This is a genomic window from Streptomyces beihaiensis, from assembly GCF_026274175.1.
GTDB classification, from domain to species: domain Bacteria; phylum Actinomycetota; class Actinomycetes; order Streptomycetales; family Streptomycetaceae; genus Streptomyces; species Streptomyces beihaiensis.
The window spans coordinates 1-51,026 of record NZ_JAPHNL010000251.1 but is presented as its reverse complement, the minus strand read 5'-3'; the positions used below and the strand labels follow the sequence as shown (position 1 = coordinate 51,026).

Annotated in this window: 40 protein-coding genes and 1 tRNA gene; 23 read left to right on the top strand and 18 right to left on the bottom strand. The window is 70.8% G+C overall.

All coding sequences use genetic code 11. The annotated features are described in order from the left end of the window. Nucleotides 1–61 precede the first annotated feature (61 nt). On the bottom strand, nt 62–976 hold the full coding sequence (gene bla / locus OFY01_RS19675) for a class A beta-lactamase (protein WP_266601700.1): 915 nt from the start codon (nt 974–976) through the stop codon (nt 62–64). Nucleotides 977–1,054: 78 nt separating this feature from the next. Here bla and OFY01_RS19670 point away from each other — a divergent pair, with 78 nt between their 5' ends. Together OFY01_RS19670 and OFY01_RS19665 are read left to right on the top strand one after the other, a co-directional pair. Beyond that, on the top strand, nt 1,055–1,897 hold the full coding sequence (locus tag OFY01_RS19670; protein ID WP_266601698.1) for a nitrilase-related carbon-nitrogen hydrolase: 843 nt from the start codon (nt 1,055–1,057) through the stop codon (nt 1,895–1,897). Nucleotides 1,898–2,174: 277 nt separating this feature from the next. After that, entirely contained in the window at nt 2,175–3,869 is a 1,695-nt protein-coding gene (locus OFY01_RS19665; protein ID WP_266601696.1) for a bifunctional 3'-5' exonuclease/DNA polymerase, read from the top strand. A 31-nt stretch (nt 3,870–3,900) separates the two neighbouring features. Here OFY01_RS19665 and OFY01_RS19660 read toward each other — a convergent pair whose 3' ends face one another. The 4 genes from OFY01_RS19660 to OFY01_RS19645 form a co-directional block, all read right to left on the bottom strand. Beyond that, the gene (locus OFY01_RS19660) at nt 3,901–7,911 is read right to left on the bottom strand and encodes an nSTAND1 domain-containing NTPase (RefSeq protein ID WP_266601694.1); all 4,011 of its coding nucleotides are present in this window, start codon (nt 7,909–7,911) and stop codon (nt 3,901–3,903) included. Next, on the bottom strand, nt 7,908–8,342 hold the full coding sequence (locus OFY01_RS19655) for a hypothetical protein (protein ID WP_266601692.1): 435 nt from the start codon (nt 8,340–8,342) through the stop codon (nt 7,908–7,910). Before OFY01_RS19655 ends, OFY01_RS19660 begins: the two co-directional genes overlap by 4 nt. 20 nt (nt 8,343–8,362) lie before the next feature. Further along, nucleotides 8,363–10,537: an outer membrane protein assembly factor BamB family protein gene (locus tag OFY01_RS19650; protein ID WP_266601690.1), complete on the bottom strand. Its 2,175-nt coding sequence runs from the start codon at nt 10,535–10,537 to the stop codon at nt 8,363–8,365. Nucleotides 10,538–10,614: 77 nt separating this feature from the next. After that, the gene (locus tag OFY01_RS19645) at nt 10,615–11,214 is read right to left on the bottom strand and encodes a toll/interleukin-1 receptor domain-containing protein (protein WP_266601688.1); all 600 of its coding nucleotides are present in this window, start codon (nt 11,212–11,214) and stop codon (nt 10,615–10,617) included. A 153-nt stretch (nt 11,215–11,367) separates the two neighbouring features. Between OFY01_RS19645 and OFY01_RS19640 the strand changes: the two genes are divergently transcribed. The 6 genes from OFY01_RS19640 (at nt 11,368) to OFY01_RS19615 (ending at nt 16,608) form a co-directional block, all read left to right on the top strand. Next, on the top strand, nt 11,368–12,516 hold the full coding sequence (locus tag OFY01_RS19640) for a helix-turn-helix domain-containing protein (protein WP_266601686.1): 1,149 nt from the start codon (nt 11,368–11,370) through the stop codon (nt 12,514–12,516). A 473-nt stretch (nt 12,517–12,989) separates the two neighbouring features. Then, nucleotides 12,990–13,178 carry a hypothetical protein gene (locus OFY01_RS19635; protein WP_266601684.1) on the top strand — a complete coding sequence of 63 codons (189 nt, stop codon included), beginning with the start codon at nt 12,990–12,992 and terminating at the stop codon, nt 13,176–13,178. Nucleotides 13,179–13,499: 321 nt separating this feature from the next. Continuing rightward, a complete protein-coding gene (locus OFY01_RS19630) occupies nt 13,500–14,027 on the top strand; it encodes a hypothetical protein (protein WP_266601682.1) in 528 nt (175 codons plus the stop codon). A 35-nt stretch (nt 14,028–14,062) separates the two neighbouring features. Beyond that, a complete protein-coding gene (locus OFY01_RS19625) occupies nt 14,063–14,623 on the top strand; it encodes a carboxymuconolactone decarboxylase family protein (RefSeq protein WP_266601680.1) in 561 nt (186 codons plus the stop codon). 34 nt (nt 14,624–14,657) lie between these two features. Next, the gene (locus OFY01_RS19620; protein WP_266601678.1) at nt 14,658–15,638 is read left to right on the top strand and encodes an aldo/keto reductase; all 981 of its coding nucleotides are present in this window, start codon (nt 14,658–14,660) and stop codon (nt 15,636–15,638) included. A gap of 22 nt (nt 15,639–15,660) precedes the next feature. Next, a complete protein-coding gene (locus OFY01_RS19615) occupies nt 15,661–16,608 on the top strand; it encodes a 3-oxoacyl-ACP synthase III family protein (RefSeq protein WP_266601676.1) in 948 nt (315 codons plus the stop codon). A 74-nt stretch (nt 16,609–16,682) separates the two neighbouring features. On the opposite strand, the gene OFY01_RS19610 is transcribed toward OFY01_RS19615, so the two are convergent. After that, nucleotides 16,683–17,543: a helix-turn-helix transcriptional regulator gene (locus OFY01_RS19610; RefSeq protein WP_456115288.1), complete on the bottom strand. Its 861-nt coding sequence runs from the start codon at nt 17,541–17,543 to the stop codon at nt 16,683–16,685. 129 nt (nt 17,544–17,672) lie between these two features. Beyond that, the gene (locus tag OFY01_RS19605; protein ID WP_266601672.1) at nt 17,673–19,124 is read right to left on the bottom strand and encodes an MFS transporter; all 1,452 of its coding nucleotides are present in this window, start codon (nt 19,122–19,124) and stop codon (nt 17,673–17,675) included. Between the two features lie 809 nt (nt 19,125–19,933). Between OFY01_RS19605 and OFY01_RS19600 the strand changes: the two genes are divergently transcribed. Then, on the top strand, nt 19,934–20,698 hold the full coding sequence (locus tag OFY01_RS19600) for a glucose 1-dehydrogenase (protein ID WP_266601670.1): 765 nt from the start codon (nt 19,934–19,936) through the stop codon (nt 20,696–20,698). Between the two features lie 78 nt (nt 20,699–20,776). Here the strand turns inward: OFY01_RS19600 and OFY01_RS19595 are convergent, their stop codons facing one another. After that, nucleotides 20,777–21,673: a ScbA/BarX family gamma-butyrolactone biosynthesis protein gene (locus tag OFY01_RS19595; RefSeq protein ID WP_266601668.1), complete on the bottom strand. Its 897-nt coding sequence runs from the start codon at nt 21,671–21,673 to the stop codon at nt 20,777–20,779. A 147-nt stretch (nt 21,674–21,820) separates the two neighbouring features. Here OFY01_RS19595 and OFY01_RS19590 point away from each other — a divergent pair, with 147 nt between their 5' ends. Further along, a complete protein-coding gene (locus OFY01_RS19590) occupies nt 21,821–22,471 on the top strand; it encodes a ScbR family autoregulator-binding transcription factor (protein ID WP_266601666.1) in 651 nt (216 codons plus the stop codon). A 399-nt stretch (nt 22,472–22,870) separates the two neighbouring features. Beyond that, on the top strand, nt 22,871–23,560 hold the full coding sequence (locus tag OFY01_RS19585) for a response regulator transcription factor (RefSeq protein WP_266601664.1): 690 nt from the start codon (nt 22,871–22,873) through the stop codon (nt 23,558–23,560). An 85-nt stretch (nt 23,561–23,645) separates the two neighbouring features. Here the strand turns inward: OFY01_RS19585 and OFY01_RS19580 are convergent, their stop codons facing one another. Next, entirely contained in the window at nt 23,646–24,896 is a 1,251-nt protein-coding gene (locus tag OFY01_RS19580; protein WP_266601662.1) for an acyl-CoA dehydrogenase family protein, read from the bottom strand. A 119-nt stretch (nt 24,897–25,015) separates the two neighbouring features. Then, nucleotides 25,016–26,161, bottom strand: coding sequence for an acyl-CoA dehydrogenase family protein (locus tag OFY01_RS19575; RefSeq protein WP_266601660.1), 1,146 nt, complete (start codon nt 26,159–26,161; stop codon nt 25,016–25,018). A 231-nt stretch (nt 26,162–26,392) separates the two neighbouring features. Here OFY01_RS19575 and OFY01_RS19570 point away from each other — a divergent pair, with 231 nt between their 5' ends. The 10 genes from OFY01_RS19570 (at nt 26,393) to OFY01_RS19525 (ending at nt 36,163) form a co-directional block, all read left to right on the top strand. Then, entirely contained in the window at nt 26,393–27,544 is a 1,152-nt protein-coding gene (locus OFY01_RS19570) for an isopropylmalate synthase (RefSeq protein WP_266601658.1), read from the top strand. A 70-nt stretch (nt 27,545–27,614) separates the two neighbouring features. Then, the gene (locus OFY01_RS19565) at nt 27,615–27,800 is read left to right on the top strand and encodes a lysine biosynthesis protein LysW (protein ID WP_266601657.1); all 186 of its coding nucleotides are present in this window, start codon (nt 27,615–27,617) and stop codon (nt 27,798–27,800) included. A gap of 1 nt (nt 27,801) precedes the next feature. Next, a complete protein-coding gene (locus tag OFY01_RS19560; RefSeq protein WP_266601655.1) occupies nt 27,802–28,650 on the top strand; it encodes an ATP-grasp domain-containing protein in 849 nt (282 codons plus the stop codon). Then, on the top strand, nt 28,647–29,705 hold the full coding sequence (gene argC, locus OFY01_RS19555; RefSeq protein WP_266601653.1) for an N-acetyl-gamma-glutamyl-phosphate reductase: 1,059 nt from the start codon (nt 28,647–28,649) through the stop codon (nt 29,703–29,705). Before OFY01_RS19560 ends, argC begins: the two co-directional genes overlap by 4 nt. Continuing rightward, on the top strand, nt 29,702–30,505 hold the full coding sequence (locus OFY01_RS19550) for an amino acid kinase family protein (protein ID WP_266601651.1): 804 nt from the start codon (nt 29,702–29,704) through the stop codon (nt 30,503–30,505). Before argC ends, OFY01_RS19550 begins: the two co-directional genes overlap by 4 nt. An 11-nt stretch (nt 30,506–30,516) precedes the next feature. Next, complete coding sequence (locus tag OFY01_RS19545; RefSeq protein ID WP_266601649.1) at nt 30,517–31,080, top strand: type 1 glutamine amidotransferase; 564 nt, start codon at nt 30,517–30,519, stop codon at nt 31,078–31,080. A gap of 28 nt (nt 31,081–31,108) precedes the next feature. Continuing rightward, nucleotides 31,109–32,227: a Glu/Leu/Phe/Val dehydrogenase dimerization domain-containing protein gene (locus OFY01_RS19540; RefSeq protein ID WP_266601647.1), complete on the top strand. Its 1,119-nt coding sequence runs from the start codon at nt 31,109–31,111 to the stop codon at nt 32,225–32,227. Next, on the top strand, nt 32,224–33,879 hold the full coding sequence (locus OFY01_RS19535; RefSeq protein WP_266601645.1) for an AMP-binding protein: 1,656 nt from the start codon (nt 32,224–32,226) through the stop codon (nt 33,877–33,879). Before OFY01_RS19540 ends, OFY01_RS19535 begins: the two co-directional genes overlap by 4 nt. 77 nt (nt 33,880–33,956) lie before the next feature. Beyond that, a complete protein-coding gene (locus OFY01_RS19530; RefSeq protein ID WP_266601643.1) occupies nt 33,957–35,228 on the top strand; it encodes a pyridoxal phosphate-dependent aminotransferase in 1,272 nt (423 codons plus the stop codon). A 17-nt stretch (nt 35,229–35,245) separates the two neighbouring features. Next, a complete protein-coding gene (locus OFY01_RS19525) occupies nt 35,246–36,163 on the top strand; it encodes a fumarylacetoacetate (FAA) hydrolase (RefSeq protein ID WP_266601641.1) in 918 nt (305 codons plus the stop codon). Here the strand turns inward: OFY01_RS19525 and OFY01_RS19520 are convergent. Then, the gene (locus OFY01_RS19520) at nt 36,121–36,495 is read right to left on the bottom strand and encodes a MerR family transcriptional regulator (RefSeq protein ID WP_266601639.1); all 375 of its coding nucleotides are present in this window, start codon (nt 36,493–36,495) and stop codon (nt 36,121–36,123) included. The two genes, OFY01_RS19525 and OFY01_RS19520, sit on opposite strands and share 43 nt — an antisense overlap. Nucleotides 36,496–36,558: 63 nt before the next feature. On the opposite strand from OFY01_RS19520, the gene OFY01_RS19515 reads away from it, so the two are divergent. After that, complete coding sequence (locus OFY01_RS19515) at nt 36,559–37,767, top strand: MFS transporter (RefSeq protein WP_266601637.1); 1,209 nt, start codon at nt 36,559–36,561, stop codon at nt 37,765–37,767. A gap of 590 nt (nt 37,768–38,357) precedes the next feature. On the opposite strand, the gene OFY01_RS19510 is transcribed toward OFY01_RS19515, so the two are convergent. From OFY01_RS19510 to OFY01_RS19500, 3 genes are all read right to left on the bottom strand, one after another. After that, nucleotides 38,358–38,434, bottom strand: a tRNA-Thr gene (locus tag OFY01_RS19510). A gap of 83 nt (nt 38,435–38,517) precedes the next feature. Beyond that, complete coding sequence (locus OFY01_RS19505; protein ID WP_266601635.1) at nt 38,518–40,197, bottom strand: alpha/beta hydrolase; 1,680 nt, start codon at nt 40,195–40,197, stop codon at nt 38,518–38,520. 84 nt (nt 40,198–40,281) lie between these two features. Then, on the bottom strand, nt 40,282–41,487 hold the full coding sequence (locus OFY01_RS19500) for a DNA polymerase III subunit delta' (protein WP_266601633.1): 1,206 nt from the start codon (nt 41,485–41,487) through the stop codon (nt 40,282–40,284). A 149-nt stretch (nt 41,488–41,636) separates the two neighbouring features. Between OFY01_RS19500 and OFY01_RS19495 the strand changes: the two genes are divergently transcribed. Further along, nucleotides 41,637–42,221: a GNAT family N-acetyltransferase gene (locus OFY01_RS19495; RefSeq protein WP_323135534.1), complete on the top strand. Its 585-nt coding sequence runs from the start codon at nt 41,637–41,639 to the stop codon at nt 42,219–42,221. A 30-nt stretch (nt 42,222–42,251) separates the two neighbouring features. On the opposite strand, the gene tmk is transcribed toward OFY01_RS19495, so the two are convergent. The 4 genes from tmk to OFY01_RS19475 form a co-directional block, all read right to left on the bottom strand. Further along, nucleotides 42,252–45,608 (bottom strand): dTMP kinase, encoded by a 3,357-nt coding sequence (gene tmk, locus OFY01_RS19490; RefSeq protein ID WP_266601631.1) that lies wholly within the window; start codon nt 45,606–45,608, stop codon nt 42,252–42,254. Between the two features lie 89 nt (nt 45,609–45,697). Then, the gene (gene topA, locus OFY01_RS19485) at nt 45,698–48,523 is read right to left on the bottom strand and encodes a type I DNA topoisomerase (protein WP_266601629.1); all 2,826 of its coding nucleotides are present in this window, start codon (nt 48,521–48,523) and stop codon (nt 45,698–45,700) included. 435 nt (nt 48,524–48,958) lie between these two features. Then, the gene (locus tag OFY01_RS19480) at nt 48,959–49,156 is read right to left on the bottom strand and encodes a hypothetical protein (RefSeq protein ID WP_266601627.1); all 198 of its coding nucleotides are present in this window, start codon (nt 49,154–49,156) and stop codon (nt 48,959–48,961) included. Between the two features lie 231 nt (nt 49,157–49,387). Beyond that, complete coding sequence (locus OFY01_RS19475) at nt 49,388–50,905, bottom strand: DUF7059 domain-containing protein (protein ID WP_266601625.1); 1,518 nt, start codon at nt 50,903–50,905, stop codon at nt 49,388–49,390. Nucleotides 50,906–51,026: the final 121 nt, after the last annotated feature.

Genomic DNA, 51,026 nt, shown 5'->3' with positions numbered 1-51,026 from the left:
CTCGCCGGCCCGCCCACCCGGCCCGCTCCGGCCCACCCTGGACCGTTCGACCGAGGGCCCTTCACCCGAGGGCGGTCGCGACCAACCCGGCGGCCTCCGCGACCAGTTCGCTGTCGGCGGCCGCGTCCTCGGTGAACCTGGTGGTGAGGACCGACAGGACGACCGGGGTGCCGTCCGGTGTCCAGGCCACTCCGACGTCGTTGGCGGTGCCGTAGCGGCCCGTGCCGGTCTTGTCGCCGACGGTCCAGTCGGCGGGCAGCCCGGCGCGGAACCGCTCCCCGCTCGTCGTGTTGCCGAGCAGCCACCGGGTGAGGCGGTCCCGGTCGGCGGGCGCCAGGGCGTGGCCGAGGACGAGCCGGGCGTTCGTGGCGCCGAGGGCGCGCGGCGTCGACGTGTCGGTGATCCGGTCCGGCTCGGCCGAGTTCAGGGCGGGCTCCCACCGGTCGAGGCGGGTGACGCGGTCGCCGGTCGAGCGGACGAAGCGGGTGACCGCCGCGGGGCCGCCGAGGAGGCGCAGCAGAAGGTTGGCCGCGGCGTTGTCGCTGTACTGCACGGCCGCGCCGCACAGTTCGGCGACGGTCATGCCGTGTGCCAGGTTCTCCGGCCTCCCGGTGACCGGCGCGTAGCCCGCGTGGTCGGTGTCGGCCCGGGTGTAGTGAACGCGGCGGGCCAGTACCTCCCCGTGCCGGTCCAGGTCGCGCAGCACGGCGGCGACGGCGAGCGTCTTGAACGTGGAGCACATGGGGAAGCGTTCGTCCGCGCGGTGGCGGACCGTGGCACCGGTGCGCACGTTGCGGGCGAAGACACCGAGCCGGGCGTCGTGGCGGCGCTCCAGGTCGAAGAGACGGCCCTCCGGACCGGAGCGGCGGAGGGGGGCGGCCGCAGCCGCACCGGCACGGGTACCGGTGCCGGTGCCGAGCACGGCGGCGGCGGTGAGGGCGGTGGACGCGGTCAGTAACGATCGGCGTGCGAACATGCCCACGGACCGTAGGACAGCGCGGACGACCGGCGCGTCCGACATGCCGGGTTCCGCCGCGACTGCGACGCTCGACACATGAGAGTGGCACTCGCACAGACCGACTGTGCACTGGGAGACGTCGACGCCAACCTGGAGACGGCCCGCGACCATCTGGCGCGCGCCGCCGACCAGGGCGCGGACCTGGTCGTCTTCCCCGAACTCAGCCTGAACGGCTACCACCTGGGCGCGCTGAGCTCGGACACGTCGATCGCCGCGAACGACCCTCGGCTGCTCGACCTGACCCGGCCCGAGGGACCCGACGCGCTGGTCGGCTTCCACGAGCACACGAGCCTGCGCGCGTACAACACGAGCGCGTACTACTCCGGCGGCTCGCTCCTGCACTCCCACCGCAAGCTCTACCTGCCGAACTACCTGGCCTGGGAGGAGCGCAAGCACGTCAGTCCGGGCCAGCACATGCGCGCGTACGACCTGCCCGGCGGGCACGGACGCGCGGCCACGCTCGTCTGCAACGACGCCTGGCAGCCGGTGCTGCCGTGGCTCGCGGTACAGGACGGCGCGGAGGTGGTGATCGTGCCGACGAACAGCGCGGCGACGCTCGACCCGCAGGCCATGGACACGGGCCTGTACTGGGACACGCTGCTCGCGTACACGGCGAAGATGCTCCAGTGCTGGGTGGTGTTCGTGAACCGGGTCGGCAACGAGCACGGCGCGTCCTTCTGGGGCGGCTCCCGCGTGGTGGACCCGCGCGGCACCGTGGTGGCGCAGGCCCCGAAGTGGGAGGCGGACCTGGTGACGGTCGACGTCGAGGTGTCCGAGGCACGACGCCAGCGCCGCGCGGTGCCGCTGGTCGCGGAGGCACGGCTCGGCCTGATCGACCGCGAGGTGCGACGTCTCATCGACGAGGGCGGCGACAGCTGACGCGCCACACCGGCCCTCGCCCGTCGAGCCCCATCGGTCCCATCGAGCCCCATCGAGCCCCGTCCGGCGAACGAGGAACGGGGTGGCGAGAGAGCCAGGGAGGCAGGGGCGAAGGGGCAGGGGGATCGGAGATAGGCGACAAGGAGACAGCGGGGACAAGAAGGCGTGGGGGGACAAGAAGGCAGGGCGGACAAGAAGGCGTGGGGAGGCAGACCCCCGAGCCGTCGACCGCGTACGAGCACGGGCGTTGTCAGTGCCGGATGTGACACTCGCAGATGTGACCGACCCGACCGCCCGCTGGGCCCTGGCCCCCACCGAGTCCGGCGGCGCCGACCTCGTGCCGCTGGGCGAGGACGGCCTGCCCGCCGGGCCGGTGGCGCACGAGCCGGACCTCGTGGCGGCCGTGCGCTCGCGGCCGGGCGTGGCCCGCTGGGTGTGGCGGGAGACGCACGCCGTGTACCCGCGGCTGCTCGCGGCCGGGGTCCGCGTCGAGCGGTGCTACGACGTCGAGGCCGCCGAGACGCTCCTGCTCGCCCATGAGGGGCGGCACGGCGAGCCGCGTTCCGCCGCGGCGGCCCTGGCCAGGCTGCGCGGCGACCGGGCGGTGCCGCCGGACCCGCCGCCCCGCACGGCCGCGCCGGTCGGCACGGCGACGGAGTCCCTGTTCGAGCCGAGCCCGCCCGTCGACGTGCCACTCGGCGACCTGGTGGCGGTCCACGCCGAGCAGCAGCGCAGACACCGCGCCGCCACCCACCCCGACCGGATGCGCCTGCTCACGGCGTCCGAGTCGGCGGGGATGCTGGTCGCCGCGGAGATGCATGCCGCCGGGCTGCCGTGGCGGGCGGACGTGCACCGCGCGGTGCTGCGTGACCTGCTCGGCGAGCGGTACGCGGGCGGGGGCGAGCCGCGCCGCCTGGCCGAGTTGAGGGACGAGGTGTCGGCGGCGTTCGGGCGGCCGGTCAGGCCCGACCTGCCGGCGGATGTGCTGAAGGCGTTCGCCCAGGCGGGCATCAAGGTCACCTCGACCCGCCGCTGGGAACTGGAGGGCCTGGACCACCCCGCGGTGCGCCCGCTGCTCGCGTACAAGAAGCTGTACCGGATCTACACCGCGCACGGCTGGTCCTGGCTTCAGGACTGGGTCAGGGACGGCCGTTTCCGACCCGAGTACCTGCCGGGCGGCACCGTCTCGGGCCGCTGGACGACCAACGGCGGGGGCGCCCTCCAGATCCCCAAGGTGATCCGCCGCGCCGTCGTCGCCGACCCGGGGTGGCGCCTCGTCGTGGCCGACGCCGACCAGATGGAACCGAGGGTGCTGGCCGCGATCTCCCGCGACCCGGCGTTCATGGAGGTCGCCGGCCGCACGTCCGACCTCTACCAGTCCGTCTCCGACAAGGCGTTCTCCGGCGACCGCGACCAGGCCAAGATCGCCGTCCTGGGCGCGATCTACGGCCAGACCTCGGGCGACGGCCTGAAGAACCTCGCCCTGCTGCGCCGCCGCTTCCCCAAGGCGGTGGCGTACGTCGACGAGGCGGCCCGCGCGGGCGAGGAGGGCCGCCTGGTCCGCACCTGGCTGGGCCGCACCTGCCCGCCGGCGGCCGGCACCACCGCCTTCCCCGAGGAAGCGGGCCTGCCCCAGGAGACCCCGCAACAGGGCCAGCGGCAGTCCACCGGCTCCCCGCACACCCGCGCCCGAGGCCGCTTCACCCGGAACTTCGTGGTGCAGGGCAGCGCCGCCGACTGGACCCTCCTCGTCCTGGCGGCCCTCCGCCGGAGCCTCACGGACATGGCGGCGGAACTCGTGTTCTTCCAGCACGACGAGGTGATCGTGCACTGCCCCGCGGCGGAGGCCGCCCAGGTGACCGAGGCCGTCCGCGCGGCCTCCGACCTGGCGGGCCGCCTGACGTTCGGCGACACACCGGTGCGGTTCCCGTTCACGACGGTGACGGTGGAGTGTTACGCGGAGGCGAAGTGAGACGAAGGACGAGGCAGGCGCTGAACGTCGATCACGCCCGAGGGCAAGGTGGCTTGTACGGGATGCTCAGCACGTACGTTCTCCAGTTCTTGCTCCCCAGCGCGCCGGCGCTGTTGGCGCAGACGCTGTGGATCGCGGTCTCGACGCGCAGGTCCCACACGGTGGCGACGCCGTCGTCGGTGGTCGCCGCCAGGGTGTGATTGTCCGGACTGAAGGCCAGCACGGAGACGGGTCCGGTGGCGACGGTCAGCGGTTCGCCGATCGCGGCCGGGTGATCGGGGTCCGTGACGTTCCACAGGGCGATGGTGCCCACGCTGGTGGGGCCCGCCGCGGCCAGAGTCCTGCCATCGGGGCTGAACGCGATCGACCAGAGACTGGCACCGGGCATGGCCAGGGGAGGGCCCCTGCGGGTGAGGTGATCGAGGTCGGTGCTGTTCCAGAGGATGATGGTGCCGTCGCTGTTTCCGGTGGCCAGGGTGCGGCCGTCCGGGCTGAACGCCACCCAGGTGCCGGTGCCGTTGGGTTGGGGGATCGGCCGGCCGACGCGCACGGGGATCTCGGTCGTGCTCCACAACCCGACCTCATGGGTGCTGCCCTCGCCGCCGACGGCCAGCGTGCGCCCGTCGCGGCTGAACGCGATGGACTCGACGGACCGCGTGTGATCCGTGTCGATGTCGCCCTTGAGCGTGGGGTTCGCGGGGTCACCGACATCCCAGACGACGATGCCCCGGGACTTCATGTAGTCGGCTCCGGCCGCGGCCAGCGTGTGGCCGTCGGGGCTGAACGCCAGGGAGAAGATCACCCCCTTCTGGTTGTTGAGCGGCCGTCCGAGGGGCATGGCACTGTCGGGGTCGGCCGTGTTCCAGAGGATGACGGTGCCGCCGCCGTCGCCTGCGGCCAGGATGTGCCCGTCGGGGCTGAACGCCACGGCGTCGACGGGTTGGGTGGGCCCGGTCAGCGGCGTGCCGATGGGCGTGGGATGGCCGGGGTCGACGGTGTTCCACAGGCTGACCGTGCCGTTCTGGTTCCCGGCGGCCAAGGTGTGGCCGTCCGGGCTGAACGCGACCGACGCGACATTGCCCCCGGCACCGATCAGCTGGGTCGGCGGCAGGTTCCACAGATCCACGTGGCCGTCGATGTTCCCTGCCGCCAGCGTACGGCTGTCGGGGCTGAACGCCACGGGAACGACCCCGTCGCCGGGGCCACGAAGGGGCCGGCCCAGCGAGGTGATGGCTCTGGCGTCGCTGACGTTCCACAGTCGTACGGTGTTGTCGGCGCTGCCGGCGGCCAGTATGTGACCGTCCGGGCTGAAGGCGACCGACATCACCGCCTGAGCGGATCCCGTCAGCGGCTTGCCCAGGGGGGCCGGGTGCTCCGGGTCGGTGAGCTTCCACAGGTGGACCCGGTTGTCGGTGGCTCCGACGGCGAGCGTATTCCCGTCACGGCTGAACGCGACCGAACTGACTCTGCTGCCGACTTTCACGGGGTGGCCTCGGTGCGTCGGCTTACGCGGGTCGGTGGTGTTCCACAGGGAGATGGCGCCGGAGCCGCCACCGGTGTCACGGAAGCAGGCGGCCGCGAGCGTGCGGCCGCCGGGACCGAATGCCAAGGACTGGAGGAAATACGGCGACGGGCAGGCGTCGTACGCGTCCCCGTCCGAGGCGGCGTCGGCGGGACGGGAGACGTTCCACAGGCTGACAAGGCCCGTGGCCCGCCCGGCGGCCAGTGTGCGGCCGTCCGGGCTGAAGGCCAGCGATTCGAAGGAACTGGTGAAGTCGTAGGGGTCCACGCCGGTGTTCGGTGGCCTGCCCAGACGGACCGGGTGGCTGGGGCTGGTCAGGTTCCACAGGTCGACGAAGCCGCCCGAGCCCTTGACGCCGATGTGATGGGCGTGGCCGCCGACAGCCAGCGTGCGCCCGTCCGGGCTGAAGGCGACGGAGAGGATCGAGTCGACAAAATCGCCTTCGGGAAGGGGCCGGCCCAGTTCGGCGGGGTGGCTGGGATCGGAGACGTCCCAGAGCCGGACGACGTTCTGGTTGACGTATCCGGCGGCGAGCGTGTTCCCGTCGGGGCTGTAGGCCACGGTGTAGGCCGGGCCCTTCGAGCCGGACAGCCGGATGTTCATCGGCGTGTTCTCGGTGGTGATCAGCCGGGACCTCGCTTGCGGGGACGGGTCCATGCGGTAAGCGGTCAGGGCGAGTTGGGCGGAGAGCGAGGGGTCGGTGGGCGCCAACCGCAAGGACGCCGAGGCGACGGCGGCATCGACGGCCTTGTCCCGGGCCGACACGGCTTGGTCCCGGGATTTCAGCGCACGGGCGTTCTGCACGAAAGCGACCACCGCGGCGACGGAGGCGATCACGGCGAGCACGGTGATCACTGCTACGGCCGACCGGCGGAGCCTTTGCCCGCGACGCTGATGGCGTCGGGCCGCGGCCAGGAACGCGCGGGCCACGGCGCTGAGTTCCAGCGTGTGCCGTTCGGCCCAGGCGTACGCGATCTCCAGGCGACTGCCGCGGTACAGCGCACCGGCTTCCCGGCCGGTGTGGTCCCAGGCCGCGGCCGCCTCCTCCAGATCCTGCCGCACCAGGTTGCCGTCCCGGTCCTGACCGATCCACTTCCGCAGGAGCGGCCAGGCACGGATCAGCACCTCGTGGGTGATGGTCACCGTGTCCTGATCGCGGGTCAGCAGGCGACCGCGGGTGAACTCGTCCACGACCGCTTTGGCCGACTCCGGATCCGGCGCTTGTCTCAGCAGATCCTCGTAACCGGCGCGGCGACGGGTGTCGTCGGCGTCGCGGCCCACGATGACGAGCCGTAGGAACACCCATCGCGCGATGGCGCGCCTGGGCGGCGGGAGCGCCTCGAAGAGCCGGTCCGCCGTGTTGGCAAGGGCACGCTGGATCCCGCCGGTGACCTTGTATCCGTCCACGGTCAGTCTGTGGCCGCTGCGTTGCTGCCAGGTCGCGCGCAGCGCGTGTGCCAGCAGCGGCAAGCGGCCGGCGGCTCCGGCCCCCTCCAGGCCCCCGACCAGCCCGAGGTCGGCCAGCAACAACTCGACCAGGCCGTCATCGACCTCAAGTTCCACGTCCTCGGCGGGAAGGCAGATCGCTTCCTTGAGTTCACTCTCGGTCATCGGGCCCAGCACGACCGGTCCGGCCTGCAACGCCGCCCGAAGCTGCGGGTAGAACGTGCACGCGGAGTAGAAGTCCGCACGCAGGCTCAGCACCACCGCCGCACCACCGGAAGACTTGGCCAGGCGGTCGAGTACGTCGACGAACCACTCCCGCTCGGCCTCATCGGCGCACGCCGTGAAGGTCTCCTCGAACTGGTCGACCACCACGATCAGGCCGGCCTCCCGGCTCTCCCCGGCCTCCGCCGCGACCCCGGTGTCGGCCCCGGCTCCGGCCCGGACCCCGGCTCCCGCTCCGGCCCCGGCGGCGGCTCCCGCTCCGGCGGCGGCTCCGGCTCCCGCTCCCGCTTCCGCTCCGGCGGTCAGCTCTCGTAGGTCCGCCACGCACCGTGCGGGGTCGGACCGCCAGGACTCGGCGCGCGACCGGGCGTCGTCGGCGTCGAGCCCGGCGGCGGCGGCGAGCGCCAGGGCCGGGGACGCCGTCGGGGTCAGCGTCAGCCACGGCCAACGACTCGATCCCGCCACCGGCAGTCGGCCGTCGCCCAGGGCGGGCAGCACACCGGCCGCGAGGAGCGAGGACTTCCCGGCCCCTGACGGACCGATCAGCATCAGTGGGCCGCCCTCCAGCATCCGGGCGTCCAGCCGCTCCAGGACCGTGTGGATCGTCTGGTCCCGGCCGTAGAACCAGTCCTTCTGCTCCGCCCGGAACGGCATCAGCCCTGGATACGGACACTCCATCGCCCGAGCATCCGCGCTGGGCCGGGTGCGGCGCGGCCCGTCGGGCTTGCGGATGACGGTCAGGTCCCGGGCGGCCATGAAGACGCTGCCGCCGTCGGTCGCGGAACCCTCCATGTTCAGCGGCCGCCAGGGCGGCGGTCCGCTCGCCCCCGCGGCGTCGTCCTCTTCGCTCACCGCGCCTCGCCCTTGGTGATGGTCATGTCCCTGCCCGCCAGATAGGCGTCGCCACCACCGGAGACCCGCGCCTCAAGGGTCAGAGCCCCGGTCCGCTGACCTGCCGCTCCCGCGTCGCGGCCCACGTCGACGAGCAGCGCGCGGAGTTCGTCGGCCACCTCCGGGCGCCCGGCGATCAGCCGGTCAAGGCGCGCCTGCCACTCCGTGACCAGCAGCCCCTGGAGTTCCGCGAGTTCACCGCCCTGCGCGGCCCGCGCCAACTCGTCACGTGCTTCCGCGAGTTCGACCTCCACGCGCTCAGGATGCGCATGCCGCCACAGCGACAGGACCGAGGCCTTGACCGCGGCCCAGCCGTCCGTGGCCAGCAGGTCGATCAGACGCCCGGCGGCGGCCGAAGCCAGCCCCCCGGCCATGCCCGAAGCCGTATCCATGCCTTCCCTCCTCTGGCCGACTACTGCCCGTGGGCCGAGATCGCGGTCAACGTGCGATGCGAGGCGATGAACACGCGGTCACCACCGACGGTCCACTTGAACCCGACATCCGGCTGCCCCGGGTCGTTGTACTTCCACCGGGCCCTGCCCGTGGCCGCGTCGATGGCCCACAGGTTCTTGGCCACGTCTGTGGCGAACACGGTGTCGACCGTGCACCGCGCGCTCATTCCACTCATCTGCAAGGACGCCTTGAACATGTTGGACGTCCCGTCGTCGCCTGCCCCCGTGAGCGTCGCCACCCACCTGAGCGACCCGTCGGTGGAGCGGAGAGCGGCGAGATCGCTGCCCACCGGGACGTAGACCGTCTCGCCGTCCGGGCTCGCAAAGGGGGTGCCGAGCTGGATGTGGTCTCCGCTCTTGGAGTCGAAGTGCTGATGCCACTTCACCGAGCCGGTCGCCGCCTCGACGGCGAAGAGCGTGTCGCCGGTGCCTCCGGCGAAGACGAACATTCCGGCGGCGTAGCACGTCATCGGCCAGCCGGGCTGGGTCAGGTACTGGGCGTTCGGAATAGATCTCTTCCAGCCGCGGGCGCCGCGCCTGCCCGCGTCGATCATCTGGACCCGGCCGGGCTTGCCTTTCGTCGCGCTCGACGCCGCGAGCAGGTACGAACCCGACGGCGGCACCAACACGTTGTCGATGTCCTTGCCTTCGACCCTCCACAGCCCCTTACCGGTCGCACCGTCGAACGCGCGGATGTAACCGGTCGGACGCGACGTGATCGAGGACGAACCGGTGTTCACCTCCCCGCACACGTACACGGTGCGACCGTGCACCGCCACGGAGGACGCCGAGTACATCCGAGTGTGGGCACCGCCGCCGGAGCCGAAGAGGGCCATGGAGGTCGCCCACTTCACATGCCCGGTGGTTTCGTCGACGGCGACGACCATGTTGGGTGCCTTGGGCGCATCGCCCAGGTAGTAGAACACCCCGTCCGCGTACGCCGTCGGCGACCTCCTGGCGTCCGACCCGAGCATGTCCGTGGTGTTGAGCGCGGGGAGCGCGCGCTTGCCCGTCGAGGCGTTCAAGAAGGCCGTGGACTTCTCCGTGACGACCATGACCACCTTGCCGGAGGCTTCCACGGCCGTCGGGGCGCTGCTCCCGGTGGCCGTCCATGCCTTGGTCGCGTCCGGTCCGTCCAGGGGGATCTGGGTCGGCCCGCCGGTCGGTGACGGCGCGGGAGACGCGCCCGACGGCGAGGCCGACCGCGCGGGTGGTGCGGCTGCCCCGGCCCGGTCCTCGCGCTTCGGTGCCGGACGCCGAGAGGAGAAGACCACGGCCGCGGCCACGCCACCCGCCGCGAGCGCGCCTCCCGTCAGGCCCAGGAGCAGCTTCCGGCGGCCGAGACCGCCGCCGAGGCCGAGACCGCCGCCGACCGCTCCCGACCCGGTCGCGCTCGACGGCGTCGCCGCGGCGAGCGCCTCGATGTCGGCGGTGAGCGCCGAGGGCAGCCAGTCCCCCGTGGGCATGGGCAGAGCCTGGCGGTCGAGGTAGTCGACGAGTTGTTCCGCGGTGGGCCGTGTCGAGGGCTCCGGGTACAGACAGCCACCGATCACTTCGCGCAGCGACGATGGCAGCGCGCTGGTCATCGTTTCCAGCGCGGCCAAACGAGTCCGGACGTCCTCGGACGCGCCTTCCCACCTCGGCTCACTGCCCGAAGCCGCGAACAGTACGGTCGACCCCAGGCCGAACATGTCGTCCATCGGTGACGCGGCGTCCTCCGTGATCCCGGTGGTGCCGAACACGGACACGTAAGGTCCGCCGACCGTCAGTAGCACCGCGTCCGGCCCTACGTCGCCGTGGGTCAGCCCGGCCGCGTGTATCCGGGCCATCGCCCCCGCGAGGCCGGCGGCGAGTCGCCGCAGCGACGGCTCCGGCAGTCCGCCGTACCGCTCCACGGACCGCCGAAGCGACAGCCCCTGAACGAACGCGGTCGCCGACCAGGGAGACGGTGCGTCCGGGTCGACGTCCACCAGGGGCATGACGGCCTCCCCGGACACCGTCCGGGCAGTCTCGGCACGGGCTCGGAACCGCTCCCGGAACCCCGGCGCCGCGGCCACCTCGGGCGGTACCACCGTGACCGCCACGACCCGCCCGTCGGCCGAGCGCCCCGCGAAGACCTCTCCCGCGCCGGCCATTCCCACTCTTGCGATCAGGGAGTACGGCCCGATCCGGCGAGGATCACCCGCTTCGAGATTCTCCAACGCCCCCACCCCTAAGCCAGTCTGATCGTCTGATCGCCTGCCGCCTGGTACGCGCTTCCCCCGCCGGACACCCGGGCCGTCATCGTCACCGTCGGTCCGGCGGCAGGCCCGACGGCCGCTGCGGGCTGCTCAGGCCCTCGCCCGATGTCCGGCACGAGGTCCGCCAGAGTGGCGCACAGCCGGTCGAGCTCGTCGGCCAGATGAGTCTCGGCAACGCGGAGAAACTGCAGTCGCGCGAGCTCCGCGATCTCGTACGGCAGCTCCGACTCCCCGGGAAGCATCGTCGCGTCGCCCAACAGGACGGGGACAACGCGGTTTCCCGCCTTCAGGGCCGTCCCGATCTCCACGCGGACCCAGTCGTGTGCCCGGTCGATGAGGCGCGTCCCATCGTCGTCACGAGCGTCGAGCCACGCCGGACCGATGAGCACGAGCATGACCTCACACTCGGCGGCCTGCCGCCGAAGGATCTCGGCGAAGTCGGCCCCCGCGGGGATCGATCTGCCCGACTTGAAGACCTCGCCGACCCCGAACCGGCCGGTCAAGGCTTGGTGGACACGGTCTCGCATCCACCGCGAGTCCGCTTTGCGGAAGCTCAGAAAGACACGCGGCATGATCGCCCCTCACCCAGACCACTCAGCCGGAAGTTCGCACGTAACGTACCTTCCCCACACGGGATTTGACGCATATTCAGACAGAACTGAATAGCTCTCGGGACGCCTTCGCTACATTGCCTCTCACTCGCGCCGTTCCCTACGCTGGCCCGTATGGGCGACTTCGGCGTGGAACTCGCGAGGCTCCGGGCACGACGGGGCTGGACCGTGCGCGAACTCGCGCGGCACGCGAGCGTCTCCGAGGGGCAGATCTGCAACCTGGAGAGCGGGCGCCGCAACCCGACGTCCGCTGTGGCCGCGGCATGCGACGCGGCGACCGGCGCCGGCGGCGCGCTGATCGCACTCGCCGAGAAGGCGCGCCGCGGCACCCTCCCCGGCAGCCCGGTCGAGGTCGACTCGCTCATCGCCGGGTACGGACGGATCCTGGAGGAGCTCAAGGACATCGGCAGATCCACCGGCCCCCGCTTCGTCGACGCCTCGCTGCGATCCGTCACGCGCGTCCTGACCGACGCCACGTCCCATGCCGAAGGCGGCCGCCGCGACGACATCTGGCTGATGGCGGCGAAATTCGCCGAGTACACGGGCTGGATGGCGCAGGAGACCGGGAACTTCGCCGAAGCGCTGCGCTGGACCGATCTCGCCGTGCGATGGGGCACGAAGGGCGGTGACGAAGCAATAGCCGCTTACGCTCTCGTCCGCAGAGCCTCCATCGCCGAACACCGAGGCGACACCACCGCCGCGATCAGCCTGGCCGACCGGGCCGAAGGCCATCCCGCCGCCACCCCACTGATCCGCGCCCACGCCGCACGGCGCGAGGCCCAGGGTTATGCGGCCATCGGCGACCGGGGGGCCTGCCACGCGGCCCTGGAGCGTTCGCAGGACCACGCCCATCACGACGACCGACGCGGAGCCCGCTGGGGCCCACGCATCGAGAACGCGAACCCGCGCCTCATCGAAGCGTCGTGCCTGATCAGCCTCCGTCGTTTCGAGCAGGCCGCCGACCTCTTCGCCGTCGAGCTGGAGCGCCACCCCGCACGCCCGAACGACCGAAACTCCCGCACCCGCTTCACGATCCGGCAGGCGATCGCCATGGCCGGCGTCGACCACCTCGATCAGGCGTGTCACGCCATCGAGGCTCTCCTGCCCACGATCCGGAACCTGGACTCCGCCACCATCCGGGCGGAGTTGAGCCGCTTCGTGGACCAGGCGCGGACCCACCCCGCCACACAGGGCCAGCGGCACCTCATCGAATCCGCGGCGGTCGCGGCGGCCGCACAGGCGCCCCCACGCGCCGGCCGCTGAGCATGCCCAGGGCCGAGGGCCTGGGGCCTGGGGGGCGGAGCGGGGGGGGGCGGGGGACGGGGCGGTGACGCTTCAACCCGCTCATCGAACCGCTCGCCGATCCGGCGGACCTCCAGCGCAGCACGCAACGACCGTGCTGCACCGCCAAGTTGTCACTGGCGCCCAAGGCAGTCGTCAGGGCATGCTAGGAGTACGCGGCACCGTCCGGCGCCGCTCCGGCCCGTCATGGGATCTGACCGTAGGGGGTGGTGGACATGGCTGCGATCGCTCAGCGCATGCGCGCCTACTCCGGCGACGAGACCGGCTGAGGTCGGCCGGGTACAGTCGCGGACCCACCTCTGCGCGGACGAAGGCGCAGTCCGAACTTCTCAGTTTCGCCGCACCGCCGCACCTGCGACGGCAGCACTTCTCCGTTGGCTACCCGGCCCCCGCACGTCGTCCTGTCAACACCGGCCTGCCACCGGGAGAATCCCATGAACACCATCGTCGCGCGGCTCGCCACCGGAGCCCCACAGATCCTGCTCGCGATCGTCGTCGTGCTCGCCGTCACGTTCCTCCTCGCACTCGCCATCGCGGTACGAGGAACCGAACCCCGCGAACGCGCCGCGGTCCTGAGGGCGTTCGCGCAGGTCCTGCCCGCACGTCGTAGATGTCGTAGATAGAGAGCGCCCCTGGGGACGCGGGATGAACATGTCCCGGCCTCGGCGCCTGACGCGAGCAGCAGATCAGCGGCCGGTGGGGCCTGCCCAGAGCCGACGGAGGGTACGCGTCACTACGCGCCGCCACTTCACAGCGACTCCGGCGCCACCTGCGCGCCCCAAGAGGCCCAGCTTACCGACGCCGTCCACGTAGGAGCCGTTCGCATCGTGGACGGCGCCGGCAAGGCGCGTGTCGTAGTGCGGGAAGTCCTCGAACCGTCGGCGGACGGCTGATGGCAAGCTTCCCGTCCCCTCGAACGGTGCCGGGCACAAGCGAGCCGACATGTGCCCGGCAACGACGACCGGCGCCAGACCCTCGCCCGGGACGCCGTCTACCGGCTGGGCACCACCACACAGACGCTCGAGAAAGTGCTCGCACCGAAGCTGGCCCAGCTCGACACCCACTACGGCGCCCGGCCGAGAAAGCGCTCCCTGGTGCCGGGCGAACGCCTGCCCCTCGGCTGGCGCGAGTCGCCCGCAGCCCCTGTGCTCGCCGTGGACCGCTACACGGTGCTGCTGTGGCCCGGCCTCCAGTACCGGTACGAGCGCTGGACGGGGCTCGTCGACACCCTGCGCGAGCAGCTGACCGCGGCGACCGTCTGCGACCTGGGCGGGCGCCCGCCCGGCCCGCTGCTGGGCAAACTGCCACGCGAGGCACATGCCCTGCTGGTCCGCCCCGACGGCCACCTCGACGCGCTCGTCCCGCTGGACGACCGCGCTCCCACCGCCGCCGTCCGCGCGGTCGGCCAGGCGCTCGCGCGGCATGTACTGCCGCACGCCACCGCCCCACAACTCGCCGGCCAGAAGGCCTGACGCCCTGTTCCCGACACAACCCGAAGGAGCCCGCCATGAGCACCACCCCCCGCGTCACCCTCACCGAAGTCGTCGACATGACTCCCGATCAGCTCGCGGTGTACGAGAAGTTCCAGTCCAACCTGACCCGCGCGCTGCTGCTCACCAAGAACTCCGCCGCCGCCCACCTCGCGCTCGGCGGCACCTTCACGGTCGGCCTGCTGAGCCTGCTGGACCGCGAGGTGGTCGTGCTGCGCGTGGCCAGGCTGCGCGACAGCGAGTTCGAGCGCCTGCTGCACTACCCGCTCGCGAAGAAGGCCGGCCTGGAGGACACCGAGATCAAGGCGATCGAGGAGGGCCTCTACGACCAGCTCCCGCCCGCCCGCGCCGCCCTGGTCCGCTATGTCACCGACTGCATGGTCGACCACAGGGCGAGTGAGGAGGCCTTCTTCGCGCTGCGGGAGCACTACTCGCAGAACGAGATCGCCGAGATCACACATCTCGCGGGGCACAGCGCCATGACCGCCATGTACCTGGCCAGCCTGGACATCCCGCTCGACGAGGGCATCGCGTCCTGGGGCCGGCTGACCGAGGTGCAGGACGAGGTCAAGAGCTGATCCCGGCCGCCCGCCCGATCCGAGAGGAAGAACTTTGCAGTACGTCCGGCTGGGCTCGTCCGGCCTGAAGGTGTCGCGGCTGGCGCTGGGATGCATGAGTTACGGCGAGCCCGGACTCGGCACCCATCCCTGGTCGCTGCCCGAGGAGGAGAGCCTTCCGTTCATCGCCCAGGCACTCGAACTGGGCATCAACTTCTTCGACACCGCGAACATCTACTCGCTGGGCACCAGCGAGGAGTTCCTGGGCCGCGCAGTGCGCAAGCTGACCCGGCGCGAGGACGTCGTCATCGCCACCAAGGTCTACGAGAGGCTGGCGGACAACCCGCTCTCGGGCGGGCTGTCCCGCTCGGCGATCACGCGCGAACTCGACGCCAGCCTGCGGCGGTTGGACACCGACTACATCGACCTCTACATCATCCACCGCTGGGACCACGAGACTCCGGTCGAGGAGACCATGGAGGCGCTGCACGACATGGTGCGCGCGGGCAAGGTCCGCTACATCGGCGCCTCCTCCATGCACACCTGGCAGTTCGTGAAGGCGCAGTACGTCGCCGACCTCCACGGCTGGACGCGGTTCGTGAGCATGCAGAACCACTACAACCTCGTCAGCCGCGAGGAAGAGCGCGAGATGCTGCCGTACTGCCTCGCGGAAGGCGTCGGCGTCACTCCGTGGAGCCCGCTGGCCCGCGGAAAGCTCACGCGCGACTGGGACGCAGAGTCGCCCCGCACCGCGGGCGACCCGATCCAGGACCGCTTCTACGGCCCCACCGAGCGGGCGGACCGCGCGGTCGCCCACGTGGTTGCCGAGATCGCCGCCGAACGCGGCGTCCCCATGGCCCAGGTGGCCCTCGCCTGGCTGTTGCATCAGCCGGTGGTCACCGCGCCCGTCGTCGGCGCGACCCGGCCGCACCACCTGGAGGACGCGGTGGCGGCCCTCGACGTGACGCTCGACGACACCGAACTGGCCCGGCTTGAGGCGCCCTATGTGCCGCACGCCGTCGTGGAATACGTCTGACCTGCAGACAGGTGGAGGAATCGTGGGAATAGCCGACTACGCCCTGGCGATGCCGAGCGGAACGCTGAGCGTCGACGACGTCAGCCGGGAGTCGGGATACGCCGTCGAGAAGCTCGGCCAGATCCTTCCGTCCGGGAAGTTCTCGGTGCTGGCCGAGGGCGAGACCTCCTGGGGTCTCGGCCGGGACGCCGCGGCCAGGCTCCTGGCCCGCAACCCGGTGCCGCTCGAGGAGATCGGACTCGTCCTGTACGCGGGCTCCAGCGAATGGGGCACGCCCTTCTGGTCACCCGCCGCCAAGATCGCCCAGGAGTTGGGGATCGCACACGCGCACTGCTTCGAGGTCTCCAACTTCTGCAATGCGGGCATGGTCGCCGTGAAGCTGGCCGACGACCAGGTGCGGGCGGGCACCCACAAGCACGCACTGGTGATCATCTCTGACCGGCTGAGCCAACTCGTCGAGTACGGAACCGGCTACATCGAACTGTTCAACTTCGCGGACGGCGCCGCCGCCGTAATGATGTCGGCCGACGCCAAGTACGAGGTGCTGGGCGCTGCTCACCACACCGACCCGCAATGGGTGGACTCGTACTACGGCGAGATCAAGGAAGGCAGGGTCAAGGTCGAGCGGGGCGAAAAACTCGACGGCCTCGGCGAGGCGTTCCTCGGCAACTTCACCACCCTGACCCACAAGGTCCTCGCCGGCCTCGGGCAGGAGGTGGACGACGTGTCGTACTTCCTGGTCACGCACGGCAACCAGGACACCCACCGCAAGTACCTCGCTGCGCTGGGCGTGGACGCCTCTCGCAGTGTCTTCCAGTACGACCGCGACGGCCACCTCGGCGGCGCGGACCCGTTCCTCGCCCTGGAGGAGCTGGAGCGGGAGGGCCGGATCACCTCCGGCGACCTGGTGGTCGTGGCAACCGCCGGGTCGGGCTTCACCTGGGGCGTGACAGCGATCCGCCGGACGTGACCCGCGTACGGCAAGGGGAAGGGCTCCCGGTTCTTGAGAATCGGGAGCCCTTCCCCTTTCCTTGCCTGCCGCTTTCAGTGACGGTGAACGGAGTTCAGATCCACCGTCAGGAGCTGCAGCGCAGCCTCATGGGGCGAGTCGGGTTCCGCGTGGTAGAACTTCAGGATGTTGCCGTCCTGGAGGTCGGCGGACTGGTACATCAACTCCAGCTCGCCGACGGCCGGATGACTGAAGAGCTTGGTGCCCTCGATGCAGTTTGCCACCCGCTGCCGGCACCAGAGTGCCGCGAACTCCGCGCTCTGAATGGTCAGTTCACCAATGAGCGCGGCAAGTCGCGGATCGTGCCGGTGGTTTCCGGAGATGAACCGCAGATAGGTCACGTTCGACTCGGACTCCGTGGCCCAGTCCGCGTACAGGGTCCGGACGTCCTCGTCGAGGAAGTTCATCTTGATGATGTTGGGGCGCAGTTCGGCGTCCTCGGTGACGTCGAAGTCGAGATGCGGCGCGAACAGCCGGTGGTACAGCGAGTTCCAGGCGAGGATGTCGCACCGGTAGTTCAGCACGGCCGCCGCCACATTGCCGAGTGATGCCATCAGCATCTTGGTGCTGGGGCTCAACTGGTCGTCCTGGGGCGCCTGCTGCTGCGGATTCTGCACCGCAGTCCCGATCTTGAGCAGGTAGTCCTGTTCGTCGGGGCCCAGATCCAGAGCGCGGGCGATGGAGAGCAGGACCTGCGGGGAGGCGTGCGCGGTCTGCGACTGCTCCAGCCGGGTGTAGTAGGTCTGGCTCACTCCCGCGAGCGCGGCCACCTCCTCCCGACGCAGCCCGGGAACCCGCCGCGAGCCGCTGGTACGCAGTCCCCGCTGCTCCGGCCGGACGCGCTCACGCATCTGCCGCAGGTAGCTGCCGAGGTCCGTGTTCACGATCTGTTCCACCCTTCTCATTATGAAGTGCCGTACCGCATCGGCAATATCGCCGCTACTCGCGGTGGCCGACGCCACGGCGGCCGGGCGGGCGGTCTCTGCTCCGCCCACCCGGCCGCGCGGTCCACCGCGCCGGGGGATTTACGCGGTGACGGATGCCGCCTGCCGGGCCTTTCCGCGCAGCACCAGCCACAGCAGAAGACCGACGGCGACCTGGGAAAGACCGGCCACGGCGATCGCCGTATGAATCCCGGTGAGCTCCTCGGCGGCGGTGACGGTGCCCTGTCCGATGACGGCGGCGAAGACCGCGCTCACCAGCGGGATGCCGATCGCGATGCCGACCTGCTGGCTCTGGGTGGCCATGCCGGTGGCCATGCCCTGTGCGTCGGAGTCGACGGACGAGGTGGCGATGACCATGAAGCACAGGGCGGCCAGCATGGAGAAGAAGGCGTTCACGAACTGGGTGGCGACCAGCGGGATCAACCAGTAGGAATCCGAGGTGGCCCACAGCGCCGGCAGCATGAACGCGCCCTGGAGGACCAGGGAGACGCCGAGCATCGTACGCGGCGAGACCTTCTGGAGGATGCGCGGACCGACGGTGCCGGCGACGATCTGGCCCACGCCGATACCGAGCAGCACCAGGCCGGCGACCATGGACGACAGGCCGAGCACGTTCTGGACGTAGAGGCCGGTGAAGAAGATCAGCGCGGTCTCGCCGCCGAAGATGAACAGGGCGGCGAGGTTGCCGAAGGCGATGTCGGGCTTCTTGAGGATCTTCACCGGGACAAGGGCGTCGGCGGTACGGCTTTCCACGGCCCAGAAGACGCCGAGCAGAACCGCGGCTGCGATCAGCGAGCCGCCCGCAGCCAGGTCGAGGCCCTCCTCGCCGACGCCGGTGACACCGTAGATTCCGGCGAACAGACCCAGGGTGATCAGCAGCGCACCGGGCAGGTCGATGCGGCTGCGCTGCTCCGCCCGGCTCTCGTCGACGACGATCGGCACCACGACGATCGCGGCGATTGCCACGGGAATGTTGATGAAGAAGGCCCAGCGCCAGGAGAACACGTCCGTGAGGACACCGCCGAGGATCGCACCTACGCTGAAGCCGGAGCTCATCATCACGCTGTTCAGGCCCAGCGCCCGGGTGCGCGGGCCGGGTTCGGTGAAGGCGGTGGTCAGCAGGGCGAGCGCGGCGGGCGTGACGGCGGCGGTGGCCAGGCCCTGCAGGGTACGGGCGACCAGCAGCATCGTGGGGGAGTCGGCGAGGCCGCCGACAAGCGAGGAGACGGTCAGAACGACCATCCCGGCGGTGAAGATCCGCCGACGTCCCACATAGTCACCGACTCGGCCGAAGACCAGGGTGCACCCGGCGGCGCACAGCGCAAAGGTCGTGGTGATCCACTGCAGGCTCCCCGTCGAGAACCCCAGGGACGTGCCGACCTCGGGCAGCGCGACGTTCAGCACGGAGAAGTCGGCGGCCATCATGAACTGCGACGCCAGGAGCACCACCAGGGCCGCGACCTGACGGCCTGTCATGCGGACACTCGTCGGCGACGCGGCCGTGGCGGTCGTGGCGGCATCAGCGGTAGTCATGCGTCCCAGCTTCGGCCGCCCGCCGCCACCCAGCCAGATCCCTCTTGACGGCACTCCTGCGGAGACTGTCACTGGCAGTGCCACCCTCAGCACACCCCCGCACGGCGCCCCGATCGCACCGGCGGCCGATCCCCGCCTCGACCTCGATGCACAAGTGCAGCATCTGGCGGTTCACGCCCAGGCCCTCCCCCACGGCCAGCTTCAGAGGCCCGGCTTCAAACGGTACGGCCTGACGGATCTGGCGTTCGGGGCGCGACTCCCCGTCCCGCCCCCTTGACCATCAATGCCGGCCACCGACACGCCGAATGCCACAAGACTTCGGTGACGAAATCATCACTGACCGCAACAAGCCCAGGTCGCATGCCTGGATCACCGAATTCCGAAGCGCACCCCTTGCGCTCCCCTCCCCCGACGGCCGCCCCGAAAGCTGACCAATCATCAGGAGCTCAACACAAAAGACCAGGCCAGAAGGCATCTGACCTGGTCCCGAGTGGAGCCGCCTTCGGGATTCGAACCCGAGACCTACGCATTACGAGGGCGCAAGCAATCATGCCGTCCAGTGACGACTGATGCTGCGCGGTGCTGTTTTGCCTGATCAGACCACGTGCGCGAGGATCGGCGCCTGTCCCTCGTGCTGCACCGTCCAAAGGCATCCGGCCACCCCTTGGCCACCCCCGACCATCCGCGATGCACTTCAATGCCTAGGCGCAGCCGTTGTGAAACCTGCACAGGTTACTCGAGGGCGAGATCCTGTGCGCCTCAGATCGGTCTGGGGCTGCAACACCAGGCCCGCTTGAGAGACTGCGGCCATGATCAGCAATCTTCTAGCAAACAAGGTGGTCCTTATCACCGGCGCAAGCAGTGGCATCGGCGCCGCAGCGGCGAAGGTGTTCAGCCGGGAGGGCGCGGTCGTGGTGCTGGCTGCTCGCCGGGAGAACCGGCTGGCCGCGCTCGTGAGCGAACTGCGGGACAAGGGGGCCGAGGCGACGTACGTGGTGGGCGACATGTCGGTCGCCGCTGACGCGGGCCGCGCGGTGGACTTCGCCGTCGCCGAGTACGGGCGCCTGGACGGGGCGTTCAACAACGCCGGAGTCGGCGGGGACCGTACTCCCCTGCATCTGATGGCGGACGACGTGTACGACACCATCATGGACGTCAACCTGCGGGGCATATGGAACTGTCTGCGCCATGAGATAGCAGCGATGCTGCCGCATGGAGGTGGCGCGATCGTCAACAACAGCAGTGTGGCCGGCCTGGTGGCCATCCCCGCCGCCGCTCCGTACATCGCCTCGAAGCACGCAGTCGTCGGTCTGACCCGGGCGGCCGCGGACGAGTACGCGACGCAGGGCATCAGGGTGAACGCGGTCGCCCCGGGCACCACGCGCAGTGAGATTACCGTCGACTGGTTCGCGCGCAACCCCGGCATGGAGGAGTTGGCCAACTCCCTGACCCCCCAGGGACGTACCGCGGAGCCGGAGGAGATAGCGGAGGCCGCGGCCTGGCTGCTCAGCGACCGTTGCCCCTTCCTGACAGGCACAGTCCTGCCGGTGGATGGAGGGTTCGTCAATCACTGACGGCAGCCACTGACAGCATCCCCTCAGGGCGACCGCAGGCGGCGAGATCCGCCCCCTGCGGTGCGCCTTGACTCATGGCTACGGTTGCAGCCCCCTCAGCCGCGCCTGGAAGGCGACCTCTCCGCCCTGGCATCCGGTGACGACGATGGCGCACCAATTGGGCAGCAGGGCGGGAAGGCGCCGCGCCTCGATCCAGCAGGGCTCGTCGAACTCCACGTACCGCCCAAAGCTGATGGCCATGTCGGTGAATTCGAGGGGCGTCGGGCCCGCGGCGGCGTGGGCGGCTTGGTGCGCGGCCTCCAGGAGGACGAGACCGGGGACGTGGTCGACGGGGTGATCGAAGAGCAGGGTGTTGGAGACGTCGTTGCGCAGTTGCCACTGGTGGCCGGCTGTTCCGGCCGCCAGGAGCACGTCGCTGTCGTCGGCCCTGCAGACCAAGTGGCGACTGATGGGCTCCGGCACGGGCCATTCGCTCCATTCGACGGCAAGATGCCGGCCGCGCACCCGGCGATAGGCTGCGGGGGAGACCCAGCCGAACTCCGTGTCCGCCAGGCACACAGTGGCGCCGTCTCGCCGGATGCGGAACTCCATGCCCAGGCCCGCGGAGCGCCTGGTGGATCGGGTGACCGCGATGTCGACCTCGAAGTCCGAGGCCTCGCGCGCCTGGAACCCAGGATCCGCAGTGATGTTGAGGTTGCTCAGCAGCGTCTGGTGCCCGGTCGGCACACCGTACTCGGCGTGCGCGACGAGGAGTCCGCTCTGCCGGATTGTCTGTGCCAGGAGCCGGGGGTCGTACGGTCCGGGGCCGCGGTGCTCGGGCCAGCGGGCGGTGACGGTGAAGGTGTCAGGTTCTTCCCGTCGCCAGTCTCTGACGAGGATCGCCGGCGTGTGGATGAGATGGGTGTATTGACCCAAATTCGCCCTGGATTCGGCGTTGCGGAACGCGGGCTGCGCGGCATCGATGGTGCTGAACACGAATTCCCCCTGTCGCCATGCTCCCTCGGACGCGGAGTTCGCTCGAGTGAGCTGCGCTGATAAAGTAACGAGCATCCGGTTACTCACAGACGACCATTCGGTGAGTATCAAGGGACACACTTACGGACTACTGGAAGGTGACGGGCGGTGAGGCAGGATCGCGCTATTCGCACTCGCAATCTCATCCTGGAGAGCATGGCGAGCTTGTTCAACGAGGTCGGGTACGACGCTGCAACGATCGCCGCACTGGTCGAACGGACGGGACTGACCCGAGGGGCCCTGTACTTCCACTTCGCCTCCAAGGAGGACATGGCGCGTGCCGTGCTGGATGAGGCGGTGACCCGTGAAGGGCTCAGTCCGCAGGCGTTCAAACTGCAGGAGTGGGTGGATCTGGGACTGCTCCTGGCCCACCGGTTGCCCAGGGAGCCGATACTGCGCGCCGCCATTCGGCTGGCCGTCGACCCCAAGGCGCGCAGGCTGTTCGGTACCCGGTGGCCGGACTGGGTCGCACTGGGGCGCGAACTGCTCACCGAAGCCAAGGAGAGCGGCGAACTGCTCGCTCACGCCGAACCCGCCGCCGTATCGCGGGCGTTCGTCGGCGCGTGGACCGGTGTACAGCTGGTGACGGAGGACCTGGAGGAGAAGCTGAACCTGTCCGAGGAGATCGCAGGCCTGTACGAGCTGCTGCTCCCCAGCATCGCCACCCCGGCGGTGCTGGCCAAGCTCGACCTGGCGCCCTACCGGGCGGAGCGGCTCCTGCGGAAGAGCTGCGGGCAGGAGACTCCCGAACACGAGTGAGACGTGGACGGTTCAGATCGACGGCTCCGGGCGCCCGCTCGGGGCCGTTGCGCGTTCAAGCCTCGCTCAATTTGCATTCGTGTACCCCTGTACTTCGCCGTGACGAACGAGTCGCACGCCAAGCTTCACCCATCTGTGGACATGAGCACGACGTAACGGCTCCGACCGCCCGGCCCCCGGTGGGCTCTTTCGAGTCAGTATACGTATTAAGCGTCCCGTTTTCGAGTGACCGATATGGCGTAAATTTCGGTTTTTACCAGTCCTGTTGACTTGCTGTGACACAATCGTATGCCCGTTTTGCTCTGCTTTATTAACCTTTGCCACTGGTGTATCGCTGTACAAAGAACAGGACGTGTGTTCTTTTATTGATGGGAAGTTTGGTGTGCAGAAGGGGGAACGATGGCAGTGCACGCTGCGCAACCGGCCACGACTCGCGTGCTGGTGGTCGGCGACGACGCCGGTATGGCGGAGACGAGGGTGCGCGAGCTGCGCCGACAGGGGTACTACGCCCAGAGCGTCGACACCGGAGCCGAGGCGCTGAGCGCCCATCAGCAAGCGGACCTGGTACTGCTCGATCTCGATCTTCCCGACATTGACGGACTCGAGGTCTGTCGGTCGATACGGGAGGTCGGCGACAAGCCCATCATCTCCGTCACCGCCCGCAACACCGAACTGGACCGGGTCCTCGCCCTGCAGGCCGGGGCGGACGACTGCGTGGTCACCTCGTGCGGTGCACGCGAGATGCTGGCGCGCATTGAAGCGGTACTGCGCCGGGCCCGCCCTCGGTCGGAACCGTCCCGGCCCCTCTACCTCGGCCCGCTGCGCATCGACAGCAGAACGCGTGAGGTCCACCTGCACAGTCGGCCGGTGAACGTCACCGCCAAGGAATTCGAATTACTGCACACCCTGGCTGCGTCCCCCGAAAGCGTCATTTCCCGAAAGGAACTGATGGCACAGGTCTGGGAAACCACATGGGCAGATTCCAGTCGCACCATCGACACACACGTACGCAGCCTGCGGGCGAAACTCGGCGCCAATTCATGGATCATCACGGTCCGCGGTGTCGGTTACCGCATGGGACACGGCTGACGAATACCGCCAGAACGCCGCTGTGGGCCCGAACCTTTTCCCGGTCGGGTCCCACAGCGGTGCAATCAATCCGTCCCGCGGTCGGTTACGACACCGCCTCCTCCGCGTACGGCAATCCGTCGAGCCCGGCCGGGTCCTGGCCGAGACCGGCGGGTGTCACCCAGTCGAAGGCGCTGTAGACCGCGGGGCCCAGGCCGAGGCTCTCGGCGACCTGCTCTCGCAGCCGGTTGGAGGTGAAGCCACCGATGACGTTCATCTGGGCGTCCCGGTAGAGGCGTTCCACCTCGTGGCCCTGGGTCACACCGGTCGCCCCGTGGATCTGCACGGCCCGTGCGGCGACCTCGACGCCCATCTCGGTGGCATAGATCTTGAGCATGGCGATCAGATCCCGGGCCGAACGGCCCGCGACGCGCTCGCACATCGCTCGGCGGGCCAGCAACCGGGCGGCGTCGATCTGGGCACGCGACTCGGCGAGCTGGGCCTGCACGCCCTCCATGTGCGCCAGCGGCCGGCCGAACGAGACCCGCTCTCGGGCGTGCCGTACGGAGGCGGACAGGGCGGACTCGGCGACGGCGATGGCGGCGAGCGAGTTCTTCAGCCACCCCCATGCCATGCCCTCGGCGAGTTCCCCGAACGGCACGGGCACCACATCGGCCTCGGCTATGTGGGCGTCGGTGAAGACAATCCCGCCCCACGGCATGCCGCGCAGCCCCATGTGCGCGATCTCGTACCGTTCGATGCCGGGTTGGTGCAGGTCCACGAAGGCAAGGCACCAGTCGGGGCCGTCGTCCCCCGGCAGCCGCTCGCGACGGGCGAGTACGACGGCCACGTCGGCGATGGGCGCGTTGGTGATCCTTGACTTCTCGCCGTTGATGACGAAACCGCCGCCGGGCGCCCCGGCGCGACGCACCGTGGTGCGGTAGGTGCCCGCGTCGCTGCCGGCCGTACGCTCCACCACGGCGAAGGCGGCCAGTCGTTCCCCAGACAGCAGGGACCGCAGCAGCGGCTCGTGGCTGCGGAGGTCGCCGTAAGTGGAGATCAACTTGCCGCACAACAGCGCGGACACGGTCGCCGCCCAGTAGGTGCCGGGGCACGCCCGGGCCAGCGCCTCCATGGCGTCGGCCTGGGTGAGGCCGTCGGCGCCGGTGCCGCCGATCTCCGGCGGGTGGAACAGCCGCAGGTAGCCGGAGTCGGCGAGTTCCTTCCAGTTCTGGGCCGGTATTCGGCCCGTCGCGTCCGTCTGCGCGGCCCTGGCGGCGATGCCCGGGAAGGCCGGCGCGGCCCGGGTGCCGCTCGCGACGCCGGTCATGCCGTACGTGCTTCCTGTGTCAGTCATGTTGTACGGACTCGTGGTGCCGGCCGAGCCATACGCACTCGTCGTGCCAGCTGGGTCATACGCACTCGTCGTGCTGGTCATGTCGTACGCGCTCCTCGTGTTGGGCCTGTTGAGCCTGTTCAGCCGAGTTCCAGCAGGGATGCCGCGATCACCGGCCGCAGCACCTCGGTGCCGCCTCCGGTGCCAGCGAAGAACAGCCCGTCGCGGTGCGCCCGTCCGACCAGGCGGTCGCCGGTGAGGCCGAGCGGGCCGGACAACCGCGCCGCCGCGTCGGTGACCGTGCGCACGGCGGCCGCCACAAAGAGCCGGGCGGCGGCCGCGTCCTGGTGCGAGGGCCGGTGGCCGGAGTCGAACTGCTGGGCGGCCCGGTGCAGCATTCCCTCGGCCAGCTCGCACCGCGCGGCCAGATCCGCCAGGGTGAACCGGACGGACTGGTCGTGGTGGAGCGGCCTACCGAAGAGCCGGCGTTCGCGGGCGCCCTCGATGGCGTCCCGGGTCAGCGCGCGGATGAGGCCGAGCCAGGGCGCACTGGAAAAGACCCAGTCCAGCACCGCCAGCAGCGGCTCCACCTCGGTCGCCGCGCCGGCGACGGTGCCCAGGACCGCGGTGTCCGGGACCGCGCAGCCGCCCAGGACCAGCCGGCCCCAGGGGCAGGTCGGCATCGCGGCCGGGCCGGCCTCGCCGACCCTCAGTCGCGGGGTGGCCCGGTCCACGACGAACGCGGTCCGTCCGCCGTCGTCGTGTGCGGCGACGACCAGGAAGTGATGGGCCACCGGGGCGCCCGCGACCAGGTCCAGTTCGCCGGTGAGCACCCAGCCGCCCGACCCGTCCGCGGCGGGCCGTGCGGTGACGGCTGGGGCCATGGACGCGCCCTGGGTCTGCTGCAGTGACAGCGCGCCCACCCACTCACCGGACGCCATCCGGGGCAGGTACCGCTCCCGCTGCCAGGGACTGCCGAAAGCGCGCAGCGGCACGGTGGCGAGCACCGCGTGCACGCCGACCGCGAGGGCGAGACCAGGGTCCCTGGCCCCTTCGCCGAGCCCCGCCAGAAGGGCGACGGTCTGGGTCGCGGACAGGCCGGCGCCGCCCAGGTCCCGCGGTACCAGTGGGCCGGTGAGGCTCGGGCCGGGCCGGGCCTCGGCCAGTTCGGCGAAGAGCCGCGGGTTCCAGCGGCGTTCGCGGTCGCGGTCGGCGACGGTCGGTTCCACGACGCGGTCGGCGAGCTCCCGGGCCCACTCACCTATGGGGAAATGCGGAATTTCCATCGAACTCTCCACTCCCATCTACTGAAAACGGGCTCGGTCACCATAACCAACAGCCCAATTAATTCCCGGCGTGGATTTGAGATTTTTCGGCGACCCTGCGGAGAATTCACAGACACGACTCTCGCTCACTTTTCATTACAGTCCTTGACAATGCTCTGACATGAGAGCCGTTGTCTCCTCACATTGCGCCGACCACCATGGTTGACGGCCCCGCAAAAGGAGGAAAACGCAATGGCAGTAAAAGAGCACGGGGGAAGCCTTCCGAGGCTGCCCCGTCTGTCTGACGCAACCCTTCGGGACTCCGCACACATGGCCGGCGTCGAGTTCGGCCCCAAAGACGCCGCGGTCATCGCGGACCTGCTGGTGAAGACCGGAATCGAGCTCGTCGAGGTCGGCATGGTGTCCGGTCCGGGCTCCAAGGACGCCGATCTCGTCCTCGCCACCCATGAGGCCGTCGGCCCCGAGCGCAGCATGACGCTCGTCGTGGTGCGGGACCGCCAGCAGGTCGCGAAGGCCCTCGACGAGGCCGAGCGGCTGGGCGTACGGCACATCATGTACTCCATCCCCACCTCCGAGCAGCACGCGAAGCTCAAGCTCGGCTCGCCCAGCCCCAAGTTCCTGCAGACGCTGGCCCGTTCGGCGATCACGCAGGCCAAGGAGCGCGGCTTCCACGTCACCTTCAGCGGCGAGGACGGCGCCCGCACGCCCAAGGAGCGCCTCGTCCCCTATGTAACCGCCGGCTTTGAGGCGGGGGCCGACCGGTTCCGGCTCGCGGAAACCGTGGCGTATCTGTCGCCCTGGCAGATGGAGGAGGTCATCGCCGACCTCACCGCGATCGACGGCTCCGAGATCGAGATCCACTCGCACAACATGCTCGGCATGGCCGTCGCCAACTCCCTCGCCGCCGTCCGCGCGGGCGCGCAGTGGATCTCGGCGACCGTCGGCGGCATCGGTGAACGCGGTGGAAACGCCCCGCTCGCCGAGCTGCTCACCTCGCTGCGCGTCATCCACGGCGACACCCGCTTCGACCTGAGGCACCTCACCGAACTGTCGCGCGTCGCCCTCACGGGCGCCGGCCTCGGCGACGCCTTCCAGTCCGGACCGACCACATCGCACGCCTTCGCCTACGAACTTCCGGGCCAGCTCACCCACCCGGAGGCGTACGAGACGCTGCCCGCCGAACTCGTCGGCAACGCCCGCGAGCTGCGGGTCCGAACGCGCCTCACCCCTGCCCTCGTCAAGTGGGCACTCGCCGAATCGGGTGTCTTCGTCGACGTCGACGCCTTCACCCCGTGGCTCATCGAGCGACAGGAGCGCGACGGAGGTCCGCTGCTCGACCGGGACACGATCCGCAAGGCCGCCATCGACTTCCAGGCCGCCTGAACCCACCTCTCACCGGGGCAGACCAGCCCCGCCCCACCCCGAACCCGTACGAAGAATCCGGAGTTGATCCATGTCCACCGCCATCCTCACCGGCGACTGCCCCGAGTGCGAGACCGACCTGACCGTGCCACCGATGGTTCAGGGCGAGACCCTCTCCTGCCCCGAGTGCATGCTCACGCTGCGCGTGGAGGAGATCCAGGACGGCCGGCTGTCCCTGCAGATGGTCGAGGTACAGCTGCGCGACTGGGGCCAGTGAGATGACCCTGAGAGTCGCCATCGTCGCGGACCGGGTCGGTTGGGAGGAACGCGAACTCATCCACCGCGCACCCGACTTCGGCCTCCAGGTCGACTGGGTCAACGACGAGTCCCTGTGCCTGGGGGACCCCAAGCCTCCCTCGATCGACGGCTACGACGCCCTGCTGGTCCGCAGCCGCAGCTACACCCGAGGCGGACTGCTCGCCACCCTGGCCGAGTCCGGTGGCGTACCCGTCCTCAACTCGGCGGCCGCCATCCACGCCTGCGAGAACAAGCTGGTGCTGCGCGCTGTGCTGCGCTCCGCGGGCGTGCCGGTGCCGGACTTCCGGCTCGCCCTGTCCCGCAAAGACTTCACGCGGGCACTCGAAGACCTGGGCCTACCCGCGGTGCTCAAGCCGGTCTACGGCGGCATGGGCAAGCGCGTCACCCTGGTCCGCGACGCCGATCTGGCGCAGTCCGTCTACGACTACGTCGAGGACCTCGGCCACGCGTTCGAGCAGGCCTGCCTGGTGGAGCCGTACCTGGGCGGCGGCTCGGTGCGCTGCCTGGTCGTCGGCCGGCAGATCGTCGCCGCCGCCGAGTTCGAGAGCGCCGGAGCCGACTGGCGCAGCAACGCGGCGCTCGGCAACCAGAGCCGGGCCCTCGCCCACGACCCCGAGGTGCAAAAGCTCGTCGACGGTGTCGTGGACCGGCTCGGCGAGGGCATCTACGGAGTAGATCTCTTCAAGACGCCATCGGGTCACCTGGTCAACGAGGTCAACCACGCCCCCGCCTGGCGAGGGGTGGCGTCGACCACGGGAGAGGACATCCCGTCGGCCATCGCCCGTCACCTGCAGGAGATACTCGCATGATCCGCGTGGGAATCGTCGGCGCCTCCGGACTCGCCGGCGGTGAACTGATCAGGCTGGTGAGCCAGCATCCCGAACTCGAACTGACCTTCCTCGGCGGCAACTCCAGTGCAGGCCGGCGCCCGGCCCAACTGCATCCCGGGCTCCGCCTCGACCTGGGCCTGACCGTCGAACGCGTCACAGCGGAGGCCGTGGCCGAGCGGTGCGACGTGGTGTTCCTCGCCACGCCCGCCCCGGCCTCGGCCGAACTCGCCACGCTCCTCGCCGACCGCGTCCCGTGCGTAATCGACCTGAGCGGCGCCTTCCGTATCCGCACCCCCCAGCTGCACGAGCGCTGGTACCCCAAGGCTGTACGGCCGGACGAACTCGCCGACCGCTTCATCTACGGCGTACCGGAACTCATCGGCGACCAACTGGCCGGCGCCCCGCTGATCTCCGTACCCGGCTGCTACGCCACGGCGATCACCCTCGGGCTCGCCCCGCTGACCCTCGGCCTCGGCCTGAACCTGAGGACCGTGGTCGTGGACGGCAAGAGCGGCTCCAGCGGCGGCGGTCTGCAGTTGCGCGTGCCGGACCTGCACCCGCTGCGCAACGGCGCCATCGCACCGTACGCCCCGACGGGGCACCGGCACGCCGCCGAGGTGAGTGACTTCCTGGAGCACAGCAAGCCCGGCACCGTCGGTTCGCTGACGATGTCGGCGTACGGGGTGTCGCACGTACGCGGACTGCTCGCCAGCTCCTACGTCTTCACCGACGACGAGGTGGACGGCCGCGAGCTCCAGCGGGCCTACCTGCGCTTCTACAAGGGGCACCGGTTCGTGCGGGTGAGGCGGCACACCGAAACACTGATCCCGGTGCCCGATCCGCAGGCGGTCCTGGGCTCCAACTTCTGTGACCTGACGGTCCTGTACGACGACGAAGGCGGCCGGATCGTCGTCCTCGCCGCCCTCGACAACCTCGTCAAGGGCGCAGCGGGCCAGGCGGTACAGGCCGCCAACATCCGGTTCGGCCTGCCGGAGGAAACGGGCCTGACGATGCAGCCGGTGATGCCCGCATGAGCGAGACGACACCCGTGAACACGCCCACCGTGGTCAAGCTGGGCGGCAGTTGCCTGGACGACCTCGCCGACGGCTGGTGGGACGACCTGGCCCGGCACGGCCAGGACCGGCCACTGGTCCTGGTGCACGGCTGGTCCAAGCCGCTCAAGCAGCTCAGCCCGCGCTACAGCGAACCGTCCGCGGTCCTGCGCGACCGGTACGGCAACCAGAGCCGCTGGACCACACCCGAGGTCATCGCCGACATCAAGACCGTCAGCGCCCGCCTCGGCGAGGACGTCCTCGGACGCCTCGAACAGCGCGGCATCACCGCGGAACGGCTCCTCGGCAGCGATGGCCTGGTCGCCGCCGGAGAGGGCGAGCACTGGTGGTGGCGGGACAAGCAGCTCGTCGAGCTGGAGAACCTGGTCGGACCTATCACCGGGGTGGACCCGGCGGCGCTGAAGAACCTCCAGCCGGGCCACGCCTACCTCGTCACTCCACTGGCCAGGAACGCGGCGGGCCAGGAGGTCAACACCGACGCCGACCGGGCCGCCGCAGCGATCGCCGGCGCCACCGGCGCCACCGACCTGGTGCTCGTCACCGATGTCGCCCATCTGCTGATCGACGGGGAGCCGGTGCGCCGGATCACCGCGAAGGTCGCGGCCGCCTTCCGCGACAAGGGAGCCACCGGCGGCATGCGCAAGAAGCTGCGGGCCGCCGGCGAGGCCTTGGACGCGGGCGTGGAGCGCGTCGTCATCGGCAGCGCGGCCGTCACCGACCTGCTCGCCGCCCGCACCGGCACCGTCATCACACGCACCTGAGGAGCAATCACGTGGCGCACTCCCGTGTACTCGTCGTCAACAACGGAACCCTGTCGCTGAAACAGCTCCGCAAGCGGTTCGAGGACCTCGGCTCGGACACCGACGCGGTCGACGCGGCATCCGTGCCGGACCGGCTCGATGGCCGCTACCAGGCGATCGTCCTGAGCGGCACCAAGGTGCGGGCCTACGACCGCGACTACTACAAGCCGCTCATCGACCTCGTCATGAGCGCTGACGTCCCGGTCTTCGGAATCTGCGGCGGCATGCAGATCCTCGCGGTCGCGGCGGGCGGCCGACTCGCCGAGGGACCCCAGCGGGTCGGCGGCTACGAGGTGCAGGTCGACAAGGAGGAACCGCTCTTCACCCATGTGAAGCCGACGGTCACCGTCTTCCACCGGCACACCCTCTACCTCCAGGAGGCCCCCGCGGGTTTCGACTCCATCGGCCGCTCCGAGCACGCGCCGGTGGAGTTCCTGCGCTCCGACGACGGCCGGATCTTCGGCGCCCAGGCGCATCTGGAGTTCCGCAGCGACGGCCTGGAGATCCTGCGCGGCTTCGCCGAGCTCTACCAGTGACACCCATCTACGTAGCGAGGACTTGGCAATGAGTGATCTGGAAAACCCGCAGGACCCCGCGTTCACGGTTCACCTGAACGGCAGCGGCGGCGCGATCAAGGGCTGGGTCGTGGTCGACTCCCTCCACGAGGGCCTGGCCATGGGCGGCGTACGGATGACCACCGGGGTCACCGAGGAGGAGGTGGCCGGTCTCGCCCGCGACATGACGCACAAGTTCATCCTCGCCGGCCTGCCGATCGGCGGCGCCAAGGGCGGCATAGTCTCCGACGGCACCAACCGCGAGGAGACCTTCCGCACCTTCGGCCGCACCGTCAAGCCTCTGCTGCACGGAGGGATCCACCTCGGCATCGACATGGGTGTCACCCCCGCCGACCGGGCCGTGTTCTTCGCCGAGGCCGGCTACGACCCCCGCTACCGGCTGGGCGCACCGGACATGCCGATCGACTGGCGCACTTACTATGAGCCCCTGATCGACTGCACCGGCCACGGTGTCGGGGTGGCGGCGGTCACCGCCCTGGAGGCGAGCGGCCGTACCGGGCCCTCCCGGGTCGTCGTCCAGGGCTTCGGAGCGGTGGGCCGTGCGGTCGCCCGGTTCCTGGAGGACCGCGGCCATGTGATCGTCGGGGTGGCCGATGTGAACGGCACCATCAGCGCGGACCGGCTGCCGGTGGCCGACCTGGTCGCCGTCACCGACGAGTTCGGGCTGATCGACCGCTCCCGGCTGCCGCAGCACGTCACCGTCTCCACCGAGCCGGACGCCTGGCTCGACGTCGACGCCGACCTGCTGGTCCTCGCCGCGCAGAAGCACGCGCTGAACGCCGACAACGCGCACCGGTTGCGGGCCGACCTGGTGGTCGAGGGCGCGAACCTCGCCTCAAGTGCCGAGGCGCGGGAGAAGTCACGGGCCTCGGGGGCCACGCTGGTCCCGGGCGTGATCGCCAACATCGGCGGGGCCGGCTCGGCAGCCCTGGCCGTCACCCGGGTCGTCCCCTTCGAACTCGAGGCCGAGGCCCGTAAGGCGTGGGTCTTCGACTGGATCGGCGACTGCGTCCGCCGCAACACCCGCGACCTGCTGGAGATCGCCGCCGCGAACCCCGGCGACCCGCTGCCCGAACTGGTTCAGGCCCGCCGTAAGGAGCGGGGATGACCTCGACGACCACCGCCATCCTGGCCACGGCGTCGGCCGCGGACCGGATGGCCGAGTACCGGCGGCGCGGCTGGTGGCGGGACGAGACCTTCCTCGACGACCTGCGCCGCCAGGCCCGGGAGCGGCCGCGCAAGCCGGCCATCGCCGGGCGCCGCCTCGACGAGGCCCGCACCGACACCCTCGACTACGCCGAACTGGCGCGGCTGACCGACCGGTTCGCCGGGGCGCTGCTCGAACTGGACGTGCGACGTGGCGACGTGGTCGCCGTCCAGCTGCCCAACCGGTGGGAGATGGTGCCGCTGATGTTCGCCTGTATGGCGGTCGGCGCGGTCATCTGCCCGATCGCCCCGGTCTGCCGGGAGGAGGAACTGCGCCACCGGCTGGCGCTCACCGAGGCCAAGGTGTGCGTCACGGTGCCGGAATGGGAGGGCTACCCGCTGGCCGAGACCGTCACCGCGCTCAAGGACGAGCTGCCGCTCGACCACGTCGTCGTGGTCGACGGGCACGCACCCGAAGGCGCCCTGGACTTCCACGACCACTTCGTCTCCACCCACTGGGAGACGCAGCGCACGGCCGATCTGGAGGGCCGCCAGCTGCGGCCCGACGAGCCGTTCGTGGTGCTCTTCACGTCCGGCACGACCGGCTTCTCCAAGGGCGTGGTACACAGCCAGAACACGGTCCACTCAGGTGTACGCGGCTATGTGGACACCTTCCTGCTCCGCGACGACCTGGTCGCCGTCGTCACCACCCCGCTGGTGCACTACTCCGGTTTCGGCCAGGGAGTCCTCGCCGGGGTGATGCTCGGCGGGACGATCGCCTTCCAGGACGGCCCGGACCATGCCGGCCTGCTGGACCTGGTCGAGCGTTACGGCGCCACCCTGCTGTACGGTCCGCCACCCACGCTCTCCGGTGTCGCGCGGGCCCAGCGGGTCGATCCGCACGACGTGTCCAGCCTGCGCCACACGGTCACCGGCGCGGCGCCGGTGCTCCAGCCGCTGGTGGACGAGCTGCGGCAGACGTTCGGGGCGCGCACGTACTCGGTGTGGGGCATGTCGGAGTTCGGCCCCGTCACCATCAGCCGGCTCGACTACAACCAGGACTGGGCGGCGCACAGCCACGGGCGGCCCATCGACTCCATGGAGATCCGCATCGACCTGTGCCACGACCCCTGCAAGCGGGCCCCGGTGGGCCGGCTGCGGGTGCGCGGCGCGTCACGGGCGCTCGGCTACTACAAGCAGCAGGACGCCTTCGACGCCGAGCTCACCGAGGACGGCTGGTTCGACACCGGCGACGTGGCGCGCGAGGACGGCCGAGGCGGCATCCGCATCCTGGGCCGCGCCAAAGACACCATCCTTCGTGACGGGATCGTCGTACCGATGGCCGAGCTGGAGGCGATCATCTCCCGGCACCCGAAGGTGGCCGAGGCCGCCCTCGTCGGCCCCAACGGCACGGTCGACGACCCGATCCTCGCGGTCATCGCCCCGCGCGACGGCACCACCGTGACGCTGGAGGAGATCCGCGCCCACCTCAGGGAGGCCGACCAGGACCCCCGCTTCTACCCAGAGCGCCTGGAGATCGTCACGGCCCTGCCGAAGACCCTCACCGGCAAGGTCCGAAAGGTCGAATTGCGGGAGCGCTTCGCCGGGGCGTAACCCCCGGCCGCACTCTCCGCCGGTAGGCGCCCTCTCCCGACCACCCACCTGCCCGCGCTCGAACGTTGGAGCCCACCATGACCGCACCCATGCCCGTCACCATGTCGGCGACCCTCGCCGCCGACGAGGCGCTGGCTCGACGGCGCCGTGCCGGGGAGCAGGTTCTCTCTCTGGCCGGCGGTGAGATCGGCCTGCCCGTCCTGCCCGCGTTGCGGGAGCGGCTCGCCGCGGCGGCGGACCGCAACGCCTACGGGCCCGTGGCCGGGAGCCCGGCGCTGCGGTCCGCGGTCGCCGGCTACTGGGGGCGGCGCGACCTCGCCATCGACCCCGGTCTGGTGGTCTGCGGTCCGGGCAGCAAACCGCTGCTGTTCGCCCTGCTCCTGGCCGTCGGCGGCGATGTGGTGGTGCCGGTGCCGAGCTGGGTCAGCTACACGGCGCAGGCCCGGCTGGCCGGGGCGCGGCCGATCCCGGTGCGCACCCGGCCGGGCGAGGGCGGTGTGCCCGACCCGGCGGCGCTGCGCGAGGCGGTGGCCCTCGCCCGTGCCGCCGGGCGGGACCCGCGGTGCGTGGTGGTCACCCTGCCCGACAACCCCACGGGCACCGTCGCTGCTCCAGGCACGGTCGAGCGCTTGGCGCAGGCTGCCCGGGACCTGGACCTCGTCATCGTCTCCGACGAGATCTACTGCGACCTGGTCTTCGACCCGGCGGACCGCGCGGTGTCCCCGGCGGCCTTCGCGCCGGAGCGGACGGTGGTCACCACCGGTCTCACCAAGAACCTGGCGCTGGGCGGCTGGCGGCTCGGGGTCGCCCGGCTACCGGACGGCCCGCTCGGGCGCGAGGTGCATGCCCGGCTGGTCGGCGTCGCCAGCCAGATCTGGTCGAGCACCGCGGCTCCCGTACAGGCCGTCGCGGCCTACGCCTTCGACGAGCCGCCCGAGGTCGTCGGGTACGTCGCCGCCGCCCGGCGGTTGCACGAGGCAGTAGTGCGCGCGGCGGCCGAGCGGTTCACCGCCATCGGCGCGGAACTCACACCGGTGCGGGCCACCTGCTACCTCTACCCGGACTTCGAACCGCTCCGGGATCATCTCGCCCGGACCCATGATGTGCACGGCGCCCACGCGCTCGCCACGCTCCTCGCCGAACGGCACGGGGTGGGCCTGCTGCCGGGAACCGCCTTCGGCGAGGACGACAGCTCGCTGCGGATCCGGGTCGCCACCAGCCGGCTCTACGGCGAGACCGAGGCCGAGCGCTTCGAGGCACTGGCCGCCGACGACCCCACCCGACTGCCCTGGATCAAGGCCTCTTTGGACCGCATCGCCGAGGTCCTGACCGACATCGCCATCCCCTAAGGAGATCCCTCACCACCATGTCCATCCTCTTCGAATGCGAGTACAAGGGTCAGCGGTACGCCGGCGTCGGCATACCGGCCCCCGGTGAGACCCACGTCCTGTACCGGGTGACCGAGGGCCAGGTGCGCGCCGCCGTCATCGCGGGCGGCGGCCCGGAAGCGGTCCTCGCCGCGACGACCGATGGCGCCGAGACGGTCGAGGTGACCATCGGCGACCCGGAGCTGCGGTTCCTTCCCCCTCTGCTGCCGACGAGCACCAACAACGCGCTGGTAAACGGCTTCATGGGAACCCACCGCACCAAGTTCGACCGCGACCCGTCCCCCGACGAGGAGTTCACCCCGCCGAACTACTACCAAAAGGGCTTCGGTTCCTGGCTGCGCATGCCGGACGAGCCCCTGATCACCCCGGCCGATCCGATCTGGCTCATCGAGGAGCCCGAGGTCGCCCTGGTCTACGTCAACGACGACGACGGCGTCCCGCACTACGCCGGATACACCTTCGGCAACGACCTCAACGACATCGGCGTGCACCGGAAGAACCCGTGGGCCTGGACGCCGTACGCCAAGCTGTGCGAGACCTCGCTCACGCCCTGGCTGTTCCTCGACGAGCCGCCCCGGACCGTGACCGGACGGGTCACCATCGAACGGGACGGCGCCCCGGCCTGGGAGGGCGACTTCTCGTGCGGCGGGGACTCCCTCTACCACCGCATCGAGGACATGACGGCGCACATCCTGTCGTACCCGATTCTGCGTCGGCCAGGGCTGGTCAACTACCTGCTGCTCGGCGCCGACAAGGCCACCTACCACGACGGGTTCCGGATCGAGGACGGCGACCGGATGGTCATCGACGTGACCAGCCACGGCGTCGTGCTGGCCAACCCCGTCCAGTACGGTCAGGCGGCGACGGCCGACTCGCGGCGGACGGCGTCGAGGTAGCCGGAGATGGCTTCCCGGCTGCGCAGCAGACACTCGATGCGGTCGGTCATGCGCTGGCGCTCGTTCTCCAGGGTGGCGATCGTCTCCGGCGTCGCGTCGGAGACGTGGATGGCCCGGGGGTCGTTGATGCACGGCAGGATCTGCTTGATGATCCGCGTCGGCAGGCCGGAGTCGAGGAGTCCTCTGATCTGCAGGACCCGGTTCACACAGCCCTCGGAGTAATCCCGGTAGCCGTTCGGCGCGCGGCTGGCGACAAGCAGGCCCTGCTCCTCGTAGTAGCGCAGCAGCCGACGAGGGGTTCCGGTCCGCTCGGACAGCTCCCCGATCCGCATGTGACCCACCTCATTCGTACGAGCTTGACATTCACACCTATGTGAGGGTTTGAGGATACAACCATGTCAACATCCCAGACAGAGCTGCTGAGCACTTCCGCTCCAGCAGCAGACAATCGGAAGCTGCCCCTTTCACCGCTTCTGGCTCTGGCCACAGCAGCCTTCATGGGGATTCTGACCGAGGCACTCCCGGCGGGCGTGCTTCCCGAGATGGCCCGTGACATGTCGGTGAGCGAGTCCGCGATGGGCCAGGCGCTGACGGTCTACGCCATCGCCACCGGCGTCGCGGCCATCCCCCTGTCCGTCACCACGGCTGCCTGGCGGCGCAAGAAGCTGCTGCTGCTGGCAGTGGCGGTGTTCGCGGTGGCCAACCTGGTCACCGCCCTCTCGTCCAACTACCCCCTGACGATGGCGTTCCGGCTCCTCGCCGGTGTCGCCGCGGCCGCGGTCTGGGCCGAACTCGTCGGCTACGCACGGCGTCTAGCGCCCCCGCATCTGCAGGGCAGGGCCATCGCCATCACCATGGCGGGTGTCCCGCTCGCCCTGTCCCTGGGCATCCCGCTCGGCACCTTCCTCGGCGGACTCTTCGGCTGGCGCATGACCTTCGGCCTCGTGACAGTGATCTCCGTGGCGTTGCTGGGGTGGATCACGGTGTCGGTCCCGGACGCCCCAGGCCAGCGGCCGGAGGCCCGCGAGCCCATCTTGAAGGCCCTGTCCCTTCCGGGGGTCGTGGCGGTCCTGTTCGTGGTCGCTGCCTACGTACTGGCCCACAACATCCTCTACACCTACATCGCCACCTTCCTCGACGCATACGACATGGGCGGGTCTCGTGACGTCGTGCTGCTCGTCTTCGGCATCGCGTCCGTGGTGAGCATCTGGATCACGGGCGCCCTGGTCGACCGTAAGCTGCGTCAGCTGACCATCGTCAGCAGCACCCTGTTCCTCGTCGCTTCCGCCCTTCTGGCGGCGCTGGCCGACAACATAATCGTGGTCTACGCGGCGATGGTGCTGTGGGGCCTCGGCTGGGGAGGCGTCACCACCCTCCTGCAGACTGCGGTCACCGACGCGGGAGGCGACCGCGGACAGGCTCTTCTGGTCACCACCTGGAACTCGTTCATGGCCGGCGGCGGAGCGGTCGGCGGCATCCTCCTGGATGGCCTCGGCCCCAAGTCCTTCCCATGGAGCGTCCTCGCACTCATGGCCCCGGTGCTCATCGTGGTGGTCGCCGCCCGCAAGCACGCCTTTCCCTCCACCCGCCCTGGAACCGAGTGAGGCATCGGGCGCCCGGGGCGCAGGCCGATTCCACAGGCAGCGGCCCCCGGATTCGCTGACCTGCTGACGAACAATCCCCCCAAGAACGCGTCACGCACCGGAGTCCGATTCCGCCATCCCCCGCCGGGACACTCCATGCGAGGCGCTGACGAAGACCCCGCGCCCAGCACCACCGGGTACGGGGTCTTCCCATACCTGTGCACAACAGCGAGAGTCCAGGCGCCACATCGAACCCGTCGCCCGGTCGGCAAAACGACGTGCCCGAACTCGGCATTGTCGCACGGCCACAAAAGCAGAATTCGGCTCGGCTTCCGTCGGGCACGCCGAAGCCTGATCATGCGCACAACCGCTGCACGGATGGCCACCCCTCGGCCACCCCACGCCTCGCCCATACTGACCTACGGATCAGCTTCCCCCAAGAATCCGCAGGCCAGCGCCGATACGTTGTATCGGGGCCGCATTACTGACCGCAGGCAGAAACCTTTGACCTACGCACTCCATGCACAGGCAACCGAAGCGCAACGGGCACCCATTCCAAGGTCAGTAAAACGAAGAAACCGCAGGTCAGAGGCCTGACTTGCGGTTTCCCATGGAGCCGCCTTCGGGATTCGAACCCGAGACCTACGCATTACGAGTGCGTTGCTCTGGCCATCTGAGCTAAGGCGGCGCGCCGGATGCACTGGAGTGCGTCGGCAACGTCGCTAATCCTACACGGTCCCCGAGGGTGGTCCGCACACCCTTGGTGAGGGGCTATGAGCAGCGCTTTCCCCGGCTGGGTGGGGTGCCGGTGAGGAGGTAGGTGTCGATGGCGGAGTCGATGCACGCGCTGCCGCGGCCGTACGCCGTGTGGCCGTCGCCTTCGTAGGTGAGGAGGTGGCCGGAGGCGAGCTGGGAGGCCAGTGACTTCGCCCAGGGGTAGGGGGTGGCCGGGTCCCGGGTGGTGCCGACCACGACGATCGGGGCGGCGCCCTTCGCGGTGATGCGGTGGGGTCGGCCGGTGGGCTTGACCGGCCAGTAGGCGCAGTTCAGGGCGGACCAGGCCAGGCCCTCGCCGAAGACCGGGGATGCCTTCTCGAAGTCGGGCAGGGCTGACTCGACCTGCTGCGGTGTGGTGAAGGACGGGGGCTCGTCCAGGCAGTTCACGGCGGCGTTGGCCGACATCAGGTTCGCGTACTCGCCGTCCGGGTCGCGCTCGTAGTAGCTGTCCGAGAGTGCGAGCAGGCCCGCGCCGTCCTTCTTCCTCATCGCGGCGGTGAGCGCCTCGCGCAGCTGGGGCCAGGCTCCCTCGTCGTACATCGCGGCGATCACGCCGGTGGTGGCGAGGGCTTCGCCCAGTTTGCGGCCGTCGGGGTCGCCCGTGGGGAGCGGGGTGCGGTCGAGGTGAGTGAAGAAGGTCTTGAGGCGGGTGGTCGCCTGGGCGGTCGTGCCGGTGCCGAGCGGGCAGTCCGAGCGGCGGACGCAGTCCTTCGTGAAGGAGCGGAACGCCGTCTCGAAGCCCGCCGTCTGCTGCAGGTTCATCTGCCGAGCCGAGAGGGACGGGTCCATCGCGCCGTCCAGAACGACCCGGCCGACGCGGCCCGGGTAGAGCCCGGCGTACGTCGCGCCCAGGAACGTGCCGTACGACGCGCCCACGTAGTTCAGTTTCTCGTCGCCGAGCGCCGCCCTCACGAGGTCCATGTCGCGGGCCGCCTCAACCGTGGAGACGTGCGGCAGCATCCGCTTCGACTCCGGGCTCGATGTCTCGCAGCCGACCGCGAACTCCCTGAAGGACGTGGTCAGCGCGGCGCGTTCGCGGGCGTCGTCGGGGGTGATGTCCGTCTGCGTGTACGCGTCCATCTTCTTGCCCTTGAGGCAGGTGACGGGCTCGCTGCGGGCCACGCCGCGCGGGTCGACGGCGACCATGTCGTAGCGAGCGCGGACCTTCTCCGGGTAGCCGATGCCCGCGTACGCCTGGAGGTAGCCGATCGCCGAGCCGCCGGGGCCGCCCGGGTTGACGAGGAGCGAGCCGATGCGCTTGCCCGGGCCCGTCGCCTTCTTGCGGGAGACCGCCAGATTCACGTCGCCCGCCGACGGGTGGTCGTAGTCGAGCGGCGCCTTGAGCGTGGCGCACTCGAAGCCGGAGGCGCCGCACTCGTGCCATGTCAGCTTCTGTTCGTAGTACGTGGCCAGGCCGGGCGGCGTCGCACGGGGCAGCGCGGCGAGTTCTACGCTCGCCGTCCTCGCGCCCGCCGTCGAGCAGGCCGTGACCGCGGTCAGCAGCAGGCCGAGCGCGGCGGCCGGCAGCACGGGTGTGCGGCGCCCCGGGCGACGGCGGCCCGGTCGACGGCGGGGTGCTGCCGGGGCGTCGGTAGTCCCATGGTCGGCCGTGAACGCGGGGGCGGGGGCGGGAGTGGGGGCGTGGTCGGGAGTGCGGCGGCGCCTCAGGTGCATCGTGCGAGCGTAACGCTCCGCGCCGGGATGGTCACTTCCTGTCGTCCTGTGGGGTTTCCGTGAGGCGCTGGTTCGCGTCGCCGGTCACCCGCCCCGCAGTGCCATCGTCATCGCCTCCACCGCCAGCAGCGGGGCCACATTGCGGTCCAGTGCCTCTCGGCACGCGCCGATCGCCTCGATGCGGCGGAGCGTCGACTCGGGTGAGCCGGCGCGGGCCAGGCGCTCCAACGTGTCCTGGATCTCCGTGTTGGCGAGGGCCACGCGCGAGCCGAGCTGGAGCGCCAGGACGTCGCGGTACACGCCCGTCAGGTCCGTGAGGGCCAGATCGAGGCTGTCGCGCTGCGAGCGCGTGCGTCTCCGCTTCTGCTTGTCCTCCAGGTCCTTCATGATCCCGGCCGTGCCGCGCGGCATCCGGCCGCCGTTCTGCGCGCCGTACGCCGCCTTGAGCTCCTCCGTCTCCTTCCCGTCGACCTCCTCGGCCAGCTGCTTGGAGTCCTCCGCCGCGGCGTCCACCAGCTCCTGCGCCGCCTTGAGGCAGCCGCCGATGTCCTCCACGCGCAGCGGCACCTTCAGGACCGCCGCTCTGCGCTCCCGCGCGCGCGGGTCCGTGGCCAGACGGCGGGCCCGGTCGACATGGCCCTGAGTCGCCCGCGCGGCCGCGGCGGCGACGCCGGGCTCGATGCCGTCGCGTCGCACGAGCATGTCGGCCACCGCGTCCACGGCCGGGGTGGTCAGCGTGAGCAGACGGCAGCGGGAGCGGATGGTCGGCAGCACGTCCTCCACCGAGGGCGCGCACAGCAGCCACACCGTGCGCGGCGCGGGCTCCTCCACCGCCTTGAGGACCGCGTTGGCCGACTTCTCGTTCAGCCGCTCCGCGTCCTCCACCAGGATCACCTGCCAGCGGCCGCCCGCCGGTGACGTGTACGACTTGCGGACGGTGTCGCGCATGTCCTCGGCCAGGATCTGCGTGCCGATCGCGGCGACGCTCGTGACGTCGGCGTGCGTACCGAGCAGCGCCGTGTGACAGCCGTCGCAGAACCCGCAGCCGGGGGCGCCGCCGAGGGCTCTGTCGGGGCTCGTGCAATGCAGCGCGGCGGCGAACGCGCGTGCCGCGGTGACCCGGCCCGCGCCCGGCGGTCCCGTGAACAGCCACGCGTGCGTCATCTTCGACGCGGCGGGCGGCGGGGTGTCGGCGGCGGCAGCAGCCACCAGCGCGTCCGCGTCTCTCGCCGCCGCGTCCAGCGCCTCGGCCACACGCTCCTGACCGACCAGGTCGTCCCATACCGACATGTCCCCACCGCCCCTCTCCAGCCTCTCCCAGCCCTCTCCGGCCGGCTTCTCAAGCTTCTGTCATTGTGCCGGGCACCACTGACATTCCGGCGCCGCCCCGGCCACAAACCGGCTGACAGGCCCGCCCCGACCAGGTTGGATACGGCGATGTGACCACCGAACTCCGTTTCCAGCGCGTCGGCGTCGCCGTCGCGGCCGATGGCGATAACGACTCCGCTGCCGAGAGCGACTCCGATACCGGCTCCGATGGTGACGCCGGTTCCGACGGTGACTCCGACGCCGATGTCGCAGTCGCAGTCGCAGTCGCAGTCGACTGGCAGCGCGTGCACAACACCGTCGTCCCGGTCGACTCCGCGTACCTCTCGCTCGACGACGTACGCGAACGCGCCGGGCGCAACATCCTGGAGGTGGCCTACGCCGACGGCGTCCTGGTGGGCTGTTCCACCGTGCGGCCGCCCCGTGGGCCGGCGACCGGTGACGCGTCGGGCCGCCCGACGGCCACCGTGATCTCCCGCGTGCTGCCGGAACACCGGGGGCGCGGCTTCGGCACGGCCCTGTACGAGCGGGGGCTCGCCGCGGCGCGGGCGCTCGGCGCCGAGACGATCGAGACGGTCGTCCTGACGTCGAACACCGCGGGGCTGCGGTTCGCGGAGCGCGCCGGGTTCACGGTGGAGACCGACCGGTACCGGCTGGACGGGGACACGGTCGACTGGGTGGAGCTCAGGCTGGCCTGAGCTCCCGTCCGGCCCTCGCCGACGACAGCGTCAGCGGCCCCGGCGGCCACGCCCGTCGCCGTCGTCGTCACGGCCGCCGAGCAGCTCGTCCGCCAGCGACGGCAGGTCGTCGAGCGGCGTCTCCTCCGCCCAGTCGGGGCGGGGGCGGCGCCGCGGCCTGCCCTCCTCGTCGACCTGCGGAAGCTCCGCCGTACTGCCCTCAGAGCCGTCCGGCCGCACCGGGCGCTCGTCGCGGAAGTAGCCCGGCGGCACCTTGTTCCCGGACGCGTCCGGCACCTGCGGCAGTACGGCCGTCTCGTCGGCGGCACCGGCCGGTCCGGGCGCAGGCGGGCGCGGCAGCTGCGCCGTCTCCTCGGCGTCCCGCACCGGGGGCAGCACCGCTGTCTCCTCCGCGTCCGAAAGGCCGGACGGCGGGGCAGGGGCATCGGCCCGGGGCCGCGGCCCGGCCGGGGACGGCTGCCCCTGGTCGGTGACCATCGGCGTCTGAACGGTCGCCTCGTTGTCCGGCTCCGGGGCCCGCCCCGCATCCGGCACCTGCCCCGGCTCGTGCGCCGATTCCCGCTCACGCTCCTGTGCCCGCGACCGTGTCTGCGACTGCGAATGCGAATGCGAATGCGACGATGTCGACTGGGTCGATGACGGTGTCGGCTGCGTCGATGACGGTGTCCGTGTCGGCTGCGTCGCGGCGGACCGGCCCGGGTCCGGGTCCGATGCCGCGACGGGCGCGGCCGAGGCGCTCGGTGACGCCACGCTCGGCGGTACAGCCCTCATCTGCTTCGTCGCCTCGGCTGCCTCTGCGGCGAGCCGGCGGGCCTCCTCCGCGCGCAGCAGCGCCTCCTCGGCCTTGCGCTGCTTCTCCAGGCGCCGCGCCTCGGCCTCGGCCCTCAGCCGCTCCTCTTCCTCGGCCTGCTTGCGCAACCGCTCCTGCTCGGCCGCGCGGGCCTTCTCCTCCGCCGCGAGGCGGGCCTGTTCGGCCTCGGCCCTGCGGCGGGCGTCCTCGGCTCGCTGCCTGGCCTCCTCGGCCTGGCGCTCGGCCTCGCGGCGCTGGGCCTCCTCCAGCTCGCGGCGCTTGCGCTCCTCCTCTTCGGCGCGCAGCCTGGCCTCTTCCGCCTGCCGCTCGCGTTCGAGGCGCTCCTCCTCCGCCTTGCGCGCCGCCTCTTCCTCCGCCTTGCGGCGGGCTTCTTCCTCGGCGGCCTTCCTGGCCTCCTCCCGCGCCTTGATCTCGGCCTCGGAGAGGGGCAGCAGGGTGTCGAGGCGGTGCCGGATGACCGTGGTGACGGCCTCCGGTTCCTGGCCCGCGTCGACGACGAGGTAGCGGCCCGGGTCACCGGCGGCCAGCGTGAGGAAACCCGCTCGTACGCGCGCGTGGAACTCCATCGGCTCCGACTCGAGCCGGTCGGGCGCCTCGGTGAACCGCTCGCGCGCCGCCTCGGGGTCCACGTCGAGCAGCACCGTCAGGTGGGGCACCAGGCCGCTGGTGGCCCAGCGGTTGATGCGGGCGACCTCGGCCGGGGACAGGTCACGGCCCGCTCCCTGGTAGGCGACGGACGAGTCGATGTACCGGTCGGAGATGACGACGGCGCCGCGTTCGAGCGCCGGGCGGACCACGGTGTCGACGTGCTCCGCGCGGTCGGCGGCGTAGAGAAGCGCCTCCGCGCGGTGTGAGAGTCCGGCGCTGGAGACGTCCAGGAGGATCGAGCGCAGGCGCTTGCCGACGGGGGTCGCGCCCGGCTCGCGGGTGACGACCACCTCGTGGCCCTTGGCGCGGATCCACTCGGCGAGCGCCTCGGCCTGGGTGGACTTGCCCGCGCCGTCGCCGCCCTCCAGGGCGATGAAGAAGCCGGTCGCGGCCGGGGCCTGGGCGGGGTCGCTGCCGCGCAGCAGTGCTTCTCGCAGGTCGTGGCGGAGGGGCACGCCGCTGCGGTCGTCGGCCTTGGCGAGCACGAGCGCGGCGACGGGCAGCAGCAGGGCGCCCACGAGCATCAGCGTGAACGCGGCCCCGCCGTGCGCGAAGACGAACTTGCCGCTCTCCAGGTGGTGCGGGCCGATCACCGCGGCGACGACGGGCGCGGCGACGGCGCCGAGCGCCACGCACACCCGTACGACCGCCTGGAGGTGTTCGGTGGTCCGGGCGCGGCGGTATTCCTCGGTCTCCTGGTCGAGCAGGGTGTGCCCGGTGTTGGCGGCGACGCCCGCGGCGACGCCCGCGAGGGTCACGATGAGGACCACGCTGGTCGGGTCGGGCACGAGCCCGGCGGCGAGCAGGGCGATCCCGGTCAGCGCGATGGCGAGCGCGAGCAGCCGCCGCCGCGACAGCGACGGCAGCACGGCTCGGGCCGCGCGGATGCCGACGACGGTGCCGCCGGTCAGGCCGAGCACGAGCAGCCCGAACGTCACCGGTCCGCCGCCCAGGTCCTTGGCATGCAGCACGGTGACGGCGACGGCGGCCGAGATCGCGGCGGCGACCGCGCCGCAGGCGACGACGAGCAGCGGGATCGCGCCCGTACGGCCCTTGTCCGCTCCGGCGGCCGTGCGCGGCCTGCGCAGGCCCTCCAGCGGCGACCGCGCGCGAGGGGTCTGCGTGGCGGGAAGTTCGAGGAAGACGACGACGGACAGCGACGCGGCGAACAGGCCGGCGCCGACGTACGACGAGAGTGCCACCTGGTGCTGCGTGAACCAGTCCACGCCGACGGCGATCAGGTTCTCGACCAGGGTGACGACGACGAGGGCGGCGGCGGCCAGCGGGACGGCGACGAAGCCGGTGCGCAGCGACAGGCGGCGCACCGCGTCCATGTGGTCGGGCAGGGGCCGCACGGCCGCACCCTCGGGCGGCGGCGGGGGCAGCAGCGCGGGCGCGGCGCTGTCCTTGGCGACGGTCCAGAACCGTTCGGCGACGCCCACGACGAACGTGGTGACGAGGATCAGCGCGGGGGCGTCGGCCGGTGTCCAGTCGATCCACAGGGGCGCGACGATCAGCAGGGCCGCCCGCAGCCCGTCCGCCCCGACCATGGTCCAGCGCCGGTCGAGCGGGCCGCCCGGTGTGGTCAGTGAGGTGAGCGGGCCGAGCAGGACGGCGCCGAACAGCAGCGTCGCCAGGATGCGCGCGCCGAACACGGCGGCGACGCAGAGCGCCACTCCCCGGTAGCCGCCGCCGAACGTGCCCTGGGCGATGGCCGCCTGCATGGCGAGCACGACGAGGACGAGGAGCCCGAGCACGTCGCCGACTGAGCCGATGAGCTGCGCCGACCACAGGCGGCGCAGCTCCGGTACGCGCAGGAGTGCGCGCACGGCGCGCTCCCTGGAGTCCGCCACCAGGGCGTCGTCCGGGGCCGTGTCGGGGCTGTCGGGGCCGGTGCTGGCGGCCGTTGGCTGCTCGGCTCGGGTCATTCGTCCAGCCTATAGGGACCCGCCGACACCCCGAAGGTGTGTTCGCCACGTTGGGCGGAGGCACGGCTCCGCCCAACGCGTGTGCCCGGCTACTCGGCCGGAGCGGCCTTCTTGGCGGCGGCTGTCTTCTTGGCGGTGGTCGCCTTCTTGGCCGTGGTGGTCTTCTTCGCGGCCGTCTTCTTCGCCGTGGTGGTCTTCTTGACGGTGGCCTTCTTCGCGGGTGCCTTCTTGGCCGTCTTCTTCTTGGCCGGGCCCTTGGCGCGCTTCTCCGCGAGGAGCTCGAAGCCGCGCTCGGGCGTGATGTCCTCCACGGAGTCCGCCGAGCGCAGTGTCGCGTTGGTCTCGCCGTCGGTGACGTACGGGCCGAACCGCCCGTCCTTGACGACGACCGGCTTGCCGCTGACCGGGTCCTCACCGAGCTCCTTGAGGGGCGGCTTCGCGGCAGCGCGGCCGCGCTGCTTCGGCTTGGAGTAGATCTCCAGGGCTTCTTCCAGCGTGATGCCGAAGATCTGGTCCTCGGACTCCAGGGAGCGGGAGTCCGTGCCCTTCTTCAGGTACGGGCCGTAGCGGCCGTTCTGCGCGGTGATCTCGACGCCTTCGGCATCGGTGCCGACCACGCGCGGCAGCGACATCAGCTTCAGGGCGTCGTCCAGGGTCACCGTGTCGAGCGACATGGACTTGAAGAGCGACGCGGTGCGCGGCTTGACGGCGTTCTTGCCGGTCTTCGGGGTGCCCTCGGGGAGCACCTCGGTGACGTACGGACCGTAGCGCCCGTCCTTGGCGATGATCTGGTGGCCGCTGACCGGGTCGGTGCCCAGTTCGAAGTCGCCGCTCGGCTTGGCGAGCAGTTCCTCGGCGTACTCGACGGAGAGTTCGTCCGGTGCCAGGTCCTCGGGGATGTCGGCGCGCTGGTGGTTCTCCGAGTCGCGCTCGCCGCGTTCGATGTACGGGCCGTAGCGGCCCACGCGCAGCACGATGTCGTTGCCGACCGGGAACGAGGACACCTCGCGCGCGTCGATCGCGCCCAGGTCGGTCACGAGCTCCTTGAGGCCGCCCAGGTGGTCGCCGTCGCCGTTGCCCGCGTCCGCCGCGCCGCCGGCGCCCGCACCCTCGCCTTCACCGAAGTAGAAACGCTTCAGCCACGGCACCGCCTGCGCCTCACCGCGCGCGATGCGGTCGAGGTCGTCCTCCATGGACGCGGTGAAGCTGTAGTCGACGAGCCGCCCGAAGTGCTTCTCCAGGAGGTTGACGACGGCGAACGACAAGAAGGAGGGCACAAGGGCCGTCCCCTTCTTGAAGACATAGCCGCGATCGAGGATCGTGCCGATGATCGACGCGTACGTCGACGGGCGGCCGATCTCGCGCTCTTCGAGCTCCTTGACGAGCGATGCCTCGGTGTACCGGGCCGGAGGCTTGGTCGCGTGGCCGTCGGCGGTGATCTCCTCGGCGGACAGCGCGTCGCCCTCGGCGACCTGCGGCAGGCGCCGCTCGCGGTCGTCGAGCTCGGCGTTCGGGTCGTCGGCGCCCTCGACGTATGCCTTGAGGAAGCCGTGGAACGTGATGGTCTTGCCGGACGCGCTGAACTCGGCGTCGCGGCCGTCCGCGGAGGTGCCGCCGATCTTGACGGTCACCGAGTTACCGACGGCGTCCTTCATCTGGGAGGCGACGGTCCGCTTCCAGATGAGTTCGTAGAGCTTGAACTGGTCGCCGGTCAGGCCGGTCTCGGCGGGCGTGCGGAAGCGGTCGCCGGAGGGGCGGATCGCCTCGTGCGCCTCCTGGGCGTTCTTGACCTTGCCGGCGTACGTGCGCGGCTTGTCCGGCAGGTAGTCGCTGCCGTACAGCTGCGTGACCTGGGAACGGGCGGCGGAGACCGCCGTGTCCGACAAGGTCGTGGAGTCCGTACGCATGTAGGTGATGAAGCCGTTCTCGTACAGCTTCTGCGCGACCTGCATGGTCGCCTTGGCGCCGAAGCCGAGCTTGCGGCTCGCCTCCTGCTGCATCGTCGTCGTACGGAAGGGGGCGTACGGCGAACGGCGGTACGGCTTGGACTCGACGGAGCGTACGGAGAAGGCCGTGTTCTCCAGGGCGGCGGCGAGCGCGCGGGCGTTCGCCTCGTCCAGGTGGAGCGTGTTGGCCGAACCGGGCTTGAGCTGCCCGAGGGAGTCGAAGTCGCGGCCCTGGGCGATGCGCTTGCCGTCGACCGAGCTCAGGCGCGCCGACAGGGACGACGGGTCGGACGGGTCGCCCGCGCGGCCGGTCGCGAAGGTGCCGGTCAGGTCCCAGTACTCGGCGGAGCGGAAGGCGATGCGCTCGCGCTCGCGCTCGACGACGAGACGGGTGGCGACGGACTGCACACGGCCCGCCGACAGACGCGGCATGACCTTCTTCCACAGGACCGGCGAGACCTCGTAGCCGTAGAGGCGGTCGAGGATGCGGCGGGTCTCCTGGGCGTCCACCAGCTTCTTGTTGAGGTCGCGCGGGTTGGCGACGGCGGCGCGGATCGCGTCCTTGGTGATCTCGTGGAAGACCATGCGGTGGACGGGGATCTTCGGCTTGAGCACTTCCTGGAGGTGCCACGCGATGGCCTCGCCCTCGCGGTCCTCATCGGTGGCGAGGAAGAGTTCGTCGGACTCCTTCAGGAGATCCTTGAGCTTTTTGACCTGCGCCTTCTTGTCGGCATTGACGACATAGACGGGCTGGAAGTCGTGCTCGACGTCCACGCCGAGGCGGCGCACCTCGCCCGTGTACTTCTCGGGGACCTCGGCCGCGCCGTTGGGGAGGTCGCGGATGTGCCCGACGCTCGCTTCGACGACGTACCCAGGACCGAGGTAGCCCTTGATCGTCTTCGCCTTGGCGGGCGACTCGACGATGACGAGTCGGCGGCCGCCCTGTGCGGTCTCGCTGGTCGGGGACAACTTCGCTCTTCTCTCCGGTCGGCGGCCTGGGCCGCGCGCGGCCCGCTCCGGGGGCCGTGCGGCTCGGTCTGGTGGGTGCTGCGGCACTACTGCGGCACTGCTGCGGAGTGTGACGGTACCTCCCGCCGGTGTGTCAAACGGGAAAAGCACGCAGCAGCCACTCGGAACGGTAACCCGAGTCTTCGTGATCCTGCCCCCGGACCACGGAGCGGACCCCCGCACTCCAGGTGCTCGCGGCGTCACCATACGCAGTACCGCGCAGGTCGGCACCCGTCACGTTCCCGTGGATTCCCGGACAATTCGTCGGCCGCGGCGCCGTCGAGGCACGGGCATGCTCCCGACATGATCCGGTCAAATATTACGCAGACGACATGCCGGATGACGAGACGTGACGTCCGCCACGGCCGGGCCGGGCCCGTACCCGCCCCGAACGGGTCAGAGCTGGGCGAAGCACCACGCCGCGAGGGCGAGCGCGCCCGCGCCCGCCGCAGCGGCCACCACCGCCGACGCGACGGGGCGCGTTCCGTACGCCACCGGCTCCCGGTGCAGGACGCGCGCCCCCGTCCACAGCAGCAGGCCCGAACCGAACAGCGCGAACACCGTGCCCGCGAAGACCGCAGGGGTACTCTCCATCGCCTTGCCTCCCCGCCCTTCGCCCCTTCGTGCCTTCAGGGCTTCGTGCCCTCAGGGCTTCGCGCCCCCAGGGCTTCGCGCCCCCAGGGCCGCTTCGAAGGGCCTCTGGCCAGCCCAAGGTCTCCCTGGCCTCAAGGGGCCCGGCCGGTGAGCCTGGCGCGGGCAGGGAAAGCACGGGTGAACTACCGTGCAGCGGAGGGCGAAATCCGGTCGGCGACGCGGCTTCGGCCGTCAGGCGCCCGCCGGCTCCAGGAAGCCCTGTTCCACCAACGTGCGGATCTGCGCGGGCGTGCGGTCGCGCAGCAGCACCGGGTCCTCACCCATGAGTTGGGCGATGGCGTCCAGGATCCGCCCGGCGCTCAGCGTGCCGTCGCACACGCCCGCGAATCCCGCGCCGACCGTGTCGACCTTGGTCGCCCGGCGCATGCCGCGCCCCTGGCGCAGCACCACGTGCTCCGGGTCCTCGGCGCCCGGCAGCCCGACCTGCTCCTGCACCACCTCTCCGGCGAGCAGGAACGACGCCTCAAGCAGCGCCGCGTCGTCGTGCCCGCGCAGCCAGTCCACGCGCGCGAAGTGGGCGCCCACGGCGTCGCCGAGCGGCTGCTCGACCGGGTGGGGCCACTCCTCGATGACGATGGACGGTTCGGCGGCGTCGGTCCTGCGCAGAGTGATCCATCCGAAGCCGACGCCCCTCACGCCGTGCGCCTCGAACTCGTCGAGCCACGCGTCGTAGCGCGCCGCGTACTCGGCCGGGTCGGTGCGGTGGTCACCGGCGTCGCGCAGCCACAACTCCGCGTACTGGGTGATGTCCTGGACCTCGCGCTGCACGATCCAGGCGTCGCAGCCGCGCGGCACCCAGGAGCGCAGCCTCTCGGTCCACTCCTCCCCCTCGACGTGCTGCCAGTTGGCGAGGAACTGCGCGTACCCCCCTTCGTTGAGATGTGCCGCTGCCTCCTGAACGAGCGAGCGGCACAGATCGTCCCCGCGCATTCCGCCGTCCCGGTAGGTGAGCCGCGCGCCGGGCGAGATGACGAAGGGCGGGTTCGAGACGATCAGGTCGTACGTCTCGTCGCCCACCGGCTCGAACAGCGAGCCCTCCCGCAGGTCGGCCGCAGGGACGTCGGACAGGGCGAGCGTCAGCGCGGTGACGCGCAGCGCGCGCGGGTTGAGGTCGGTGGCCGTGACCCGCGTGGCGTGCCGGGCCGCGTGCAGCGCCTGGATGCCGGAGCCGGTGCCCAGGTCGAGCGCGGAGGCGACGGGCGTACGCACGGTGATCCCGGCGAGTGTCGTGGAGGCCCCGCCGACGCCCAGGACGACGCCCTCCGCGCGGCTGCCGACGCCTCCGGCGCCGCCGACCGCGCAGCCCAGGTCGGAGACGATGAACCAGTCCTCACCGTCGGGCCCGCCGTAGGGCCGCACGTCGACGGTCGCGGCGACCTCGTCCTCGGTGGCCCGCAGCCAGCCGCTGTCCAGGCACGCGTCGACCGGCAGGACCGCGTCGACGCGGGTGCGCGGCACCGGCTGCTGCAACAGGAAGAGCCGGACGAGCGTCTCCAGCGGGCTGTCGCCGCGCGTGGCGCGCAGGGCGGGCACGGTCTCGCTGCGCGCGAGCGCCGCGTAGGCGGGAGCGCCGAGCAGGTCGAGCAGCCCGTCGGCGGTGAACTCCGCCTTGAGCAGGGCGTCCCGGAGGAGGCGGACGACGTCGTCCCGGTCGGCGGAGGGAAGGGGTGCGGAAGCGCTGGAACTCACCCCTCCATTGTTACTGCTCCGAGCGTCGCCGCCACGAGCGGCTCGCGCCTGCGCACGGCAGCGCCCCCGGCATCGCGCGGCGAGCTCGGCGACCTGTCCGGCGCGGGTCTGGTCGTCGAGG

Excerpts from the sequence above, each read along its gene's own strand:
- OFY01_RS19655 (WP_266601692.1), bottom strand. The coding sequence starts at position 8,342 with ATGGATACGGCTTCGGGCATGGCCGGGGGGCTGGCTTCGGCCGCCGCC.
- OFY01_RS19500 (WP_266601633.1), bottom strand. The coding sequence starts at position 41,487 with ATGTCGGTATGGGACGACCTGGTCGGTCAGGAGCGTGTGGCCGAGGCG.
- OFY01_RS19520 (WP_266601639.1), bottom strand. The coding sequence starts at position 36,495 with ATGCGGATCGGGGAGCTGTCCGAGCGGACCGGAACCCCTCGTCGGCTG.
- OFY01_RS19565 (WP_266601657.1), top strand. The coding sequence starts at position 27,615 with ATGTCCACCGCCATCCTCACCGGCGACTGCCCCGAGTGCGAGACCGAC.
- OFY01_RS19580 (WP_266601662.1), bottom strand. The coding sequence starts at position 24,896 with ATGACTGACACAGGAAGCACGTACGGCATGACCGGCGTCGCGAGCGGC.
- OFY01_RS19670 (WP_266601698.1), top strand. The coding sequence starts at position 1,055 with ATGAGAGTGGCACTCGCACAGACCGACTGTGCACTGGGAGACGTCGAC.
- OFY01_RS19515 (WP_266601637.1), top strand. The coding sequence starts at position 36,559 with ATGTCAACATCCCAGACAGAGCTGCTGAGCACTTCCGCTCCAGCAGCA.
- bla (WP_266601700.1), bottom strand. The coding sequence starts at position 976 with ATGTTCGCACGCCGATCGTTACTGACCGCGTCCACCGCCCTCACCGCC.
- OFY01_RS19530 (WP_266601643.1), top strand. The coding sequence starts at position 33,957 with ATGACCGCACCCATGCCCGTCACCATGTCGGCGACCCTCGCCGCCGAC.
- OFY01_RS19480 (WP_266601627.1), bottom strand. The coding sequence starts at position 49,156 with ATGGAGAGTACCCCTGCGGTCTTCGCGGGCACGGTGTTCGCGCTGTTC.
- OFY01_RS19575 (WP_266601660.1), bottom strand. The coding sequence starts at position 26,161 with ATGGAAATTCCGCATTTCCCCATAGGTGAGTGGGCCCGGGAGCTCGCC.
- argC (WP_266601653.1), top strand. The coding sequence starts at position 28,647 with ATGATCCGCGTGGGAATCGTCGGCGCCTCCGGACTCGCCGGCGGTGAA.
- tmk (WP_266601631.1), bottom strand. The coding sequence starts at position 45,608 with ATGACCCGAGCCGAGCAGCCAACGGCCGCCAGCACCGGCCCCGACAGC.
- OFY01_RS19625 (WP_266601680.1), top strand. The coding sequence starts at position 14,063 with ATGAGCACCACCCCCCGCGTCACCCTCACCGAAGTCGTCGACATGACT.
- OFY01_RS19635 (WP_266601684.1), top strand. The coding sequence starts at position 12,990 with ATGAACACCATCGTCGCGCGGCTCGCCACCGGAGCCCCACAGATCCTG.
- OFY01_RS19550 (WP_266601651.1), top strand. The coding sequence starts at position 29,702 with ATGAGCGAGACGACACCCGTGAACACGCCCACCGTGGTCAAGCTGGGC.
- OFY01_RS19640 (WP_266601686.1), top strand. The coding sequence starts at position 11,368 with ATGGGCGACTTCGGCGTGGAACTCGCGAGGCTCCGGGCACGACGGGGC.
- OFY01_RS19650 (WP_266601690.1), bottom strand. The coding sequence starts at position 10,537 with ATGGCCGGCGCGGGAGAGGTCTTCGCGGGGCGCTCGGCCGACGGGCGG.
- OFY01_RS19600 (WP_266601670.1), top strand. The coding sequence starts at position 19,934 with ATGATCAGCAATCTTCTAGCAAACAAGGTGGTCCTTATCACCGGCGCA.
- OFY01_RS19505 (WP_266601635.1), bottom strand. The coding sequence starts at position 40,197 with ATGCACCTGAGGCGCCGCCGCACTCCCGACCACGCCCCCACTCCCGCC.
- OFY01_RS19535 (WP_266601645.1), top strand. The coding sequence starts at position 32,224 with ATGACCTCGACGACCACCGCCATCCTGGCCACGGCGTCGGCCGCGGAC.
- OFY01_RS19585 (WP_266601664.1), top strand. The coding sequence starts at position 22,871 with ATGGCAGTGCACGCTGCGCAACCGGCCACGACTCGCGTGCTGGTGGTC.
- OFY01_RS19645 (WP_266601688.1), bottom strand. The coding sequence starts at position 11,214 with ATGCCGCGTGTCTTTCTGAGCTTCCGCAAAGCGGACTCGCGGTGGATG.
- OFY01_RS19560 (WP_266601655.1), top strand. The coding sequence starts at position 27,802 with ATGACCCTGAGAGTCGCCATCGTCGCGGACCGGGTCGGTTGGGAGGAA.
- OFY01_RS19540 (WP_266601647.1), top strand. The coding sequence starts at position 31,109 with ATGAGTGATCTGGAAAACCCGCAGGACCCCGCGTTCACGGTTCACCTG.
- OFY01_RS19605 (WP_266601672.1), bottom strand. The coding sequence starts at position 19,124 with ATGACTACCGCTGATGCCGCCACGACCGCCACGGCCGCGTCGCCGACG.
- OFY01_RS19525 (WP_266601641.1), top strand. The coding sequence starts at position 35,246 with ATGTCCATCCTCTTCGAATGCGAGTACAAGGGTCAGCGGTACGCCGGC.
- OFY01_RS19570 (WP_266601658.1), top strand. The coding sequence starts at position 26,393 with ATGGCAGTAAAAGAGCACGGGGGAAGCCTTCCGAGGCTGCCCCGTCTG.